Raw genomic sequence first — 56,954 nt, 5'->3', positions numbered from 1 at the left:
CGAAAAAAATTGACTTGTCATGTCTTGTATATATCTAGTTTTCAAAGAACTTCTTTGCTATCAAAAGCAAGAATATTATAACACTATTTTTTTTATTCAAAGCTTTTTTTAAAAAAAATAAAAAAATAAATTACTTGATCAAGGTAATTTATTTTGATTATATATATGTTTAATTTAAAAGTATTAGAGAAATGATTAAATTAACCCTTTGTTTTTAAGAGTTTTTAATGTTTTTGCACTTACTCTTAATGTCATTTTTTGACCGTCTATTGTAACTCTAACTTTTTGTAAGTTAACATTAAATTTTCTTTTTGTAGCATTTAATGCGTGTGAACGTTTGTTACCTGTTTGAGGTCCTCTGCCTGTTAAAACGTCTCTTCTTGACATAATTTCTTCCTTTCTATAAGTAATAAATGTTTATAAACTTTTATTTAGTCTTTATAAAAAGAGTAAAAATAAAATTCTTTGATATTATAGCAAAAAACTTTATTTTATTGTTTTTTTATAAAAATCATTTTGATTAATTAGATATGTTTAATTTTTCAATGAAATTATCTTCAAGTGTAAAGTTTACATTTTGATCAATTCAATATCTTCTGTTTTCAGCATTTTCTCCCATAAGAACTGAAACTCTTCTTTCAGCAATAAGAGCATCTTCAATTGTTACTTGAACTAATGTTCTTGTTTTAGGATCCATAGTTGTTTCTCACAATTGATCAGCATTCATTTCTCCAAGACCTTTATATCTTTGGAGTTCATATGATTCTTTTATATTTTCAAGCATATCACTTAAATCATCTTCATCTCATGCATAAAGAATTTTTTTGCTGCTCTTAAGAGTCACTTTATATAATGGAGGAAGTGCAAGAAAAATTTTTCCTTGTTCAATCATTTGTTTCATAAATCTATAAAAGAATGTTAATAATAGAAGTTGAATGTGAGCACCATCAGTGTCAGCATCAGTCATAATGATTATTTTTCCATATTGGGATTTTTCAATATCAAAATCTCTACCGTATCCTGCTCCAATTGCATTAATAATTGTGTTGATTTCTTCATTTTCAAGAACTTCAGCCATTTTTTTCTTTTCAGAGTTAATGACTTTTCCACGTAATGGTAAGATAGCTTGAAATCTTCTATCTCTTCCACTTTTTGCCGAACCACCAGCTGAGTCCCCTTCGACTAGAAATAACTCATTTTGTTCATTATTTTTACCAGTCGCAGGTTTTAATTTGTCACTTAAAATTAATTTTTCTTTACTTGTTTGTTTTGATTTTCTACTTTCATCTTTTAATGATTTTTGTTTTTGCCTTAAATCATATGAAGATTCAATTTTATCTATGATTAATTTAGCTTGCTCTTTGTGTTCACTTAATCAAGAATCTAAATATTTAAAGACAATTTCTTCAACAACAGGTTTAGCATCTGGAGTCCCTAATTTATCTTTAGTTTGGCCTACGAATTCAAGAATACTTTCAGGAATTTTTAAAGAGAGAACGCAGCTAAGTCCTTCTTTAATGTCTGCTCATTCATAAATTCTTTGACCTTTGACTACATTTTCTTTTGACACAAAGTTATTAACTGATTTAACAAATGCAGTTTTTAGTCCAACCACATGTGAACCACCATCACTTGTTTTAACATTGTTAACAAAACTCAGAATTGTATCTTCATATTGAGTTGTTCATTGAAAGGCAAAATCAACAGAGATGCCTCTTTTTTCATCTTGAAATGAAATAGGTTTTGAAACTAAATCTTTTGAATCATTTAAAAAGTTTAAGAATGATTCAAGACCTTTAGTGTATTCATAAATTTCTGTTTTATCAGTATTTTGATCTCTTAAGATTATTTTTAAATTAGAAATTAAGAAAGCTCTTTCTTTAAGTCTTTCTGAAATTTTGTCAAAACTTAACTTAGCTCTTTTAAAAAGTGGATAATCAGGTCAGAAAGTTACTATTGTTCCAGTGTTTTTTGATACACCTACCTCGTGAGTTCTTTGAAGGATTTTTTCTTGTTGAAATTCTGTTAAATAGATCTTTTTATCTCTTGAAACTTCAACAACAACTTTTGTTGATAAAGCATTAACAACACTAGCTCCAACACCGTGAAGACCTCCTGATGTTTTATATGCACTATCATCAAATTTTCCACCTGTATGCAATTCAGTGAAAGCAGCTTCTACAGCTGTTTTTGTTGAACCTTTAATTTTATCAACCGGAATACCACGTCCATTGTCTTGAACTGAAACACCACCATCATTTCTCAATGTAACAATTATTTCAGTTGCATAACCAGCTAATGCCTCGTCGATTGAGTTATCTACAATTTCTCAAACTAAGTGATGTAAACCATGTACATCGGTTCCACCAATGTACATACCAGGTCTTTTTCTAACAGCTTCAAGCCCTTTTAATTGTTGAATATTACTTGCATTGTATGTATTGTTTTGACTCATAGTTTAAATATTATAAAAGATTAAATAAAAAACATACGAATTAATCGTATGTAACTCCTTCTAAATTTTTAGCTCAATTTATAAAATGTTGGTAAGTTTTTACAGTGTCAATTCTTTGGTTTTCTTTGTAAATTTTAAATCTTTCACCATAGCTAAATAATTGTGAGTAAATTTCAATATCATCTTGAGATGGTTTTAGACCTAATTGTTCTAATTTTTCTGGATAATATTTTGAAATTAATCCATAAAACTTCATTGAAACAACCTCTGGTGAGAAATTATCTAATTTGATAGCACCTGTGATTAATAATTTAACAGCAACTTCTTGATCTTCAAATTTAGGAAGCAAAATACCTGGTGTATCTAAAAATAAATATTCACCGTTAACAACTCACTTATTTTCTCTGGTTACACCTGGATAGTTAGCAACTTTTAAAGTTTTTTTGTCTGAAACTAAATTAATAAGTGTACTTTTTCCACAGTTTGGAACACCAACAACAAATGATTTCATTCTGGTTATCAACATCCCTTTTTCTCTGTTTTTATTAATTCTTTCTTGTGAAAGTTTTTTAATTGTTTTTAAAATAACTTGTTTTGAAGATGATTTTCTAAGATCTAATCATAATAACGTTTCGCTTGCAAATCTTTTTTCAATTTTTGCTTTTTTCGATTGATCCATTAAATCTGATTTAGTAATAATGAACAATCTCTTTTTTTGTGGTGCAATTTTATCAAAGTCTTCGTTATATGAACTAATTGGACATCTTGCATCTAAAACTACTATAAAAATATCGGCTAATGAAGCTTTTTCTTTTAATTCCTTGAAAGCCTTTGCCATATGACCAGGGAATCATTGAATTAAATTATCATATTTTTGTTCTTTGTGTTCTAATTCCATAATTATCCTATTTATTTAATTTTTCCAGTTCTAATCTAAGTTTATTAACTTCTTCAGCAAGAATTTTATTTTCTTTGTAAAGTTCTTTATATTGAGCTTTATATAATTCTGTTCTTTCTGTTGATTCATTTATTTCATTAACAATTTCATTAATTTGTCTAATCAATTCATTTAAATGACTTTCAACTTCTGTTTTATTGTACCCTTCTAAAGATAAATGAAAGTTATAGTTTTTAATTTGTTCAATTAAATTATCGAATTTATTCATAATTACCCATTTCTAACTTTGTTCAACACAATTGCTGCAGCAGTTGCTACATTTAAACTTTCAAATGAAATTGGAATGTAAACTTTTTCATCAGATAATGAAGCTGTTTGATTATCAATTCCATTACCTTCGTTTCCTAAAATAATGACAATTTTTTCTTCTTTTGAAAAATCAATTTCATTTAACTTCTTAGCATTTGTATCTAACATAGTTGCATATAAAATATAGTTTTGTTTTTTAAGTTCCTTTAAAATATCAATATTATTTGTCTTGATCAAATTTAAATCAAAAAGTGCTCCTTGTGAAGAACGAATAACTTTTGGGTTAAAGTAATCAAAATTTTGGATGATAACAGTATCAAAATCAAAGGCTCTCGCTAATCTAAAAATTGTCCCTACATTTCCTGGTTCTTGCAAATTATTTAAAAATAAAACTCTGTTACTAATTGATCTTGAGATATCAGGAAATTTACAAATACCTATAATTCCTTGTGGTGTAGATGTGTCTGATAAATAATTTAAGATTTCCTCTGTGACTAAAATCGAATCAGCAAATTTATTTTTATCAACTACTTCAATTGTTTCTAGCAAAATACCCTTTTCTTTTGCTTCATTGACTAAGTGATAACCTTCAACTAAAAACTTAGATTCTTTACTTCTATATTTTTTATCTAAAAGTTTATAAACATCCTTGATAAACTGATTTTGCTTACTGGTTATTATTTTCATCATATTGTTCTAAGTAATGTTTTCCTTTTTCAACTTCAAATTTTGATAAATCTTTAAAATCAAGTTGTCTCATAACTTCAAAACCTAAAATAGCAACACAGTTAGCAAGATTAATTGAACGCATAGCTGAAACCATCGGTATTCTGATGCAATCTTCTAAATTTTCTTTTAAGATTCTCTTATCAATACCTGTAGATTCTCTACCAAACATTAATCACACTTCACCAGTTTGTTCGTGTACTTCATTATATTTAACATTTGTATATGTCTCTAAACCATATCTAGTTACATAAAATATTTTTTTATCTTTGTACTTATTGTAAAAATCTTCATATGAGTTATGAATTTCATGTTGAATGTCACTGAGCATTCTTCCTGCACCTGCTCTTTTAAGATATTTAGGATGAAGGTCAAAACTTGTTGGTTTGATAATGTGTAATTTTGCACCTAGTGCATAACAAGTTCTGATTATATTCCCTGTATTTGGGGCAATTTCCGGTTGATATAAAACTATATTTAACATAATACTATTATACATAGTATTATGATGCTGATTAATAACTCCTTGATTATTGGGTTAATTTTACTTTTGCAATAGTGTATAAGTTAAATAAGTAAAAAATAAAAAGTAGGATATACCTACTTTTTTAAATTATTTAAAGTGAAAATTTAAATATTAATCTTCATCTTTATCTTGAATGTTTCTACGTTTAATAATTTCATCAGCAATTGATTTTGGAGTTTTTTCATAGTGATCAAATTGCATTTGGTATGTTCCACGTCCACTTGTCATAGATCTAAGTTCTGTTGAGTAACCGAACATTTCTGAAAGAGGAACCATTGCTCTAACAATAACAGCTCCATCATTTCTTTGTTCTTGGTCGTTAACAAGTCCTCTACGTCTTGATAAGTCACCGATAACATCTCCGATGTGATCTGATGGAACAACTACTGAAACGTCCATAATTGGTTCTAATAATACTGTACCAATTTTATCTTTTGCTTTTGTAAGTGCTTTAGAAGCAGCGATTTTGTAAGCCATTTCTGATGAGTCAACGTCGTGATATGATCCATCGAATAATGTAGCTTTAACGTCGATCATTGGGTAACCAGCTAAAATACCAGCTGCCATTTTTTCTTCAAGACCTTTTTGAATTGATTTAATGTATTCTTTAGGAATTTTTCCACCAACAATTTTGTCCACGAATTCAAATCCACCATCTGGGTTTGGTTCGAATTTGATTCATACGTGTCCATATTGTCCTTTTCCTCCTGATTGTTTGATGTGTTTTCCTTCAACTTCAGCAGGAATTGTAATTGTTTCACGGTATGAAACTTGAGGTGCTCCAACTTTAGCTTTAACACCAAATTCACGTTTTAAACGATCAACAATAATGTCTAAGTGTAATTCACCCATTCCGGCAATAATTGTTTGACCTGTTTCTTCATCAGTATATGTTCTAAATGTAGGGTCCTCAGCAGCTAATTTTTGTAATCCTAATGATAATTTTTCTGTAGCAGCTTTTGATTCTGGTTCTAAAGCTTGTGAGATAACTGGTTCAGGGAATACCATTTTTTCAAGAACGATTTTTGGTGATTTTTCTCCAACTAATGTATCTCCTGTTGTTGTGTATTTAAGACCAACAGCAGCGGCAATATCTCCAGCTCTACATTCGTCAATTTCTACACGTGAGTTAGCGTGCATTTGTAAAATACGTCCAATACGTTCTTTTTGTTCTTTAGTTGTGTTGTATACGTAGCTTCCTTTTTCAAGAACTCCACGGTATACACGGAAGAATGTTAATGAACCTACGTATGGGTCTGTCATAACTTTGAAAGCTAATGAAGAAAAGTCTCCATCGTCTGTTGCATTAACAAATATTTCTTTATCCCCATCGAAAGCAGGGATTGGTGGTACATCAAGTGGTGATGGTAAATAATCAACAACAGCGTCAATCATTCTCTTAACACCTTTGTTTTTGAATGATGTTCCACATACTACTGGGAAGAATTCTGATGTTAAAGTAGCTTTTCTAATTGCAGCTTTAAATTCTTCAACACTTAAATCTCCACCTTCAAGAACTAACATCATTAATTCTTCGTCAAAGTTAGCAACCGCTTCTAATAATTCTTGACGTTTTTCAGCAACGATGTCTTTTAAGTGAGCAGGAATTTCTGTTGGAAATTCTTCTTCTTGTGGTTCTCCGTTGTATTTAATCGCTTCTAATGTAACAAGGTCAATAATACCTTCGAAATCTGATTCAGCACCGATAGGTCATTGGATAGCAACTGCATTTCCACCTAAACGTTGTTTAACTGAAGCAACTGAAGCTGCGAAGTCAGCACCAGCTTTATCCATTTTGTTAACGTAAACAATACGAGGAACTTTGTAGTTTGTAGCTTGTCTTCAAACTGTTTCTGTTTGAGGTTCAACTCCTGATTGAGCATCAAGAACTGCTACAGCACCATCTAATACACGTAATGAACGTTCAACCTCAACTGTGAAGTCAACGTGTCCTGGTGTATCGATAATGTTAATTCTTTTTCCTTTTCAGAAAGCTGTTGTAGCAGCTGATGTAATTGTGATTCCACGTTCTTGTTCTTGTGCCATTCAGTCCATTTGTGAAGCACCATCGTGTGTTTCACCAATTTTGTGAATTTTACCTGTGTGGAATAAAATTCTTTCTGTAGTTGTTGTTTTTCCAGCATCAATGTGGGCCATAATACCGATATTACGGTAATCTTTTAATTCATATTCTCTAGCCATAAATAAACCTTAGACTATCATCTGAAGTGTGCAAATGCACGGTTAGCTTCAGCCATTTTGTGTGTATCTTCACGTTTTTTGATAGCTCCACCTGTTTTGTTTGATGCATCAATGATTTCATTAGCTAAACGAACATCCATTGTTTTTTCATTTCTTAATCTTGAGTATTGAACAAGTCATCTTAATGCTAATGTTTGTTTTCTACGAGGAGAAACTTCTGTAGGAACTTGGTAGTTTGTTCCACCAATTCTTCTTGTTCTGATTTCTAATTGAGGTGTAATGTTTTCAACTGCTTCTAAGAAAACTTCCATTGGTTCTCTTTGAGTTTTTTCTTTAATAATGTTAAATGCTGAATATAAAATATCTTGAGCGATAGATTTTTTACCATCTAACATAATTTGGTTAATTAACTTTGTAACAATAACAGAGTTAAAAACTGGATCTGCAAGTACTTCACGTATTGGGGCACTTTTTTTTCTTGACATATGTCCTCCTTATATTAATAATTATTGTGTGTATAAATTAATTTAAATTATTATTCTGATTTAGGTTTTTTAGCACCGTATAAACTACGTCCTTGGTTACGTTTTGCTACCCCAGCAGCATCTTGTGTTCCACGAACGATGTGGTATCTAACCCCAGGTAAGTCTTTAACACGTCCTCCACGGATTAAAACAACTGAGTGTTCTTGAAGGTTGTGTCCTTCTCCTGGAATGTAAGCTGTAACTTCCATTCCGTTTGATAATTTAACACGAGCATATTTACGTAATGCAGAGTTAGGTTTTTTAGGTGTCATTGTAGCAACACGAGTACATACACCACGTTTAAATGGTGAAGCCATTTTTTTAGCTTTTTTAATTAATGAGTTGTAGCTAACGCTTAAAGCAGGAGCGTTTTGTTTTTTAATTTTTGAGCTACGACCATTTGTAACTAATTGATTAGTTGTTGGCATTTTATGCTTCCTTTCGTTTGTGATTTGATAAATTTTAAGATTAATATTGTTAAGCTATTTATTTTGATAATAATTTAGCAAAGCAATTATATAACAACTTACCCGTGTGTATCAATATTTTTTATTTTTTTTATTTAGTTTTATTAATCCTTGAAAAAATACTTTTAACGCTTACACATAAATGTTTTGGTAGTTACATTGAAAGTTATTTTTGAGAACATTCAAGCTTAACAGAGTTTAAAAATCGCACAAAATTAAACAAAAATGTGAAATTAATCACAGATAAACTTGCTCAAAGTATATAAATTTAAAAATGTTATAATTACATTACTTTTCTAGAAGAAAAGTTAATTAATTTAAATGTACATTAAAAATTAAATAAAGGAGACTAAATGTCAGCAATTAAAAAAATTCACGCACGTGAAATTCTAGACTCACGTGGTAACCCAACTGTTGAAGTTGAAGTATTCACAGAATTCGGTGGATACGGTATTGCTAAAGTTCCTTCAGGTGCATCTACAGGATCACGTGAAGCTCTTGAATTAAGGGACAAAGGTTCTGAATATGAAAGTAACTGATTTGGTGGAAAAGGAGTTATGTTAGCAGTTGATCACGTTAACAACGATATTGCTCCTTACATCGAAGGTATGGAAGTTACATTACAACGTGAAATTGATAGAAAAATGATTGAATTAGATGGTACAGAAAACAAATCTAAATTCGGTGCTAATGCTATCTTAGGAGTTTCATTAGCTGTTGCTAGAGCTGCTGCTAATGAATTACAAATTCCACTTTACAAATACTTAGGTGGATTTAACGCTCACGAATTACCAGTTCCTATGTTAAACGTTATCAATGGTGGAGAACACGCTTCAAACACAATTGACTTCCAAGAATTTATGATTATGCCAGTTGGAGCTAAAACATTCCGTGAAGCTTTACAAATGGCTAACTTTGTTTTCCATAACTTAGCTAAATTACTTAAAAAACACGGACACGGTGTTCAAGTTGGTGATGAAGGTGGATTTGCTCCAAACTTCAAATCACACGAAGAAGCTTTAGACTTCTTAGTTCAAGCTATTAAAGCAGCTGGATATGTTCCTGCTAAATCAGGTGAAAACGCTGTTGCTATTGCAATGGACTGTGCATCAAGTGAATTATATGAAGATGGTGTATACACATTCAAAAAATTAAAAGCAGCTGTTGAAAAACAATTACCTGGATTTGAACACTTAACAGATACTAAATTCACATATACATCAGATGAAATGTTAGATTACTTAAAACACTTAGTTGACAAGTATCCAATCATTTCAATCGAAGATGGATTTGCTGAAGGTGACTGAGAAGGATTCAAAAAATTCACAACAGAATTAGGAAACAAATTACAAATTGTTGGAGATGACTTAACAGTTACAAACACAGCAATTTTAAAACGTGCTATTGAAGAAAAATCAATGAACTCAATCTTAATTAAAATTAACCAAATCGGTTCATTAACAGAAACTTTTGAAGCTATCCAAATGGCTCAAAAAGCAAATATGACAGCAGTTGTATCACACCGTTCAGGTGAAACAGAAGATACAACAATCGCTGATATCGCTGTTGCTATGAACACAGGACAAATTAAGACAGGTTCATTATCAAGAACAGATAGAATCGCAAAATACAACAGATTATTAGCAATTGAAGAAGAATTAGGTCCAGTATCTTCATTCAAAGGTAGAGAAGCATTCTACAACATTGAAAAATAATGATTTAATTTAACAAAAAATAGAGAGACTAAACTGGGACACAAAATATGGACAACGCCGTATTTTGTGTTTTTTATATTAAGGAGTGATTATGAAACAACTAAAACAAGAACAATGACTAGAACTTTTTTCAGATTATGATGATTATAAGAAGGGTTTAATGTCAAAAAATGATTTTGAAATTAAATACCGAGCGATAAGAGGTGTTAGCTTTTTTGACAAAAAATCTACATATTCAAAGAGAAATTTTTTAGAGAAATATAAAAGATATAATTTAGGAATGACAAATCTAATATCACAAACAGGTAAATCTCCTAAAAAGGGCAAAGGAACAGGGAGACCTAAAAAAACCAAAATTGCACCAATGGATATTGTTAAAAAAGAATGAGAAAAAATGCCGAAAGAACAATTGATTGAAATTTTGGAAATTTTTAAAGATTCATTCGATAGGAATAACTTTGATGTTGATATATCTAAAATTAAAAAAACTTCTGTTTCAACTAGGAAATTAGCAATCATATTTAACAAATCAAAATCAACAATTCATAATTGAAAAACTAAAGAAAAAAAATCTAGAACCCAAAAAAGTGATCATAGAAATGATGAATTAATATTAGAGGCATTTAAAAAGAATAAATGTCTATTTGGAAGAAAAAGATTAGAACATTACATCAAACAAAAATATCAAATTTTGCTTAATTATAGGACTATTGGTAGAATTATGAATAGATTGCAATTACATTGTTTAATTAGAAGAAAGAAAAAAGATAGAGAAATAAAAAACACAAATGTTAAATTTGTGGACCTTGTAAATCGTGATTACAATGGAAAAACCAACCAAATAATCGCAACAGATGTTACATATATTACAGCACCAAAAGATTGTGAAAACAATTTTGTTTTTTTGTCAATTGCCATTGACCACAAAAGTAAATTTATTGTAAATTACAATTTGTCAAAAAGAAACGATTTAGATTTAGTTATGAAACACATGTCAAAAATAAAATTGAACAAACAATGAATAGCACATTCAGATCATGGTTTCCAATATTCATCTAAAGATTATTTGCAAACAATATCTAAAAATAATGGCGTTATTTCAATGGGGAGAGTTGGCAACTCTCTAGACAACAGAGAAGCAGAATATTTCTTTTCGATTTTAAAATCTGAATGTTTAAAACTAATTGATATAACACAGATAACTTTTGATGATCTTAGCAAAATAATTAATGAGTTTATTTTTTGATACAATAATGAAAGAATTCAATCAACATTAGATTGAAAAACACCCCAACATCATTGAGGTGTTATTATGTCTAATTAAACCTTCTGTCCATTTTTAGTGTCCCAGTTTAGACTTTAAAATCTCTCTATTTTTTGTTACTTCTATCTAAAAAAGATAACTTTCTTTCTTGATTCTTAAAAATTCTAACCAAATTATCTCTGTGCATTATAACTATTAGTAGTGCCGCTGCTATAAAGAAAATTCCACTAGTTAATTGATAATTATAAAGTGAAGTGCTTGTATGTTGACTATAGTCAGCAAGTCATTTCATATTAGTTGCTCAAGAAAGATCTGAACTTAAAAATCAATGAGCAAACATAATTACAGGCATCATTAAAAGAGCCGTCACAATACTTGCTAATGAAACATATTTTTTTCAGAATAATACTGCAAAGAATATAACTGCAGCAATTGGTAAAAGTGTAATGTTGATTGAAATTAATAAACCAATTGATGTAGCAACTCCTTTTCCTCCTTTGAATTGGAAGAAAATAGGAAAACAATGCCCGACAACAACTCCTAAACCACATAAAATTGGAAATACATATAGGCTCATATTTAAGCTATTTTTATTGATAGCCTTGCACAATCCATACGCAATTGAAACCATTAAAATTGTTTTAAAAATATCTATTAATAAAATGCATAGTCCTGCTTTTTTTCCTAGTACTCTAGAGGAATTAGTTGCTCCTGCATTTTTTGAATGAAGCTCTCTAACATCTTTTCTAACAATTTTCCCTCATATAATTGAAGTGTTTAAGGATCCTACAATGTATCCAAAAATGAATAATAAAATATTAAACAAAATTGAATTGCTAAGTTGAATCGCTGTCATTGTCCCTCCTAATTAATTGAATATACTTCGTTAGCTAATTTATATTAAATTATAATTAATTTAATATATTATAATTAATATTATGAATAAAAAATTTAAAGTAGAAATCGTACAATTACCAGAAAAAGTACTTAGAAAAAAATCACAAGACGTACCTCTTCCATTAACTGATGAGGATATTGAATTAGCTGAGAAAATGATTTATCACATTGATGATTCGCAAAAAGACGGTTCTGAATTTAGAGCTGGAGTTGGTGTAGCAGCAGTTCAATATGGTGTTCTAAAAAATGTCTTTTATGTTTTTATACAAGATGAATTAGGTAACACAATTTATAAAGATGTTTTATTTAACCCTGTTATTATTGCTAAAAGCGATAAGAAAATTGCACTTTCTGAAGGTGAGGGTTGCTTAAGTGTTTCCGAAGATTGACCAGACCAAGAAGGATATGTTTATAGATCTGAAAAAATAACAGTCAGAGCTTACAGCTATTTTGCCAGAGAATTCCAAAACTTAACAGTTGACGGATATTTAGCAATAGTATTTCAACACGAATTAGACCACTTAAACGGAATGTTATTTATCGATAGAATTGCTAAGAAAAACCCATGAAAGAAACTACCTAAAGCTAAATTCTTGTAATTTAACTAACTAAAAAAATATAGAAAGGAGAATATGCTTACATTTTTTGAAACTCAAACATCATCAAGTAGTGAGTCATCGAACGCAATGGATAAGTTATATGACTTCTTCGCGAATTTGATGTCGTCTAAAATTTCAGACCCAACTATTTGAATGCCTATTTTAATTGTTACACTCGTTTTATTTTCATTTGTAACAGGTTGATTCTTAAGATGAAAATGAACTATTTTTAAAACAATTTCAATAGTTATCACAATTATCGTTTCTGTTATTTTATCAGTAGCTCTTAAAGCTGCATTTGAGAAAAAAGCACAAGAAGATCAAAAATTTCAATCTGCATATGAAATTCTTACATTTGCAATAACATTCATTTCTTTAGCAGTTTACTGAGGTGTTAGAGGATTTTTATGATTAATAATCGGAATCATTCATTTAGCAACAATAAAGAAAAGAAAAGAGAAAAATAAGAAAAGATCTAAATTATCTAGAGCAGGTTTTGGTGGTTTATGAGCAATTACAAACGTAATTCTTACCTTACCCGGTTCATTATTACTTGCTAACGTAATTTCAACAATGGCACCCAACTCGAATAAAGCAAATAAAGCTACAGAAATTGGTGTGAAAATTATGACTGGTGGCCAAGGTTTATCTGTAACAAACTTGGCTTCAGGGATTTTCTCAATGGTTCAATTATTTGTCGACTCAGAATTACATGATTTAGCAATTAAATTTATCAAGGAACCAAATTCATTATCTAAAGATGATATTGAAAAATTACTTAAAAACTCAAACACTATTGCAGCTATGTTAGAAAATGAAAAATTTGTTGATATAGTTGCCAAAAACATTCCTACATTACTAGATGAAAAATCTAAAAATGAAATAAAAAACAATAAAGAACTTGAAGCTTACATTACAAAATACGAAGCTCAATTTATTGCAGCAAATCCTGGTTCAACATTGAACTCAAGCGAACAAAATAAAGCAGACTTTACAAAATTTGTTGTTGATAAAATCAATGAAGAATTACAACAAAATTCAATTACATTAATTCCAGAAGAAGTCAAAAATGTCTTCGGAATGCTAGGGTTAGCGGCAGCTAAATCAGATAGTTCACAAGAGCAAAACTTATCAAAAATTGTTGATGCGATTTTAAAAATTAACCCAACAATCTCTGAAAAAACAAACACAGCAGTTTTGGCTTCAGGAATTTTAGGAAACCTTAAAAATTCTGTTTTAAGAGACCTTAATAAACAAGAAACAACTGAAACCTTAGATGACACAAATAATCAACCAAATGCAGAGAATTCACAACCAGATGCAAATATGTCAACAGGAGCAAGTGAGTAATTATGAATAATCAAGAACAACAAAATCAAAATCCAGTTTCAGTTCAAAACTCATCTGGTTCAACTGGTGTTTATGCAAATCAAACACAAGTTCAAAATGTTGCCACAAACGAAGTTACTAATGTAAATCCAAAAAGCATAGTTCCTGAAAATATTCTTAAATTATTTAAAAGAGAGAAAAAACTAGCATTACTTTCTTTCTCGATATGATTTTTCATTTTCTGTCTTTGTATAGTTGCTACAATTATTAATTATTTTGTTAATACATTTAATTCGCAACCACCTCATACACAAGGTATTGCTTGATACATCGGAATAAGCATTGTTTTCTTAATTTCATTAAGTTTATGAATTAAGGCTTTAACAAGACGTAAGTCATGAATTAAAACTGAAGAAATAACTAAAAACAGTTACATTAATGGAACACAAATGAATGGTGTTCTTATTGCTGAAGCATACAGAGCAATTACACTCAAAATGCTTCGTTTAAGTTGAATTTATGCTTTCTTCTTAACATATACTGGATTATTCATTGCTGTAGTTTGCTTACTTTACTTTACATCTCCTTGAGAAGTAAATACCGGACAAGAAGGTTCATGAATTTACATTAACTCAAAAATTGAATGAACCGACATTTTAGATAATGCTTTTGGAAGCACTAAAAATATGCTCATTATTTTAGGAACTACAATAGCAGCTAGTGCGATTGTATTTACCGTTCTTAGAATTTACGATAGAAAAAGACAAGCTGAAATTAAATTAGCAATCTTAAACAACCCTGAAGAAGTTGTTGCTAAAACAAATACAGATAGAAGATTAGAGAATAAAGCTTGAATTAAAGCTTACATTATTGTTTTCATCTTAGTTGTATTATTACCTTTAACAGTATTCTTATACTTAATTTGAAAAGGCGTGATTAAAAGAGGTAAAAAATAATGAAACTTCTTGTAATAATTGAAGATAAATTTAATGACATAGAATTAAACACGACTTTATCTGTTTTAGTCGCTTCAGGCAAACTAGAATCAATTACTTATTATTCTCCAAACTTAAAAGAAGCTTCAGGACAATTTAATATTGTTAAAATAACAAACATTGTTAATTCAGTTAATTTAAATGAATTTGATTTAATGTTCGTACCTGGTGGTAAAGGTTGTCAAGCACTTAGACAAAATCAACAGTCATTAGTACTAATTAACAAATTCTTTAATGAGCTTAACAAACCTCTTGCAGCTATCTGTGATGCACCAAATGTTTTAACTGAATTTAATATAATCAAAGATCAAAAATACGTTTCATTCTTTTCTGAATGAAGTAAACCATTCTGAAAAGATGGAAAAATCATTAACTCTAACAATTGAAAACAATCTCCATTCACTAATATAGACAGGAACCTGATTACAGCGTCAAATGCAACTGCTTCGTTAGATTTTGGGTTCGCTATATTAGAATACTTTTATGGCGAAGACTTCTCTGATACTGTACGTTCAAATATGACATTTGGAAAGCTTACACAAATATAATCAAAATTACCTACACAATATTTGTGTAGGTTTTTTGTAAAAAAACAACCAAAATTGGTTGTTAATTCAATTATTAAGCACGGTGTGAATGTCTTACTGTTGTTTTTTGTGTTGTAAATTTATCGTGTAATGTAAATCCTAATTGGATTGAGAATAGTGTTAATGAAATTGATTGTCATACTAATCCACCGACAGCTGATGTGATTGATTCCTTAGGAGTTGCGTTATTATTAATAAGGATTAATAAAATTCAGTAAACTATTCAAATAATGTTGTTTACAACATATAAAACATACATTCAGTATGAAACACCTTGTCATTGTTTTGTTTTAAATGATGTTATTAACTGAGGTAAGAAAGCAAATGTAGTAAATGCTGGGAAAATGAATCCCATAACAGTTGAAATTTCAGAAGGTAATTTTCCAATCATATATGGAACATCTTTACCATCTCTACCATAATCAATAATGTAAAATACAGTAAATATTCCAGCAATAATTCATGTAGCTAAAACAGCAAGATATCCTTGTAATTTTTGTTTTTTAGTAAATTCTTTTTTGTAGTAGTAAAGTAAACCTGTCATAATTCCATTTACAAGTATACCTACTCCATCTGCGACCATAACAGTTATGAATTTTTCATTATTCGCATCTGTTGCACCTCAAATTACTCAAAGTAAAATCCCAATATGGAAAATTCAGAATGACACAAAGTTAACAGGTCCTGTCTTTTTATCTTTAAGAATTTTCAATAATTGAGGAATACTTAATGAGATAACAGTAATTGCACAAATTCATTTAATAATTTCAAATGCAGTTGACATAGTATTCCTTTCAAATATAAATTTTGTCCTTTAATATGATGTATATTTTATATTATTTTTTATTTTAAGTAAATAAAATAAAAAAGCACAAAATTTACTTTTGTACCTATGTATATGTGTTAAAAGTTTTCTGAAATGAATTGTCCAATTGTGTTTGTGTCATTATCACCAATAACAAAGTTAGCAGCTGATTTTGCTTCAATTGTTGCATTCCCCATAGCTACACCCACGTGTGCTTCAGAAAGCATGTGAACATCATTTCCACTATCACCAAACGCTACAACTTGATAATCTTTTAATTGTTCTAATTCAACAATTTTCATAATTCCAGCTCACTTAGAAATATTTTTAGGGTTAATATCTGTATAAACTGAGTTTGTCAAGTAAACTTCACAATCGAAATCTTTTAAACTACTCATAATGTTTTCTGTAGCTTCTTTAGCATTGTGTTCTTGGTTTCTCATAGCCATTTGAGTTATTTTTGTTTCAGGATTACTGATTGCTTCTTTTACTTGTTCAATTGTAGCTTCATTAAAAATGTTCATATTTTTAACTTGCTGTGGTGACATTCATTTTGGATAAGCTCCATTAGGTAAAATTGAGCCATTATAGTTATTTCCATCAACTGAAAGAACTAAATCATATTTAAGTGCATGTGCGTGAACTGTATCTAACATTTCTTTTGATAATTCACCTAATGTGTATGTTGTATTAGTTTTCATATTGTGAACTAACGCACCATTTGAACACACCAAATAATCAACAAATTTGAATGTATCGTGATTTAATGCAAGCATCTTAACTAAACCACGACCTGTTGCAATAACAATTTTATTTCCTTTAGCTTGCTCTTGAAGTAAAACTTCTTTTGTTGAAGGATGAATTGTTTCGCTTTTTGTAAATAATGTACCATCTAAATCGAATGTAAATATTTTTGTCTGCTGCATAATTTTATTCTCCTTGTTCTTTGTACGGAATTACGTGAATGTGTGTGTGGAACACAACTTGTCCTGCTTCTTTACCTGTGTTGATCAATATTTTAAAACCTGGGATGTTGTTATCTATAACTCTTTGCTTAGCTAACATTCTAGCAACTTTCATAGCGTGTAAGAAAGTTGCTTCATCGTGTTCTAAAATATTAGATTTCTGCTCTTTAGGAATAACTAAGAAATGCCCTTCTTGTTGTGGAAATGCATCTAAAATCGCAATAACAACATTATCTTCATAGATGATGTTTGAAGGGATTTCTCTTTTAATTATTTTTGTAAAGATTGAATCATTCATTATTCAAGACCTGCTGTTTTATCTTTAAGTTCATCAATAGATGAAATTTTGTAACCCATTGTAATGTAAGCTGCTTTTGCATTTTTGTATAAGTTTTCATCACTGATTGAAATGAAGATAGCTAATTTATCTAATGAATCTTTGTAAATTGTTTGGTCGAATGATAAAACTGTTTTTTCTTCTTTTGTGCCGTTTTCGTTTGTATCAACTGTAATTTTTTTAGCAACTGGAACAATTTTAGCAAAGTAAGCTACTTCGACTTTTTTACCATCTTTTGAAACAGGAATCGCTTCAGCTAATTGTCCATTTTCATCAACTGAAACTAATTTACCATTTGTTAAGTTATAGAAACCAACTAAATTTTCAGGTGATGTTGCTTTTAATAATTCATCGACAGTGTAGTCTGATTTGTAAGGGTTAGATTTAATACCTTGGTATCCACCCATTGTAGCTTCAAATTCAGCTTTAGCAGGAACATTATTGAAAATTAAATCTGCTGTTGCAATGTTTTGAGCTTCTTTAGAATTCTTTAATAAGTTATTGTAATCTAAAACGTGTTTAATAACTTTATTAGCATCTGTATACATTTCATTTACATTATCATTTGTGTAACTTCATAATTGAACTGTTTTATTTGAGATAACATATTTAATTAAGTTAAATTGCTTGTTATCGTATTTTTTACCATATAAATTAAATGAACTTGGATCGATTTTTTCTAATGTAACAACATCTGAAATAAAGAAGTAGTTTTTAACTAAAAGAAGCTTATTAACCGTGAAAGCCACACCTGTATTTTCGTTGTTGTATAAGATTTTGAATTGTTCATTTGTTAAGTTAATGTTGTAAACATCTCTATATAAAGCGTTCAATGCAGCTAATTCAGTTTCATTGAAAATTCCGTTTGATTTTCACTTGTTTAATTGAGTAGCTAAATATAAGTTATTCTTTTGCGATTCTGTAGCTAAAAATCCTTTATAAGCAATTAGAGCTTCATTAAAGAATTTTTCATTTGAAAGTAAGTTTGTATCTTTTTCAACTTTGTATTGGTCTTGTAAAACTGATTTTAATCATAAGTTTTCGGCAACAGTTGAAACTGCAGGTTTATCAAATAAAATGATTTGTTTATTTTTTTCTTCTGTGTTTTTATCAACTCCACATGAAAGTGCAACTAATGGTGTGAAAGCAACTGGTGCTAAATATAAAGATTTTTTAAATATATTCTTCATTATTTGCTCCCTTCATTTTTTTCGAAGATTGAATAAACTAAGTCATTAATAACTTCGATAGCTTTTTTATCGCTATATACATTATCGTTATGGTTGTAAACTATTTTTGTAAGACCTTTATCAACTATAAAGTTGTAACTGTTTCCATAGTTTAATTGTTTTTGAATGAACTCACTTACTGATGTTAATACTGAAATTAATTTGCTTGTGTCTTCTCCACTTTTTACACTAGTAACTTTTGCTTGCAAGCTTGTTACATCAGCATCTGTATAGTTTGCTCCTGTAGTTGTATTTGTTTTTGTTTTAAGTTCTGCAACAAATTTTTCATCACTTAAAGCTAATGAAAGAATTTGTGAACTTGATAAGTTATTTGAAATTTGTGCAGGTGTATTGAAGTATGAAACATTTCCTAAAGCTAAGTTTTTAGCATCCTCAGCAATAAATTGTTTGAATTTATCTAATTCTGTAATTTGTGAATATCTTACAATTTGCACATTACTATCTGTAATTATCATAAATGCATCTTTCATATCTGACAATTTGAAGACATAAGGAATTAATGGATTATTTGTTGTTTGTGCATCTTGCACTTTTGAAAACATATAGTCAGCAATAACTTTGTTAATTGTGTTAAATCTTGATGGTTCAAATTTTAAGTCTTCTAACTTCTTATCGATTTGGACATCGTAATCTTTAACAATTTTTGCTGCTTCATCAAAGTTTGTAGCTGATGTTAAATCAGGTTGCTCTAGAATGTTTAAAGCAGCTTTGATTGCGTCAATTAATTCTTTTAATGAGAATTCAGGTAAGTTATTTTGTTCGTTAGCAAAAATTGAAGTTGCATTTACACCTAATGCAAGATCTAAATCTTTAGTAAATAAGTTGATGTTTGATGTTAAACCTGGTGTTGCTAATTTTTCAACATCAGAATTTGTGATTGATGATAAGAAGTTTTTATATTTTTGAACTCTACTTACAAATTCTTCTTTAGTTTCATTTTCTTTTTGGAATGCATATTCTTCTGCTTTATTAAATTTTGTTAATGATGCAACGTTTGATTCTGCAATAAATGAATCAGCTGTTGGAGTTACATTTCATTTTAATAAGTTAAATAATTTCACTTTGTCATCATCAGATGAAATTTTTCATGGATAAACTACATCATTTTTAGAAATGGTTCCTGCTAATTTGTAAACTGTAGGAATGATGATGTTATTTTTGTTGAAGTATTCAGAAATGAAGTTTGCTGGTGATTTGAATTCTGTAATGAATGATTTTGTTGTTAATAAAGTAACTTTTGTTGAATCTGATGATGGAGCAAAGTAATTAACATTTTCTTCTAAATATGGGAAAACTTTGTCACCTTTACTGAATAATTTAATTGGTTCACTGTTTTCACCTTTAACTTTGTTTCCGTTTTTATCAAGTTTATAAATATCTTTTGTAGCAGTTCTATTTACAAATGTTCTATCAACAACTTTGTATTCTAATTGATATCTACGTGTAGCAATTTCTTCAACTTGTTTGAATAATAAAAAGTTTGTTGCATCTGTTTCATTAGCTGAATTTCCGTATTCATCTTTTTTAAGTTCTTCAAAAAATTGTTTTTCTCAATTTTGGAAACCATAAACTTTTTTGAAGTTAACTTTTAAATCTTCAAATTTAGCTTTAATTTGTCTTTTGATTTCATCTAATGATTTAAGTTCGATTGAATTGTTAACTTCTTCATCATTTTGTAATGAACTATTGTAAATGTTTTGATATTGAACTGATGCTTCAACTTCTTGTTCATACATATAGAAAATCGCTTCTCTGTATGCATTTTTGATTTCATCTGAAACTTCTTGACTTTGTGATTTTACTAAATCTGTTAATTTACCAACTGTTAATGAGTTAAGTTCATTACCTTTTGCATCATTAACAACAAAAGCAGATTTTTCTCCATCAACCGGTTGAATGTAGTTAACCTTTGTAGTTGTAATTGTTAAAGGAATTGTAATAGATGCAATAACTCCAACTGTTAAAGCAGAAAAAATACCGATTAAGGTTTTAGATCTTTTTGATTTGTTAGTTGAAGTTTTATGTTTCTTCTCATCATGTCTATCATTTAACTCAACTAAACGTTCAAAGAATGATTTTTGTCTTTTAGCCATTAATACCTCTTAGTTTTATAAAATTTATTTATTATGTAATAATAAATATTGTTTTAATTATATCAAATTTAATTTATTATAATTTCACTATGAAACAAGCAGAAATTAAAAATGTTTTTGAGGAATTGCTCAAAATTAGCAAGGAAGAAAAATTCATTTTCTCCCTATTCTCTAGCATTTTAAGTCAAATTAAAGAGAAAAAAGAGTTAACTAAGCCAATTCAAATTGTGATTGATGTTTATGCATTTTTGAAATTAAAAAACAAGTTCCCTGAGTTAATTAACATCTCTAATAAAATGAATAAAAACGAGAAATTTCTGCCTATTTTTTCTTTAAATAACACCGATATTATCCTTAATTTACTGATTCAATCAACTGATAATAATGCTAAAAAGATTAATTTAGCTAAGAAAATTGTTGAAAAAGAAAATAACAAACAAAACCAATATTGTCATGAATTGATTGAAGTTTTGTTTTCACAAAACCCAAATACAAGGTTTTTAATTTCTAGAGATAAGGAAGCTAAACTAGTTATTTCTAGAGTTAAAAATCTTAACCCGAACTACTATGATATAGTTGAATTTGATGATTTAAAACTTCCTTATTTTCATATAGAAAATGTTGATTTAGATTAAAAATACCACCTGAAAAGGTGGTATTAAATTATTATTTTTATAAAAGGTATAAAAAAAGCAGCGGCTCCCTATTTTCACTGTAAAGCTATCTTCGGCACTAAAGGGCTTAACTACTGAGTTCGGAATGGATTCAGGTGATCCCCTTTGCTATAACCACTGCATATATTATAGCACTATTAAAATAAAGTCAAGTAAATTTTTTATTTTTTTAATACTTATTATTTAAATGAAAAAGTTATTTATCGAGTTTTCTTATTTATGAATTTCTCTTTAAATTTCTTAGAATGTATGAGTTTGTGAATAATTAATGTTTGCATAATTGTTCATATTGAACCGAATAATCAATAAACTTGAACACCAGCAGTAAAGATTAAGGTAATTGCTGTGAACACAAGCATCATAATCTTTTGTGTTCTTTCAGATTTCTTAAGTGCTTCAGTTTCTGCGATTGTTGTTTTACGTTTCATTTTCTTTCTATTAAGAAGTCTTGGTAAGAAGCTTGAAAGTAATTGGAACCCAACAACAAGTACTAAAATTCATAAGTAAACTCATTCTCCCTCAAACAATCTCTTATATGATGTTGAGGCGAAGTTAATACCAAGCCATGTTGTTTGTTTGATTTCAGGAATACTTTGAATAACTCTTCACATAGCAAGGAAAATCGGCATAGTAAGTAACATATTTCCGAATTGGTCTAATGGATTTATGTTGTATTTTGTATATAAAGCTTGAATCTCTTGATTTTTCTTAAGTTTCATAGCTTTATTATCTTCTAAACCTTTATATTTAGCTTCAATAGCAGCTTTTTTGTATTTAAGTTCTTCCATTACTGATTGCATTACAGTTGTTCTAAATGTAAATGCAAGCGTAATAAGACGTGAAATAATGATTGCAACTATAATTGAGATAACAGAAGCTCATCCAAGCATATCAGGCATTGATTGACGCATTGATTGCACCAACACTGAAAGTGGATATACTAATAAACCGTAAAATGGCCCATATTTTCAAGCTTCACCTCAAGTTGTAATAGATTGTAATGGTAAATCACCTCTTAAAGGAAGTGTGTTAATGTTTTCAGAATAAAGAATATTTGTATTGTAGTCATATTTATCAGTTCTATTTAATTTGTATTGATTTTGAACTTTTTCTCTTCTTTCTTTATATTCTTCAGAAGATGTGTTAGGAACTTCTCCATTAAAGAATCCTAATTCATTCATGTATGACTGCATTGTATTTTGATATTCAATAAGCAATTGGTATTGTTCTTGAGTTAAGGTAAATAATGTGTTATTGTGTTCTGAGATATTTTCTTCTTTAACATTTGCCGGAATGTTATCAACTAATTCTTTAATAAATAAAGAAGGTTCTTTACCTAATTTTGCAGCAAATTTAGATCCTTCACCAAATGAATATGTATATAACATTTGGAGAATATCTCTAGCAAACTTATTAGAAACAGATTCGTTTTCTGATGTGTAGTCATAAATTTTTTGAATACCTGAAATGTATGTAATTTGGTATTCTTTTGCATCAGTAAGAACAGGGATTATTTTATCCACTTCTTGTTTTCCATTGACTTCCTTGTATTTTTTTTCTGTTTTAAAAGTCATGTAACTTTGAAGTTTACCTTTATCGTAGTTATTTTTTTCATCTTGTGGGAAAGTGAATGGGAAAATAAAGATATCTTTAGGTTCTTTTACAAAGTTGTAAGTTTTATCAGATGCTGTTGCAAATAAATAATTTTTAGCGTCATCTGAACCTGTGTAAATTAATTTGAATTTTTCATCAAATTTATATCCTGCGTTTTTAAGAATTTCAGAATCAAATGGAATTCTTAAAATAGACATGTATCCACCAGGGGTACCATATTCACCCTGATGTGATTTTGTTTGTTCTCTAAGTTTGTCTAATATCTCTTTATCAGTAACAAAAATGTTTGATTCAGTATCAAGTGCTAATCTGTCGTATTCAAATACTTCAGATGTTTTGTTTTCTCCGTTTGGATCTTGAAGTGTTACTAAATCTCTTTTTTGATTTGTGCTCTTTAAAGTATTAACTCTAGGTGCTATGTCACCTTTATCTCTATAAAACTCAAGTCCGTTACCTACGTTGTAAGAGTTTTTAATAACAAAGGATTGAACACACCCTGTTACAGTAAGTCCAAAAATTAACACATAGAAAACTATTTTTAATCATTTGAGGATTTTTTTAGTTAACTCTTTACGGTTAGTCTTTGGATCATTACCGTTAGTAAAGTATGAAAAATTTTTTGCGTTTTTCTTCATTATTTAAATTTCTCAAAGAGTTTTGCTATATGTTGTTTTTTGATAGCAAAATCTTCCTTCATAAATTCTTTACGAACAATTAAAACAAAATGATATTTGAGGTGATATAAATTCAACTCATGCATAATTGCTCTTAATTGTCTTTTAAAAAAATTACGACCTACAGCTTTTGCGAATTTTTTTGGAACTGTAATTCCTGCAGCGAAGTTTTTACGTTTCTTGAAATAGATGATTAAATATCTATTTGAAACAAAGTTACCTTGTCTTGCATTAATTACATCTTCAAATTCTCAATTCTTCTTTAGTCGATATTGTTTTTTCATTGTTTAGAATTATTTATCAGAAACTGTTAATCTTTTTCTACCTTTAGCTCTTCTTCTTGCTAATACTTTTCTACCATTTGCTGTTTTCATTCTAGCTCTAAAACCATGAACCTTAGCATGTTTACGCTTGTTTGGTTGATAAGTTCTTTTACTCATAATTTCCTCCTTATGTGAATAATTTTATATATTTTATATAAGCGTGTTTAAATTATAGCAAATGACTAATTTTTTAACATCTATTTTTTTAGTATCATTTTTTGAATTATTTTGCTTAATTTAAGGGTTAAAAAATCTATTTTCAACATAATAATTCATTAACTCTTTATTAATGTATAATTTAAACAATTCAAATTACGAGGTCGAAATGCTAGATATAAAATATGTTTTAAATAATGAAGAAAAAGTAAGAAAAAACCTACAAAACAGAGGTTTTAAAATTGAAATTTTTGATCAATTTGTTTCATTAGCTAAACAAAGAGGTAGCGTGATGAAACAATCACAAGATAAAAAAAGTGAATTAAACAATCTTTCAAAACAATTTGGTTTATTTAAAAACGATAAAGGTAAATTAGTTGAATTAAAAGCACAAATTGAAGTGGTTAAAAACGAAGATTTAACTTTATCTAACCAAGAGCAGGAGTTAAATAGCAGAATTAATGAATTAATTTTACAAATCCCTAACGAAACTTTAGAAGAAGTTCCTGTTGGAGAAGGTGAAAATCAAAATGTAATCATTAAAGAGCATGATAAATTAGGTAGAGGTCTTGTTAAAGATGTGTTACCTCACTATGAAGTTGCTAAAAATTTAGGTATCTTAGATATTGAAAGAGCTGTTAAATTATCAGGTTCAAGATATGTAATTTACAAAAACAATGGTTCAAAATTAGTTCGTGCATTAATTTCATTTATGTTAGATTTACACACTTCAAAAGGTTATCAAGAATTCACAACACCTGTAATTGTTAAAGATAAAATGTTATATGGAACAGGTCAATTACCTAAATTCAAGGAAGATTTATATAAATTAGAAGGATTAGATGAATATTTAATCCCTACTGCTGAAGTTACATTAACAAACATTTACAATGATGAAATTGTTGATTTATCAACCCCTTTTAGAGCTACAGCATATACAGAATGTTTTAGATCTGAAGCAGGGAGCTCAGGTAAAGATACAAAAGGTATCTTAAGACAACATGAATTTAAGAAAATTGAACTTGTAAAAGTTACATCTGCAAAAGATGCTATGGTTGAGTATGAAAAAATGGTTGAAGATGCTAAAGATGTGCTTGAAAAATTACAAATTCCATATAGAGAATTACTTTTATGTACTGGTGACTTAGGGTTTTCTTCAAGAAAAACAATTGACTTAGAATTATGATTACCTTCAGAACAAAGATATAGAGAAACATCTAGTGTAAGTTATATGGGTGATTTCCAAGCTCGTAGAGCTATGATTAGATATAAAAATGATGAAGGTAAAACTGAATATGCTCACACAATGAATGGTTCAGGTTTAGCTGTTGATAGAGTAATTGCAGCTATCTTAGAAAACTACCAAAACCCTGATGGAAGCGTTTCTGTCCCTGAAGTTCTTGTACCATATATGGGTGGATTAAAATTATTATAGTAACGCTTATGCGTTATTTTTTACACATTTTATGAAAAAAATAACTATTTACTTAACTTATAGTTAAGTATGTAATAAAATGAATTTATATTTATTATTTTATTTACTCAATTTACTAAGGAGATTTATGAAAAAATTAAAATACTTATTGTTTGGAGCAGGTTCAATTATTTTAACTGCTGCACCTGTTGTTACTAACTCATGTCATTCAGAAAAAACACCTGAAGCGCCTAAAGTAAAAACATACACAGAAGAAGAAGTTGCTGAAAAAATTAAAGCAGCTCAAACTTTAATCGCAAATGGTGCAGGAATCGGTAGTTCAAATGCATGAAACTCATTCTCTGGAGAAAAACATGCTATGGGGATGCAAGTTTACAAAAATGCTAAAGCTGCTTTTGACAAAATGATTACACAACCAAATGTTGATTTAACTAAAGTTAATATTTCTGGTGATGAAATTGTTGTTTCAGCACCAGAAGAAGGTAAATTCATTCCGGTGGTATTCATGGATTTAGATGAAACTGTTTTAAATAACTTTAAATACCAAAACTATTTATTCCTTAACAATAAATCATACGATGGACGTGCATGAGATGATTTTGTTAGTCAAGCTATTTCTACAGAAGTTCCTGGGGCAATTGATTTTATTAAGCATGTTTACTCAAAAGGTGGAGTAGTATTCTTTAACTCTAACCGTTCTCAAAAATGACATAAAGAACCAAGTAAAACAAACTTAATTAATTTAGGGCTTGAGGCTAAATATATGCCTGATTTCATTTGATGAATGCAAGGTGTGGATTTAGCTAATAAACAAAAACCTTATTCATCAACAACCTCTACAAAATCAGAAAAAGAAGAAAGAATGCATCTTGTAAATAATAATAAAATTACAATTGGTGAAACACCAGTTCAATTCAAAGTTGTTATGAGAGTTGGGGATGATATTTCTGATTTCAATGACAACTTCACTAAAAAATCAGGTGTAACTTCTGAACAAGTTGTAGGTGAACTTAAATCTGATTCAAATAGATATGGTGACTTATTCGGAAATATGGATATTTCTGTAATGGGAACATACTATAACAAAGAAACAGGTGCTTGAGAAGATGAAACTCACTCTGAATCATATGTTTTAATTCCTGGAAATTCATCATATGGAAGTTGATTATCACATTTAATTGGTCAAAAAGGATACAACTACGCTAAGATTACCGAAAAATTAAAAGGATTTATTTACGTTCCATCAAAAAGTTAGTTAATTTAATATAAAAAATAAACCAATAAAATGGTTTATTTTTCTTTTTCAATTACATAAATTTGGTCGTTTATTCAAACAACATCACCTGGGTGTATTTTTGAAGATCTACCTTCAGGTTTTTTATTATTAATTTTAATATCATTTGTCTCGATAAAGAATTTAGCTTGACCACCTGTATCAGTCTCATTGATTTTCTTTAAAAATTGACTTAACTTGATTGAATCACCTGTTATTTTAATTGTCATAATTAATTGTTATAAAACTTTCTTAATGGTGTAATTAACTGAATATGTGAATTATCATTTTCTGTTAATAAAAGTACTCTATCTTCTTTTTCAGAAATGAAAATATTAATATTACCTGGTTCTAACTGTGAAACCGCATCCTTGATATAAATGTAGTTAAAGTCCATATCAATAGGTTTTCCTTCTAAAATTTGAAATTTATTCGAAACAGCCTTTCCTGTTCCGATTTCAGGAACTTCAAATAAAACTTTAATTTCATTTTCATTGAATGAGAATTCCATTTTTCTGTCTTTTTCTGTGATTTGGAATAAAGCTGTATTAATAACTTTTAATAATTCATCTTTTTCAATAAAAAATCTTCTTGTATATTTTGTTTGGAATAATGACGAAATATCGATATATTGAATTTTACTTACAGAAATATAAATTACTGTGTTTTCGTAAGAAATACCTATTTTATGCTCATCAAAGAATAATTGAACTTTTTCTGGTGCATCTTTTGTGATAAGTTTTTTAAGACTTTTTGCGTCAACTGTTAAATCGATGTCAACTTTTTTATCAACTTTTAAAATTTCAGTTGAAAGTCTATATGAATCAGTTGCTACAAATCTTACATTTTCTGAATTTTTAGATGTTATATTAATACATTTAAAAACTATTGAGTTTAATTTATCATTACTTATTGTTGTCGAAATAGAAACATTGTTAATAATTTTATCTAATCTCTGAGCGTCAATTTCAAGAGTATTTTTTTGATCTTCAAAATTTGTGTCAATATATTGTGTAATGTCATTTGTTGTTAAAGTAAATGAAGTTGAACCTTCATAGATATCAATTAAATTACCTCTTTGTTTAAAAGTGATTTCTTTATTAAATTTCTTAATAATGTTTTTTAATAAAGAAGCTAAAATACAAAGTTTTCCTGCTTTTTCAACTTTAATTTTATCTTCATCAACTTTGATAACTTTTCTAGCTGCTATAGATGCGTTAGCTGCTGTTAAAACTAAGTTTTGACTATCTAATTCGATCTTAATTGTTCTTGATAAATAATGCATATCATTATTATCAATATAATTAGAAATAAATTCAATCAATTGATCTATTAAATGTTTTGAAATTGTAAATTTCATATCTTCTCCTTAATATAAATATTAACAGTTGTTAATATGTTTATAACTTTCAAAAAGTTAAATTTTAGTGTGTTTTTCTATTATTTTTTAAGTTTTTAGTTAAAAATAAATGTTTATAAATTATTAATAATTCTTGCGCATCTTATCTTCTACTTCATTTATAACTTTTTTAACTTTAATGTCATCTTTAGTATTTATTTTCTTTAAAGCACTTAATATAGTTGAATGATCTCTTTTAAATAATTTACCTAATTCATTGGATGAATAATCTAAATGCTTTTTAATCATATAAATCGCAATTTGTCTTGCTAAAAAGATATTAGATTTTCTCGATGTGCTTAAAATATCTTTAACTGGTATTTTGTAATACTCTGAAACAGCTTTTAAAATTATGTCATCAGTAATTTCTGCTTTATCTTTAATAAAATCACCAAAAATATTTCTAATTGTTTTTATAACTAAAGTTTTTGGTAATGATTTAATTTCTTTTTCATAGAAACTTAATCTTTTTACAGCACCTGTAAGTGTTCTGATTGAATTTGAATGATTTCTTATGATGAAATCTTTTGATTCATCGTCTAATGTGTTTGTGTCGAAGTTGTTTTCTGTAAGTAAGAAATCCAAAATCTTATGTAAATCTTCTTGTTCAGGTTGTTTGATTTTTGTAATAAACCCAGATTGAATTCTCGAAACAAGTCTTTCATCAAATATTTTAGAAATTCCGTTTATATCTGTATCTGAACAAAAAATGGTTAATTTACCTTTTTCCATTCTACTATCTAGAACTTGAAAAATATAATCCTTTGTAGCTTTTTTATTCCCTGAACCATACAATTGGAAATCGTCAAACATTAAAACGTCGTAATTATCAATCAATTTCTTCTGAAATTTATTAAGAACATCAACTGAATTTTCTTTTAATAAAGGTTGAATTCATCGAATAAACTCAGTTGCATTAACAAGAAATGATGATTTACCTTCTTTGTTTAAAGCATTAGAAATAGCTTTTAAAAGGTGAGTTTTACCTAAACCAGAGTTACCTGTGATAAATAAAACTTCTAGTTTGTATTCATCATCAATAATTGATTTGCAAATATTTAAAGCTTCATCATTAAATGAACCATGAATATAGTTGTGAAATGTATATTCAATACCATCTGTTTTCTTTTTATTTGTTGTAGGTATCTGAATATTTAAGTTTTTACTTTGTTTTTCAGTTTCTTTAAGTGCATCTAAAGTCTCTTTATCAATTATTCTGTAAGCAACATTCGCTCCAAAAATTTCTTTGACCGACTTGTCAAAAACATTTTTGTAATAATTTTTAAATGAACTTAAATTAGGATGGACTTTAGGGAAATAAATAACAACTTCATTGTTTTTGAAACTAAGAATTGTTAAATTTTTAAAAAACGTTTTAAAAGCGAGATTATCTTGAATTTCATTCTTTATATACTCGATATAAAGTTCATTGTAAGAGTTTAATTTCGCTTCTTCTTTGTTTTTTTCTTCATCGAAATTATTAATATTCATAGCTAAATTTTATTACTATATAAAAAACATATTTAAAAATAAGTTATAAACAACTTTAACAACATAGTTATGCAAAAGTTATCCACAACTAAAGTGTCTAAAATGTAAGTAAAAAAGTACTTATTAACATATTTATATTTTATTGTTTTAAGTATGTGGATAACTTATCAAAAATAATCCAATTTGACACCTAAAATAAAGGGTGATATATAAAAATTAAATCTTTATAATTTAAATAAATAGATAGAAAGTAAGGAGAGAAAATGAAGGGTAAATTTATTAAGCAAATTAAAGGTGGTAAAGAATTAGGTTGAGCACTTATGTTGTTTTTACCTGAAGGTAAAAGTCAAACATTCTTAGTTTTTGTTACAAATGTTTTTCCAAATTTATATAAAAAATATGAAGTTGAGTTCGGAGACAATCCTAAAGCTAGTTACAAAAACTCAAAAATTATTAAGAATTTAGAGTTGATAATCGAAGATGTGCAAACAGATTGAGTTGATTATCTTTCAAAAAATGTACCTAACATCGGAAAATTAACTGCTAAAAAAATAATTGATGAATTTGGACAAGATTTATTTACTAAACTAGCAGATATTGAAAATTATAAAGATGAATTATTAAGTGTAATTACTGATAAACAACTAGAATCATTAGTTAAATATTATGAAGAAAATAGTGCAAGATTAAAATCACTACTAAACTTAACTGAAGAAGATAAGAAAAATATAAATTTATTTAATAACCCAAGAGTTAGTGATTTAGTTGAAAAATTAGCAACTATTCACGGTTCTAGAGAATTTAACTTCATTGAATATTACAAAAACAATTCTCCTTATTACTTGTTTATAGATAAAGTAATTGATGATATTTTTAAAGTTGATACTTTTGCATTCTTATTGAATTGAACTAAAGAAAATTACCAAAGATACATAGCTTACTTATATAAAGTTGTTTGAGATTTAGAAACTCAAAACAGTACAATTTTTGATTTAGATACATTGCAAGTGAAATTCAAAAAAGCTATTGAAGATGCGAATATAAAATGAAATTCATTAATAAATGAAGAAGAAAGTGATTTTGCATTCATAAAAGACGAAATTGATGTAGATATCATTTTTGAAAGATTTATTAGAGATGAACATTTAATTCAAGTTTTACCTGGTTTCTTTACTTTGAAAGCCACATTTGATAAAGAAGCATATATTTACAACAGATTAATGAAATTAGCTAATTCAGAATTAATTTGCAAATTAAAACCTGAAGCTATGATTGATTTGAAATTCTTATCAAAGCAACAAAAAGCTGCTTATGATAATTTCATAAACAAAAATATTTCAATAATAAGCGGTGGGCCAGGAACAGGAAAAACATTTGTTATTAAGCATATTTATGAAACATTAAAGAAAAACAAGGTTAAAGCAAATGAATTCGCTATCTTAGCGCCAACAGGTAGGGCTGCAACTAATGTTTCTATAAAGATTAAACATCAAATTAGAACAATTCACAGCTACCTACAAATAGCTAATACTGATGAAAAAATTTCTGTAACTAATTTAGAAGAAATTGTTGATTTAAGAATTTTAATTATTGATGAGTTTTCAATGATTGATGTTAACTTATTAGATAAATTGTTAAAAGCAAGTCCTAAATTAGAAAAGATCGTTTTAATTGGGGATGCTTTCCAGTTACCAGCAATTGGACCAGGTAACCTATTAGATGATTTAATTTTTTCACAAAATATACCTACAACATACTTAACTAAGTTTTATAGAAGCGATTCAGAAACAATTTGAAAACATTTTTCAAATATTAACAGAGGTGAAGTTGATGATTCAATGTTTAAACCTTCTGAAGTTGATTTAGTTAAAGTAGATAACAAAAACTTTCATAATGATTTATTAACGCTATATACAAAAGAAGTTGAAAAATTCGGAATTAATAACGTTATTATCCTTATTCCAACTTACAGACACCAATATGGAATTAATGAAGTTAATAAGAAAATTCAAAATGCAATAAATAAAAATGATGTTTTTGCAACAAATTGAAAAAACTATAGTCAAATTGAATATAGAATAAACGATAAAGTTATGCAGTTAGAAAATAGAAATAACGAAAATATTTCTAATGGTGATATTGGTTATATAACTGATGTTGTTTATGAGGATGCAACCTCTAAATCAGGTAACAAAAAAGTTAAGAAAATTAAAGTTACTTTCTATAGAGGGGATGAATGAAAAAAAGAAATTGAGTATTCATTAAGAGAATTTCAAGAACAAATTCAACTTGCATATAGCACTACAATTCACAAATTCCAAGGTAGTGAAATTGACTCTGTTATTATGGTGGTTCATAATGAACACGCATTTATGCAAAGCAAAAAAATGCTTTATACAGGTGCATCAAGAGCAATTAAACACTTGCAAATATTTATTGACCAAAGTGTTGATTACAAAAGTTTAATTGAAAGAATACACGCAACAAGTGCTAATCAAGTGCATACAAACTTAAGATTCTTTATCCAAACAGAAAGAAGGGTGTAATGAAATTAATAGTTGGTTTAGGAAATCCAGGAGATAAATACAAATACACTAGACACAATGTTGGTTTTATGGTTATTGATAAAATCTGTAAGCAAATGGGTGTCGAGTTAAACAAATCTAAATTTAATGGTGAATATGTTAAGTTAGATGATTTAATAATTGCAAAACCAATGACTTATATGAATAAATCAGGTGAATTCGTTCAAGCAATAGCTCAATTTTTCAAAATTAATCCTGATGATATTTTGGTTATTCATGATGAAAAAGACTTTCCACTAGGAAAAAGTGCAATTAAAATTGGTGGTTCAGGAGGAAGTCATAACGGTGTTTTAAACATTGTTCAAATGCTTAATACTAAAGAATTTAAAAGATTAAAAATCGGAATTAATACAGAACACAGAGAAACATTAAGAGATTTTGTTTTAGGTAATTTTACACCTGAACAAATGTTGGTTTTAGAGCCTGTGTTAAATAAAGCAGCAGAAGCTTCAATTTCATTTGTCTACAATGATATCCTAACTGTTATGAATAAATACAATGTCAAATCAAAAAACTAAATATTTACTAGCTGTTAGTGGTGGACCAGACAGTATGTTTATGTTGAATGAATATAAAAACAAAAACATAATTGTTGCTCATGTTAATTACAATCAACGTACTGATAGTGGTTTGGATCAAAAAGTAGTTGAAGATTTTTGTAAGAGTCATAATATCAAGCTCTATGTTTTAGAGTTATCTAAAAATGATTATGTTAAAGGTAACTTTCAATCTTGAGCTAGAGAGCAGAGATACAAATTTTTCAAAGAAGTTTATGTAAAAGAAAATTGTGACAAATTGTTAATTTCTCATAATAAAGATGATTTTTTCGAGACTGCATATATGCAAAAGCAGTCTAAAAGAAATGTTTTATTCTATGGAATAAAACAATCAAATCTTATTGATGGAATTAATATTTATAGACCTTATCTATTTAAGTATTTTAAAAATACAATAACAAAGAAAAATCAAAAAAATCACACACCTTTTTGTTTTGATTACACGAACAATTTACCTAAGTATTCAAGAAATAAAATAAGGTTAGATTTCGCTAAAAAAACACTCTATAAAAATACATTTATAGCTTGTAAACTGGTAAAAAACTTCTTTTTAAGTTTCAAAAGAAAAAAAATTCAAAAAGAATTTCAAATTTGAAAAGAATCAAGATTTAAGCAAGGTGTTTTTGAAAAACTCAAGCACAAAAAACATTTAGTTTATCAATACATTCACACATATTTTTCTGATGAAAACATTGAATTAAGCTCATCGAAAATCAAATCAATTATTGATTTTATTCTGTCTAAAAACAGAACTTCAAAATACCTTTTAAAGAACGGTTTATATTTTGTCAAATTAAAGGGTGAATTGCTAAATTAATAGGGTATAATATAAAAAAATATTAAATAATAAAACATCTCAAAGAAAGGAGATAAAATGCCAAGAAAAAGACGTTGACCTGGTATATTAATAGCTTTTGTTGTTGTTTTAATAATATCAGTTGGACTTTACTTAATTATCAGTAAGTTAACAGGTCCTCAAAATATTTCAACAAGCAAATTTGTTGAATTCATCAAGGATGCAGCAAATAGTCAAGATGATGGAACATACTTTAAATTAATTAAGTTTGATCCCTTCACTAACCAAATGCACGGTACCCTTATAAAAAATAATAGTCAACTTGAGCTTGTTGCACCTGGTTCATTCAACTTCATAAATGAAGTGTTTGAAATCAAAGATCCTCTTAAAGAAGCGACAAAATTTGTAAATAATGGTGTGGTAAGTTCAGGAGAAATTCAAAATGCAGCAGCACCACAACCAGGATTCTTCTCAACATACATTCTTCCATTTATTCCTACATTATTATTCCTAGGAATAATGTTCTTTATTTTTAGATCACAAGCTAAAATGATGTCAGGGCAAGGTGGGGCTATGTTTGGTGACAATAGTCCTGCTCAAATTATTAAATCAGATAAAAAATTCTCTGATATTGCAGGAAATAAAGAACCAATTGAAGAAATTTCAGAAATAGTAGATTACTTAAAAAATCCTAAAAAATATGAAGTTTCAGGAGCTAGAATGCCTAGAGGTATCCTTTTAGGAGGTCCTCCTGGTACAGGAAAAACTTTATTAGCTAAGGCGACAGCAGGAGAAGCTGATGTTCCTTTCTTCTTTGTATCAGCATCTAACTTTGTTGAGTTATTTGTTGGTATGGGGGCTAAAAGAGTAAGACAAGTTATAGCAGAAGCACGTAAAAATGCACCAGCAATTATTTTCATTGATGAGCTTGATGCTATTGGTAGAACAAGAGGAAGTGGTATTGGTGGAGGGCACGATGAACGTGAACAAACACTTAACCAACTTCTTGTTGAAATGGATGGTATTAAAGAAAACTCAGGGTTATTATTTATTGCAGCTACAAACCGTACAGACGTTTTAGACCCTGCTTTAACAAGACCTGGACGTTTTGATAGGGTTATTACAGTTGGATTACCAGATGTAAAAGAACGTGAAGCGATTTTAAAACTACATGCTAAAGGTAAACGTATTTCAAATGATATTTCGTTTGAAAATGTTGCAAGAAGAACACCTGGTTTCTCAGGAGCTCAATTAGAAAACGTAATTAACGAATCTGTTCTTTTATCAGTTAGAGAAAATACAGGTATTATTACAAGAGATCAAATCGATGAGGCAATCGATAGAGTTATGGCTGGTCCAGCTAAAAAATCTAGAACTATTACTAAGGAAGAATTAACATTAGTTGCTTATCACGAAGCTGGACACGCTGTTGTTGGTATAAAAGTTCCTGGTGGTAATAAAGTTCAAAAAATTACTATTATTCCACGTGGTCAAGCCGGTGGATATAACTTAATGATGCCTGAGAATGAAAAATACAACTATACTAAAGAAGAATTATTAGCTTCTATAGCAAGTTTTATGGGTGGTAGAGCAGCAGAAGAAATTATTTATGGAGAAGATAAAATTTCAACAGGTGCTGCAGATGATATTTCGAAAGCAACAGCAATTGCTAGAAGAATGGTTACTGAATTTGGTATGTCTGATTTAGGTCCGATTAAATATCAAGAAGAAGAAGGATCTCCATTCTTAGGAAAAACTTTAGCTACAAGTTCATCAATTTCTAACCAAATTAGTCACGAAATTGATCTTGAAGTTAGAAAAATAATGTTAGAAGCTAAAAATATAGCTACAAAAGTTATTAAGAAAAATAGAGAACTTTTAGAGCTGATTAAAACTTCATTACTTGAAAAAGAAACAATTGTTGCAGAAGAAATCGAATACATTGCTAAAAACTTACAATTACCTCCTGAAAAAGAAAAATCAGAAGAAAAAGCTAGTGCTGTAGGTTTAGATGAATTAATTGAAATGACTTCTGACCCTAATATTGGACAAAGTACACAAACTGATTTTTACGATAATAAAGAAGAAAGTATTTCTGTTGACTTAGTTTCAGATGGAGTTATTGATAGTGATAATTTAGTTACAGAAGATGGAACTGAAATTGAAAAATTATAGTGATTAAACAACTGGTTTTCCGGTTGTTTTTTTATACAAAAATCCTTTATAATTAATAAATTAATTATAAGTAAATTTTTAAAGGTGGATTTTATGAAGAATTTGTTTAAAGAAGTCTTTAAGTCATTATTTAAAAACAAAGCTACTGTTATAGGGTTAACTATCCTTGTATTTTTAACGGCAGGAGTTTTCACTGTTTTAAATGATGCTGCTAAATCAATGAAGCAACAATATGAAGCTGCTAAGAAAAAATCAGTTTCACACAATATTACAATCGATTTAAATCTATCAACAAATGCGAAAGCATACAATGATGGGTATTTTGTTAACGGACTTTCTAAATCAGATTCACTTGTTTACGAAAATAAAAGTGTTTATGATAAAGGAATTAACTATATAACGGATAATTACAAAAAAGAAGGTTATGTAATTGACTTAACAAGAATTACAGATTCATTTATTCCATTAAGTTTATTTGTTGATGAGGAAAAATATAAAGACAAATACATTGATAGAGTTGACTTTATAAAAATCTACAACACTTATGACTTCAAGAATGAAAACGCAAGTTCATTAACATTAGATTTTGATAAAGCCATCAAAACAATGAGAATGAAAACTGATTTCATTGTTAACTTATACAAAAAAGAAAATGACTCATATTCACCTGTTACAACACAAGTTGTTTTAAATTTAAATGACCACTTTGTGCTTGATAAAACTTATAAATTAGAAGATATCGGATACATTACAACAGATACTGAAAGTAATGTTATTCTTTCTCAAGTTAAAACTTTATTCTTAAATATTGTCACAAAAGAAGCTACTTTTGACATGGTTAAAGGTAAAGAATGAATGTATGAAGGAGTTTGTTTAAGTGTTGAACCAGCAACACTTGCTGACAAACTTGGTTTTGATAAATATCAAAATAACAATTACATTTTCATTCTTAATAAAGATAAAAACTCAACTTTAATTAACATTCCAGAGGATGCTAAACCAACTGATGTTGTTAATGTTGAATTAAATTCAGAATTTGATTATTCATCTTTATATGATGAATCAAGAACATTAGACAAACCAATTCCATTTGTTTTTGAAACAAATCATACTTACAACATTCCTTTAAAATGAGCTGCAAAACAAGAGGAATACACATACTACCAAAGAAGAGTTTATGAATCAACATATGTAGATCCATTCAAGAAAAACTGAGATGGAGCATATGTTACATTTATGGAGAATTTAATTAAAGGAAACAATGGTGAATTACCATCAGAATTTAAAAAATTCTCATATTGAAATAAAAACTCACTTAAATACTTTATCCACTTTGATGAACAAGGTGTTTTAAAAGAAAACAAAGAGTTAATTTATGAGAACAATTCAGTTCTTACATATGATTTAACATACAATGAGCAACTTAGATTAGCTGATTTATCAGACCAACCAGGTTATTTAGATAGAGACTTTGCTATTAAAGAAATTATTATTAATGACTTAAAAACTCTTATTTTAAAAATTTATAACTTCACAAGAAAAGAAGTTGACAACCACCCAGAGTACAAGAGTAGAGTTCCAGAAATTGATGCATTAGCTAACGATGTAAACACAAGATTGCAAACTGCATCAATTAACAAATCACAATCAGTTTCAGAATTAACTGATATTTACAACAAGTTACTTAATGATGTAAGTGTTATTGTTCCAAACAATGTTTTACTTTTACCAGTGTTAAATTATGAAAAGAGAACGAAGATTCCTAATTATGCAGAATATGCATTTGATGGATATAAAACAATTGCACAAATTGAAACATCAAGAGATAGATTAACAGAAGAAGAATTTGACAAGTTATCTAATAAAAGAATCTGAGATATCACATTCACAAAAATTAAAAATGGTGCTTTAGATATTGTTAAAAAAGATATCTACAACCAAGTTTCAGAAAAAGTCGGTGTAGATAACATAGGTATCAAGAAATCAATCACAATTGATGCATTCGACACATCTAAAAATGAAAAATTCGTATATCACTTTGTTAATATGGGTGATAATGAACAAAAGATTGATGGAATCAAAAACAATGTAAACAAACTTTTCAATGAAATTGATAATCCAACAGGTTTATTTAATCTTTATTCAAATGTTGATGGTTACTTCAAAACTAGAGAATTACCATATTATGCAATTCACAATATTTTAACCCAAATTATTGGTAACGTCATTCCATATGAAAAATACGTTTCATTAGATATGACATATGGACAAGTGAAAATTTATCAAAACTACCCAGAAACTAAATTATTTGAAGTTTGAGATAGATCGAAAATTTATAAATTAGCAAAATTTGTTGGATCAGAAACAGATGCACAAGGTAATTTATTACCTGATAGCGACTTTAATCAATTTGCTGAATTAGGAATTACTTTTGATCCATCAAGAGAAGAAGATACATACTACATAATTAAACCTGTTTATGATGCTAATAAAAAGTTACTTTACTGAAAAAATGTTTCATTATCAAAAAAAGGTGTTTCTGAATTTGATAAAGAACGTTTATCAACTGGTAGATTAACTTTAAAAGAAACAGATTCATACTTAGAAAACAATAAATTGACGTTAATGGCAAAAATCAATCCAGAAGGATGAGTTGAACATAGTAATGAATTTGATAACGTTGTTTATTTACCTTTTGGTTATAGAGCACCATTAAGTGATGTTTTAAATGAAGCAGCTACACAACAAACTTTAAATAAAGCTTTTGAAAATATACAAAAAGTATTGTTAGATAGCGATTTAACAAAACAAGGATTTTTCACTAAAGACATTATTTATGCATTTATCGAAGCTTCTGAATATTCAGTTAATATAAATAAATTTGCAACAATTTTCTCATCAGGACGTATTGATTTAGGGATTATTCCTAAATTGTTCCTTGATTTCCTTTACAAGTTATCACACAATGTAAATGGTGATTATGCAAACAAACTTATTGTTAACTTATTTACAAACTTAAGAAGATTTATTGCACAAAAAGATACTCTTGAAGAAAGAAAACAATATTTAACTGAACAAATTCAAGAATTATTTAATGTTTTAAATGTACTTGGTGTAGAAGTGCCGGTTAAAGTGGGGACTTTATCAAAATTTATTAAAGATCCTGTTGTTATGCTTGATTCAATTATTGGAATTATTGAATCAGTTAACTTTGTTAAGTTCACAGAGCAATCAAACAACTTTTTCTTAAATGAACATGATCATTTAGTTGATAGAGAAATTACAAAAGCCGATGGAACTAAAGAAATTGTTAAGTACGTAAGAAAATTATCAACGCTTGAATTAATTGAATGATTTATTAGATCAGTTGATCAAAAAGCATTTAAAACGCATTTATTTGACTTATTAGAGAATATTAACATTGCCTTATTAGCTGATGTTAATGATCAAGCTAACCCATTATATGACGTATTTAATTCATTTATGCCTCAACTTAAACCTATTTGACAAATTATTAACTTGTATCCAGGTTCAGCTGATAAATCATTTAAAAACGTTATAGATTGAACTAAGTATGTAATTAACTTATTTGATTTTGACATCTTTATTGATGCTGTTTTAAGCAAAAAACAAATGTTCTACACTGAACATCAAAGTGTAGATAGAGTAAACAAATATGCGACATCAGGAGTTGGATCAAAAGACTTTATTTATGCACTTATTAAATCATTATTTGCATTACCAGGTTCAAATAAAACATTTAAAGAATCAATAATTTCAATGTTTAACGTTTCAGACAAAGGGACAAATATTGAAATTGATGACAACGGATTATATTTAACAATTCCAGTTGCAGATGATGAAAAATTAGACTACTTTGACCTTCTCAACATCTTTATATCTCCTCAACCTTCTTCAACAACTGAAGCAGGAGCAGATACTAATACATCTACATCAACTCAAAATTCATTAAGTTTATTTGACAAACTTTACAACTTTGTTCACTCATACAAAGTTAGATTTGAAAATTGAAACGGAAACACAGTTTCACTAACATCATTCCCATCATCAGAAACAAATGATGCTATGGGTGTGTTTGGATTTACTAAAGACAAAAGAGAAATACCTTTAAGCGAAGCTAAGCAATTAGTTAATGAATGAATTCAAGTTCTTAACTTAGTTGTGCAAACAACTTCAAATGTTAAATTACAACCTAACTTATCAATTGGAGATATTTACAAATACTTTGCAGAATACAAGCCAATTGAAAACAATTCAGTTCATTCATTAGTTCAAGAAGCTATTAAGAAATTCTTAGATATTTCCAACAAAAATAATGACCCATTCTTCTATGTGAAAGAAGCATATCCATTATTCAAAGTTTGAATGAAAATGTTTGATAAATCAGTAAATTCTGACAGTGCAAAAACTAAAGAGTTTGCTCTTGAATTATTAAAATTAGCTAACAATTCAGAAATATTGTCTGATTTTAGTTCATTTGAATTAATTCAACCATCATCACAAAACATTGTTTCATTTGAAAAAACAGGATTTGGTATTACTAAATCACTTGCAAATACTTTAAAACTTAAAGAAATCTTCTTCGCAAAAGATGAACAAGGGAACTATACAAATTCATTATTAGCTGAATTAATTAAAAAATTCGCTGAATATAAACAATATGTGCAAGATAATGAGTTAGAAATTATTCAATCATTTGCATACATTGCAACATCTGAGTTATACGGTAAATTCAACCCAGAGCACTTCAAAGATGTTTATACATCAGAATTTACAAACATTGATTCAGTTGTGTTAGAAAACTTAATTAAAGGTGTATTTTCAAACGAATTATTTGTAAAACACTTTAATACATTTAACATTTACTTAAGTAACTCAATTAATGAAATTCCGGTTGTTAGATTAGGAATTTCAGATGCATTGTTACACCCGTTAACAATTGTTAAACATCCTGAAGTTGCAGTTTGATTCTTAACAAACACAAACAACCTAGGAGAAAGTGGTAAAAATAAAGCAAATATTGCTTACTTGATAATGGATAAGGTTATTAACTTTGAGGAATTAGCTAGAAATGATGTTGAATTAAGTGAATTTATTAGTTCATTCGAAAAAGGAAAACCTGTGTTTGCAACTATTGGTAAAGAATGACTTTTAAATGTTGCTTTTGACAACGAAATTATTCAATACTGATATTCAAAAGTTGGAAACAACATTGAAAATTATTCGCCATTTGGTGTAAACATTATTAAACTTATTGAAGATGTTTTAAACACAATTACAGGTGTTAACAAATTAGATAACACACTTAAATTTGACCAAACAAGTTCATACATTGCAAAAGTTAACTATGTATGATTAGCTAAAAACAAGAAGAAAATTTACGATGGTGAATTACCAAATAATCCAATCGGAATGGTTGAATTAATCAAAAATCTTCCTGAAGATTACAAAATTAATGTAAATGGTTCAGAATTTATCATTATTGGTGACGATTATACATATGATAATATTTATCCAGTTGTGGATGAAGCAAACTTACAAGTTAATACAAATAACCAAGCTATTGTTTACGTTAACTCACAAGGGTTTGACAAAATTGCACAAGCTTACAGAGGAAATGTTGTTAAAGAATACTTACTTGTTAAGAATTCAACAAACTTAACAAATGAAGACCTTAAACAAGAATTAATTCAGGTTGTTAATAAAGCAACAAATAACTCAAATGATTTACCTAGAGTTTATCTAGATGATGAAATTGATGGAATTAACCCTGAACGTGCAATTAGAATTACTGCAGTTAAAAACTTCATTAAAGTAATCGGATTCGTTTCAAAAATCTTATTATCTATCTTAATTACATTAGTTGCTATCTCAATTATTTTCATTATTAAGAGATACATTACAAACAAAAACAAAGCTATTGGTATTTTAGTTTCTCAAGGTTATACACCATTAGAAATCTCATTATCAATGACTGTGTTTGCGTTCTTTACAATCATTATTGGAGGTATCGCAGGATACTTAACTGGTTTCTTAATACATGCTGAAGCTGTTAAGTTATTAAGTGATTATTGAGCTATACCGATTCAGACGCTAAACTTCTCAATAGTTTCATTTGGAATAAACATCATATTACCACTTGCAGCTATGTCTATACTTATTATTGTTGTTTCAATTCGTTCATTAAGATATAAATCAATTGACTTAATGAGTGGAATAACAGAAGTAAGTACAGGTGACTTCCACGCTAAATATGCAAACTTATTCAAGAAGAGAAATATTAAAACTAAATTTAGTGCTTCATTAATCTTCCACAGCTTCTGAAAACTGGCATCATTTGGTATTTCAATCATTTTAGTTGCTATAACTACATTGTTCGGAATAGCAACCTTTGGTGAATTCGAATCATCAATTAAAAAAACATATAAAAACAGAAGTTACAATTACAAATTTGACTTAAGAACACCTACAATAGAAGGTGGTGGAATTAATTTATTCACAGCACAAGATTTAGAAAACACACTTTATGTACCTGTTGGAGATATTGCTGAAATTAACCAATATCAAAACGATTACTTCAAACCAGGTATATCAACAGCTGTAAATAAACTTGCAATCAAAAACTCTGATGGAACTACATCATATAGATATCCAAACGGAAATCCTACAGATTTTGATGGACACGTAATTTCACAATTCTCAGTTAACATTAAGATTGATTCATCAGTTTCAATTGACCCTTGAGATCAAGTTTACAATTCATTACCCGACTCACAAAAATCAAGAATTACATCAGTAAGAAATGAAATTGGTAGAAGACTTGAAAGAACACAACCAAACTTACATTACAAACAAGATGGTGATAGAAAAATTCTTGATATGACTAAAATGATTGAGTTAGTTCAAGCAGGAACGGTTTCAGGATTCTTCCGTTATGTAGAAAATGAAACTAGCCCAGAATTAGGTAAATTTGTTTATCTTCAAGCTAACAAAAATAAAACTGATTTTGATGAAATAATAATTTCAACATCAGCTTATAGAGATGAATATAGAGAATTCTTAATTAATGGATACAAACAAATCTATAAAGAAAATGGTAAGTTATTAAAACGTAATCCTAATGCATCAGTTGTAAGTGACTTCTTAGTTTCATTTGGTGGCTTATATTTTGACCCTGAATTTGATGAGCTTTACACATACGTAGATGCAAATCAAATTAAGAGAGGTAAAATCAAGAACGAAACTATTAAGTTATATGGTTACCAAGAAGATTCAAAACAAATTAAGATTAAATCTACTAATGGACAAGATTTACTTAAATTAATTAATGACGAGTTTAGTCAAAACGGATTTGATGTTAACGATAAACCTATTCCACTTATCATTAACGAAGTTTCATCAAAAGCATTTAACTTATTAGTTGGATCTAAATTTGAAGTTGTTGTAAACAATAATGTAAATAGATTCAAAGATAAGATAAATGAATATTATGAGAAATTAGATAACCCTGAATATAAAGAACCAGAGAGACAAACTTACAAATTCATTGTTAGAGGTATAAATCCAACATATATTAATAATGAGTTTATTATTCCTAAAAAAGCTGCTGATATACTTACAGGATTAGATAAAGTTAAACATAACCCTAAATATGAAGTGTTTAACGGTATTATGTCTAAACACCCATTACCAATGCAATTATTATCATCAGCTGGATTATATTCAAACAGTGGTTACTGACCAGCTATCCAATCATTTGACACATCTACTTTAACAACTAAATATCTTGAAGATATGTTTGATGCATTATTTGGATCAAGACAAACAGTAGATAACTCAACAATCGATGGAGTAATGAGTACTTTAGGATATTCAGACTTACAAATTGCTAAATTTATAAATCCTGAATATAAAGAAACTGAAAGCATCAAAGATAACTACTTATTAGCAAGAGCTAATGCAGAACAACACATTAAGAAGTTTGCTAATATATTCAATAACGACTTATATATCCCTATGGCTAATACTTTAGATTCTAAAGTTATTGAAGTGGGTTACACAATGTCTATTGCACAAACAGTTCAAAAAATTGTAACTATTGTAACAATCTTAGCATTCATAATTTCTATAGTTATATTGGTAATCATTTCAACAATTCTTATTGGAGAAAATGAGAAGAATATAGCTATCTGATCAATCCTTGGATATAATGAAAAAGAAAAAATTAAGATTTTCTATGGAATTTACTTACCGTTTATTCTTATATCTATCTTAATAGCTATCTCATTAGCATTTGGATTTATATCAATCTTTAGTGGTTTCTTAACATCAGCTGCATCTATTGCAATTCCTATTGTTATTTCACCTCTAAACATATTAGTGACAGTATTAGTTATTCTAGGAGTATTCTTAGTAACGTCAATATTATCTTGAATCGGAATTAACAAAGTTAAACCAATTGATTTATTGAAAGGTAAATAATGGAAAATAAAAACGTAAATGTAAACAATGACACAAATAAAGACACTCAAGAAGTTGTTGTTTTAACTAAAAAGACATCAGATGTCAAAATTACAAAGAAAAATGTATTTGACATTCTTGATGCTGATGGTGGAAGCAACAAAGTTGTATTAGACAGATCAATTGCTAGAGTTATTAGAAAAGCTTCAAACAAAAAGAGATCTAAAGATGGTAATGAAAAACTTAAAAACACAGGTAACGCAGTCATAGAAGTTAAAAACGTAAGTAAGTTTTACTTGTCAGGAACTACAGCTACTAGAGTTTTAAAGAATGTTTCATTAACAATTAACAAAGGTGAATTTGTTATGATCTTTGGTAAATCTGGAGGTGGAAAAAGTACATTACTTAACCTTATAAGTGGACTTGATAGACCAAGTAGAGGACAAGTTATTGTATGTAATCAAAACTTACCTTACTACTCAGATTTAAAACTTACTTTATTTAGAAGAAAACACGTTAGCTTTATCTTCCAAAATTACAACTTATTACAAAATCTAAATGGTTATGACAATGTTGAAACTGGTGCTTACTTACAAAAAGATAAAAGCAAAAGATTAAACATTGATAAGTTATTTGAAGAATTTGAACTAGAAGATGTTAAAAACAAATATCCATCACAAATGTCCGGGGGACAACAACAACGTATTTCAATCCTACGTGCATTGGCTAAAAATGCTGAAATCATTTTCGCTGATGAACCCACAGGAGCACTTGATGATGCTACTTCGAAGATTGTTTTAAATTACTTATATGACATTAATAAAAAATATGGTGTTACTATAGTTATGGTTACTCACAACCCTCTTATAGCACCAATTGCTGATAAAGTTTTCACAATCAAAAACGGAAAAGTTGCTAATATCACAGTTAACAAAACTACAAAACATCCAAAAGATATTGATTGAAAAGAATAATTAATTATGTTGAATAATACTTACCACAAAATAGTGGTGAGTATTTTTTTATACCTTGGAGACTATGGAATAAGTACAATTGGAATACAAAAAGTATAATAAAAACAGACTTTAAAAGTCTGTAATTTAAATACTATTTACGTTTCATTGTAGGGAATAAAAGAACATCACGAATTGAATCTTTTTCAGTTAATAACATTGTTAATCTATCAATTCCAATTCCACATCCACCTGTAGGTGGCATTCCATATTCTAACGCTTCAACGAAATCTCAATCAATGTCACTAGCTTCATCGTTTCCATTGTTCTTTTCTTTTAATTGATCTTCAAAACGTTCTAATTGGTCAATTGGATCTGATAACTCAGTGTACATATTTGCATATTCTTTTGTGTTAATGAACAATTCAGCTCTTTCAACGAATCTTGGGTCTTGACCTTTAGCAGTAAGAGGAGAAATTTCTAATGGATGTCCATATACAAAAGTTGGTTGTATTAATGTTTTTTCAATAAGTTCTTCAAAAAGTTCATTAATAATGTGACCTAATTGATGGAATTTTTGAATTTTAATACCATATGATTTAGCAACCTCAACAGCTTCATCAAATGAAATGTTTCTAAAATCTTTACCTGTAGCTTTAGAAACAGCTTCAACCATATCAACTCTGTTAAATGGTTTTGTTAAATCAATTTCAATACCTTTGTTAATAACTGTTGATTTACCTAATTTAGCTGCAACTCTTTTAATAAGTTCTTCTGTACGTTGCATCATTCCTTCAAGGTTTGAGTAAGCTTCGTAGAATTCAATTGAAGTAAATTCAGGGTTATGAGTTGTGTCGATTCCTTCGTTTCTGAAAATACGACCAATTTCATAAACTCTATCAACTCCACCAACTAAAAGCTTTTTAAGAGGAATTTCAGTAGCAATTCTAAGAACAAATTCTTGATCTAATGCATTGTGATGTGTTTTAAATGGACGAGCAGAAGCACCTGATAAATAATCATGTAAGAATGGGGTTTCAACTTCCATATATTCTCTTTCATCAAAGTATCTTCTAATTTCACTAATAATTTTTGTTCTATTTCAGAACACTTGCATTGATTCATCATTAACAATTAAATCAACATATCTGTGTCTGTATCTTTCTTCAACATCAGCTAATCCATGGTATTTATCAGGAAGTGGTTTAAGAGCTTTTGTTAAAAGTTTAATATTTTGAACTTTAACAGTAACTGCACCTGTGTGAGTTTTCATAACATTACCTTCAACATAAATAATATCTCCTAAGTCTAAAGATGATACTAATGCATTAACAGATTCATCATGTTCTTTTTTGTTGAAGTAAGCTTGAATTTTTCCGTGGTAGTCTTTGATTAAAATGAAAGGTCCACGCATTGTTAAAATTCTACCTGCAATAGCAACAGAAACTGGATTTTGTTCTAATTCTTCTTTAGATACATTTTCGTATTTAGAAGTTAATTCATCTGAATATGACCTTTCTTTTAATCCATCTGCTTTTGCAAAAGCTTGAATATTATTTTCTTTGTAAAAGTTTAATTTATTACGTCTTACTTGTTCTTGTTCTGTATATTTTGTCATATCTTTTACTCCATTAATAAATATGTTTAAAGTATACCACTAATATTAAAAATATTAGTGGGGTAATATTAGAAACATAACTAATAAAATATTGATAGTAACACACGTATTTTTTTGAAATTATTTGATTTGAATTTTATTGTCTAAAAAAACAAAAAAACTACCGAAATAGGTAGTGATTTCAAAAAAAATTTTTTATAAAATGGTCGCTTTAGATTCTATCTTCTTTTACTTTTCTAGCTGAAATTGTTACGTGTTTTGGACAAGTTAACATTTTTTGATCTGGTGTGAATTGAACATATAAAACATTCTCATTATATTTACGGTCATATTTAACAGTTCCTTCAGGTCTTAAAAATTCTAAATGAACTAAAGGCACATTAAATACTTCTCTTTGTTCTTCAGGAATTCTTAAATCAACAATTGGGTAAATTTCTACTGAACCACCTCAAAGTATGTTGTTTTTAATCATATCTTTTTCTTCTTGAGGGAAGAATTCATCAACCTGTTTAAATGAAGTTTCTAAAACTTTATCTTGTTGTTCATATGATAAAGTTTTAAATTGTGGATCTTCAGCTAACTCTTTTCTCAACACTTCTTTATACACTTCAAAGTCTAATAAATATTTTTGTTCTCTAACCATTAATTTAATAACAATATCAAATGGAACTACATCAGCAATTGTTCCAAAAGCATATCTATAATCTTTATTGCACATATCACAATGTGCTGTAACTAATGAACCCATAATATCTCCTTGTTTGGAATAAAATCAATATATTAATTATATTTAACTTTATAATTTACTTATGTTAGATTTTGAAAAGAATTATTGAGACAAATATGATGTCATTATTGGTTTAGATGAAGTAGGAAGAGGTTGTTTAGCTGGTGAGTTAGTAGTTGCTGGTGTGATTTTTCCTAAAGGATACTCAAATAGCAAAATTAAAGATTCTAAACAGTTAACTGAAAAACAAAGAGAAGAACTTTATGAAGAAATAGTCAACAATTGTGTTGAATATGTCATTGAAGTTAGAACTCTTGAACAAATCAATAATTCAAATCCTAAAAGAGAATCAATTTTAGGTATGGAATCTATTGTTAAAAAACTTAAAAACAAACCTGATTTGATAATTACAGATTATGAAAAATTAAATTTAGAAAACTATGAACAAATTAATTTAGTTAAAGGTGATTCAATTTCAATTTCTGTTGCTGCTGCTAGCATTTTAGCTAAAGTCACAAGAGATAGAATGCTTAAAGAATATTCGAAAATATACCCTGAATATGATTTTGAAAATAACAAAGGTTATGGAACTAAAAAGCATTTAGATGCTTTAAATGTGTTTGGTCCAACTAAAATACATAGAACTAAATACAAACCAGTTGTAACATCATACGAAAAGCATCGAAAATATAGATAAATTGACTAGGGTCACCTAGTTTTTTTTAATAAAAAAAACACTCAGAAAACTAAAGTGCTAGAAAATTAAATTAAATCTATTTCATATTTTTTAGCTAACATTGAGCCTCCAAAACTAAAGATTGGACCAAATACACAGGCTAAAATATATAATACTGCTATTACAATATGATCTTCTGTTTTTCTGTGAAAAAGTCTAACAATAGCAATGATTTGCAAAAATATTAATATTATGTAAAGAATAAATATAATCGTTCCTATGATTGAGGCAATTATTTTTATTTTAGCAATTCATTCTGAATAATATGAATTTGAATAATATGAATAATAATAGTAACTTTGTTTTTGCATCGCAACAGCTGATCATATTATGTATATAATGAATACAGAAATAATAAATATTCAAATTAATGATAATCAGAATATTGGTCTCGTATAATACGTTTTGTTTCTTATTTTGTTTTCCATATATATCCCTTCGTTTTTATCTATATCCTTATTCTAAAAAAAAAAAAAAAGCAAAGTAGAAAGTGAAATATTTTTGTTTTATAATATGACTATGAAAAAAGAAGTGCAAATTAAAATTGAAATTCAAAAAAATTCAAGAATCAAGTATGAATACAACAGAAAAACAGGACAAATTGAAGTAGATAGAATCTTACGTGAAGATTTTGTTTACCCTTGCAACTATGGTTTCATTCCTGAAGCATTAGACTGAGATGGAGACGAACTTGATGTATTATTATATTCATCAGAACAATTCATTCCAGGTTCATTATTAAATGCAAGAATTATTGGTGCTATGAAAATGATTGATGACGGTGAAACTGATACAAAATTAATTGCAGTTCACGCTGATGATTACAGATTAGATCATATTAACTCATTATCAGACTTACCAAGACCATTTTTAGATACAGTTAAAACATTCTTTAGTACATACAAAAACTGAAAACGTCCAGGAATTACATCGGTTGATGGATTTGAAGATGTTGAATGAGCTATTGCTGAATATGAAGAATGTGTTGATTTAATGAACAAATATGGTTCAATGGATAAAAAAGAATTCATTGAATTAATGAAACAAAAACATCCTGAAAAATATGTTGCTTAATTAGATATTTTTCTATCCTTTAAGGGATAGATTTTTTTATTTCTTAACAAAAAATCTTATGAAAAAAAGTTAGATTTTAAGTAAAAAAATAGTAAAAAATTAACTTTTTACAAAATAGAAAGAAAAATATGAAGAAAGTTTTGTTTTTAAATAGTAATCTTTCGTTTAAAGAAAACTCTTGCTTAAGTAAAGTTACAAATAATGTCATTAAGTATTATCAAAATAAATTAGGAATCAATCTTGAATACATTGATTTAAATGAAATAGAGTTTTCGCAGCACATAATGTCTCAAAACAATTTGAAAGATTTTAGTTACTCAATATTTGATAAAACCGCTATTAATTTGCAGAAATATGAAAATAAGGAATTTATGAATAAAAAAATTAACAAATTATTAAAGAAAATTGAAAATTAAGGAGAAATTAAAATGGTTAAATTAGGAATAACAACATTTAGCGAAACAACAAAAATCCATTCAACAGTAATATTGCAAAAAGAGTATTACTTATTGTTTATGCTGTAATCGGGGTAATTCATATTCATTTGCAAAATTGCTAATATATAGAACTACATTTAAATCATTTGGATATGATGAAGAAGTTGCGCCAATTGTTGGAGAATACTTTTAGAATAAAGATAATTCAAAAAATTAAGCACATAATTGTACCTTTTTATATAGCTCTACAAGCTATAAAAGTAAAATTCATAGTGATATAATTAACTGAAATTTGTCAACTGAGGAGTTTTATGACTTTAGACTTATTAAAGGAAGAATGATTTGTAAATAATTACTATATTTTTCTATATGAAAATGACTTACTAGAAAATAAATTAGAAAATAATGGTTCTATTACCTATTTCGAAAATGGATTGGTAATTAACACTTTTAGAAATGATGCATATTCTGCATTTATATCTAATGTAAACTACAAAAAAGAAAATGTAGAGAAAATTATTAATTTGCTTTCAGATTTTTCACCAACTGTAATAACTTATGGTAATGCTTGCTTGAACTTGGTTCATCAAATCAGTAATCTTAATAATTATGAAATTTACAATCAAACTATTGCTGCATTAGATAAAGATGATTTTGCTTTTAGCGAAGCAAAGGAAGAAGCATTAGATAAAAAGATATTAATTAGAAGAGTTGATTTATTTGATTTTGATGAAATCAAAAAATTCCTCGAAGAAGAAAATTTTTATCCAAACTCAAGAAATCATTGAGTTGCTTCTTATAAAAAATATATTCTAGAAAATAACTTAAACTATGGTTATATAGCTTTAAAAGATAAAAAAGTAATTTCTCACGCTTGTGTTGTTTATACAAATTATAAAAACGCAGTAATTTGAGGAGTAGCAACAAATACAGAATTTAGAGGTCTAGGTTTAGCTTCGCATTTAGTTTCACTACTATGTAAGGATATATTAAACAATAATCTTGAACCACTTTTATATTACACAGAAGAAAAGATTGGTAACTTATACAAAAAGTTAGGCTTTAAAGATAAAGCACAATATTTTATAGCTTCAAAAGTGGAAAATTAGTTAAATAAATTAAATTTATTTAAAAATAATAATTTTCCAATAAGAAAGCTATCAAAATATTGCTTTTTTATTAAAATTATATTTATGATTAAGGTAGATAACATTACATTCAGATATAGAGAAACAGATACTCAACCAGCATTGAAAAATGTTTCTTTTTCTATTGAAAAAGGTGAGTATGTTGCTATATTAGGGCACAATGGTTCAGGTAAAAGTACTTTATCAAAAGTACTTGTAACTTTACTGAAACCTCAAAGCGGTTCAATTAGCATTGATGGAATTGAATATTCAAAAGAGAACTTACTTAAGATTAGAAAGAAAATTGGGATTATTTTTCAAAATCCAGACAACCAGTTTGTAGGTTCTAGTGTTGAAGATGATATTGCATTTGGATTAGAAAATAGAAACATTCCACACGAAGAAATGCATAAGTTAGTCAAAAAATATGCAGCAAAAGTTGATATGGAAAACTTACTTGAAAGAGAACCTGAAAGTTTAAGTGGAGGACAAAAACAAAGGGTTGCTATTGCTGCAATTTTAGCTTTAAATCCTGATGTTATTATTTTCGATGAAGTTACATCAATGCTTGACCCGAAAGGTAAATCAAGTGTTATTCAAATAATCAAAGAAATTAAAGAACAAAAAGATAAAACCTTAATCTCAATTACACACGATATGGATGAAGCAATTTTAGCTGATAAATGTTTAGTTTTTGCTAAAGGAAAATTAATTGCAGCTGGCTCACCAAAAGAAATATTAAAGAACCAAGAAATTATTGAAATAGCGAAAATTGAATCTCCATTTATTTACAGAATGAGCACAATGATTAATGGAATTGAACCAACATACAATGAAAGTGAGTTAATAGAAGAAATATGCAAATAAAAGTAAAAAAATTAACTCATACATTTAGTGTAAAGACACCTTGAGAGTTTACTGCATTAAAAGATGTATCTGCAACAATTAAGCAAGGTGAATATGTTGGTATTATTGGTGCTACTGGTTCAGGAAAGACTACATTAATCGAACATTTAAATAGATTACTAGAACCTACAAATGGAGTAATCGAATGAGTTTATAAGGATAATATTAGAAGAACATATAACTATGAACTATCAAAACTATTAGTTTCATTAGATAAAAAATATTCTGATAAAAACGATCCTAAATATAAAGCAGAACTTAAAGAAAAAAGTGCTCAAATTAAAAAAGAAATTAAAGCTAATGATAAGCAAATTAAAGAGTTAGAAAAAATCTATAAAAAAGAATACAAGATAGCTTACAACAAATTTAGTGAAGAATACAGTTATCATCAAACTGAAAGAAAATCAAAACTTAAAAACAAGTTTAAATTTTCATTTAGTAAAGAAGTTGAATTGTTCAAAAATGAATTTGATGCTAACTCTGAGACATTAAAGAAAATTAATGAGCTTAAATATGTTGAAGATTTTGTGACTCAACAAACCTACAAAAGCAAAATCAAATCATTAAGATCTATGCCTAAAAAAATTAGACAAAGAGTTGCTATAGCTTTTCAATTTGCAGAATATCAGTTATTTAAAGGAACAATAATTGAGGATATTGCATTTGGTCCGATGGCTTATGGTGTCCCAAAAATTAAAGCTTATGAAAAAGCTAGAGAATGTTTAAAACTTGTTGGATTAGGTGAAGAATATTTAGAAAGAAGCCCTTTTGAACTCAGTGGTGGACAAAAAAGAAGAGTTGCTCTTGCCGGAATTCTAGCAATGGAACCTGATTTCTTAGTTGTTGATGAACCTACAGCTGGACTTGATCCTCAAGGTGTTGATGAAATTTTAGAAATTCTTAATAACTTACATAAATCAGGAAAAACTATCATCAATGTAACTCATGATTTAGATAACATTTTAAAATACTCAAAACGTATTTTGCTTATGAAAAATGGACAAATTGTTAATGATGGTGAACCTTATGATGTTTTAAATGATGTTGAGTTTTTAAAGGAAAACAATCTTCAACCACCACATTTATTAGAGTTTGCCAATAAATTAAGAAAAAGAGGTGTAGATATACCTAAAGTAACATCAGAAGAACAATTGGCTTTCTATATTAATAAGCATATGGAAAGTAAGAAGGGAGTGTAATGAAAAGTGTATTTGGACGTTACATTCCAGGTGATGGATTTTTATATAAATTAGATCCTAGATTTAAGTTACTTATGGTTATTGTTTATATTGTAATGGTGTTTATGGTTAGATATTTCATTGATATGGTTATCTTACTTTTACCTCTTATTATTATTTATATTTACACAAATAAAAGAGTAAGACCATTACTTAAAATGCTTAAGTTACCTATCTTTGTGTCTGTTGTAATTTTTGCAGTCAACTTGTACACTATAACAAACGAAACAGTACATAATGATGTTGCTAATATGTTGAGCAAATCATATTTAAAAGATCATCAAGATGTAAATAGGTTAGCTCAAGCTTACTGGACGAATGGATTCTGAAGTTTTAACACTTCAGCAAGCAAAACTTTTTATAACACAATAATAGACACAAATGGTGTGTTATCTGTTTTTAAAGGTGAACATTCAAATGCTCTTATGCAAAAAGTTCAATATGGTGTTTCATTAGATAATATCAATAAAACATTGAGTTTATTTTTAAGAATTTACACAATGATTTTAATCACTACATTGTTAACAAACACAACAAGACCAATATTATTGACAAAAGCAATTGAAGATCTTTTATATCCACTTAAATTCATTTTTGTACCTACACACGTTATTGCGATGATTGTTTCAATCGCGCTTAGATTCATACCGACATTAATTGATGAATCAAATAGAATTATTAAAGCACAATCATCACGTGGGGTAGACTTCAAACATGGGAATATTAAGGAAAAAATTGATGCATTTACTACATTGATTATTCCTTTATTCGTTTCATCATTCTCAAAAGCTGAAGATTTAGCTAACTCAATGGAAACAAGAGGATACGATCCATATGCTAAGAGAACTAAATATAGAAAAATTAAACAATCTTGAATTGATTTAATTTCTTTATTAGTTATATTAGCTATATTATCATTCTTAATTGTAAATATTGTGTATCCAAATTACTTACCATTTGAGTACATTGCAACAAGAATTATTTAATTTTTAGGTCTATAAATCATACGTAAAAAAATGCGTGTGATTTATTTTTTTATATTATAATATATCTAAATTTATACAGCTGTAAAGCACTAGCGCTTTACACTTAATTAAGGAGGTAAAAATGGTTAAAATTAGATTAAAAAGAATGGGTGACAAGTTCAGACCAGTATACAAAATTGTTGTGGCTGACGCAAGATCACCACGTGATGGTAAATTTATCGAAGCTTTAGGACACTACAATCCATCTTCTAAAGAATTTGTTTTAAACAAAGAATTAACTGCTAAATGATTAAAACAAGGTGCACAACCTACAATTACTGTTGCTAACTTATTTAGAGCTCACAAATTAACTTCAGAACTTAAAAAATAATGAAAATTAATTTTCTTACTTTATTCCCTAGATACTATGAACCTTTTGTTAATGAAAGTATTGTTAACTTAGTCAAAGAAAAGGGACTAGTGGAATTTAATGTGGTTGATTTCAGAGACTTTTCTAAAGATAAACATAGAAAAGTTGATGATGAGATTTATGGTGGTGGTCACGGGCTACTTTTACAAGTAGAACCAATTGACTTAGCTTTAGAAAGTTTAGAAAATAACGGTGGATATAGAATTTTAGTTTCTCCACAAGGTAAACAATTCACTCAAGAAATAGCAGAGGAATTATCTAAAAAGGATCAAATCACTTTCATCGCCGGAAGGTATGAAGGGTTTGATGAAAGAGTACTTAATTTTGTTGACATTGAATTATCAATAGGTGATTATGTACTTACAGGAGGAGAGTTACCATCAATGGTAATGGCTGATAGTATTATCAGATTACTTCCAGGAGCCATTAGAGATGAATCACATCAAAATGAATCTTTCCAAGGTAGAGGTTTATTAGAACATCCACAATATACAAGACCAAGAGAATACAAAGGTTACTTAGTACCTGAAGTATTACTTAATGGTGACCATAAGAAAATTAAAGAATGAAAAGAGCAGGCTAGTTTAGAAAAAACTAAAAAGAATAGACCTGACCTTTATGAAAGGATAATTAAAAATGAGAAATAGATTATTAGAGTTAGTAGAACATCCACAATTACGTACAGACTTACCTGAATTCAAAACAGGAGACAACGTTAAAGTTCACGTACGTATCCGTGAAGGTGAAAAAGAACGTATTCAAATTTTTGAAGGTTTAGTAATCAGTAAAAAAGAATCAGGTACAAGAGAAATGTTCACAGTTAGAAAAATTTCTTACGGAATTGGTGTTGAAAGAACATTTCCAGTTAACTCACCTTTAATCGCACACATCGAAGTAGTTCGTTCAAACAAAGTTAGAAGAAAAAGACTTTACTACATGAGAAATCTTAGTGGAAAAAGTGCTCGTCTTAAAGAAATTAAAAAGAACAAATAATTTAATCACAATACCTTATTACATATGAAACCAGTTATAATGACTGGTTTTTTGTATAAAAAAATAGCAACAAGTGCTATTTAATCATTTCATATAAGTCTTGCTCACTTATAATTGGAACATTTAATTTGTTTGCTTTATCAAATTTAGTTGCTCCAACATTTTCTCCAGCAACTAAGTAATTTGTTTTGCTTGAAATCGAAGATGAAACAGTTCCTCCATTTTGCTCAATGATTTTTGAAAGTTCATCTCTAGAAATTGAATGCGTACCTGTAATTACGAAAGTTTGATTTTTAAGTTTATCTGATTTAGGTTCATTATTTGATGATTTGAAAATTAACACACTGTCTAATTTTTGTATCAATTCTTTATTTTTATTATCTGCGACAAAATCTTTCAGTGATTGAACTATTTCAGGTCCAATTGAATTAATTAAAAGGTATTCATCAAGGTTAATTTCGAATAGGTTTGAAAGTTTTGTTAATTTTTCTGAAATAATTTTTGCAACTACTAAACCTATGTTTTTGATTCCTAAAGCAAATAACGCTTTATGTAATTCAACATTTTTTGCTTCTTCAATAGAAACTAAAATGTTGTTTAATCTTTTATCAGCGATCTTGATTTTAACAACAGGATTTGATGAATTTTCTTTGAAGAATTCAAGAATTTCATCAGCTTTATCCTTTAGATTGAAAATTGAATATTGGTCTGTAATTCAACCTTTATCAAAGAAGAAATTAAGTGTCTTTTCGCTTAGTGAAACAATGTTAAGTGCATCTCTAGAAACGAAGAATGATAAGTTTCTAGTTAGTTTTTCATAACAGTTTGTATTTTCACAAAATTGATCAACAATCCCTGGATATTCAACTAAAACTGAATTACAAGAAGGACAATTTAGAACCTTAGGAAAAATTGAGTTTGTGTATTTAGTTTTTAACTCAATAATTTTAGGAATAATTTCACCAGATTTGATTAAAACAACTTGGTCACCTATGTTTATGTTCATATTAGAAATGAAATCATAGTTGTGAAGTGTTGCATTTGAAACTGTTGTTTGAACTAACTCAACGGGATCAAAACTTGCTACATAAGTTATTTTTCCGGTTCTACCTACTGTAGCTACTATCTTTTTAATAATTGGATACGCTTCTTCGGTTTTGTATTTATATGCAAT

The 56,954-nt window shown here is 28.3% G+C and carries 50 protein-coding genes and 1 rRNA gene (1 of these 51 only partly in view); 25 read left to right on the top strand and 26 right to left on the bottom strand.

The genetic code is table 4. The annotated features are described in order from the left end of the window. Positions 1-195: 195 nt before the first annotated feature. The 9 genes from rpmB to rpsL form a co-directional block, all read right to left on the bottom strand. Complete coding sequence (gene rpmB, locus VBM90_RS02540; RefSeq protein ID WP_257089198.1) at positions 196-387, bottom strand: 50S ribosomal protein L28; 192 nt, start codon at positions 385-387, stop codon at positions 196-198. A gap of 133 nt (positions 388-520) precedes the next feature. Next, positions 521-2,455 carry a DNA topoisomerase IV subunit B gene (locus VBM90_RS02535; protein ID WP_323176778.1) on the bottom strand — a complete coding sequence of 645 codons (1,935 nt, stop codon included), beginning with the start codon at positions 2,453-2,455 and terminating at the stop codon, positions 521-523. A 40-nt stretch (positions 2,456-2,495) separates the two neighbouring features. Further along, complete coding sequence (gene ylqF / locus VBM90_RS02530) at positions 2,496-3,353, bottom strand: ribosome biogenesis GTPase YlqF (protein WP_323176777.1); 858 nt, start codon at positions 3,351-3,353, stop codon at positions 2,496-2,498. Positions 3,354-3,360: 7 nt separating this feature from the next. After that, a complete protein-coding gene (locus VBM90_RS02525; protein ID WP_323176776.1) occupies positions 3,361-3,621 on the bottom strand; it encodes a hypothetical protein in 261 nt (86 codons plus the stop codon). A gap of 2 nt (positions 3,622-3,623) precedes the next feature. Next, complete coding sequence (locus VBM90_RS02520; protein WP_323176775.1) at positions 3,624-4,349, bottom strand: RNA methyltransferase; 726 nt, start codon at positions 4,347-4,349, stop codon at positions 3,624-3,626. Then, positions 4,330-4,872 carry a tRNA (cytidine(34)-2'-O)-methyltransferase gene (locus tag VBM90_RS02515; RefSeq protein ID WP_323176774.1) on the bottom strand — a complete coding sequence of 181 codons (543 nt, stop codon included), beginning with the start codon at positions 4,870-4,872 and terminating at the stop codon, positions 4,330-4,332. Before VBM90_RS02515 ends, VBM90_RS02520 begins: the two co-directional genes overlap by 20 nt. 153 nt (positions 4,873-5,025) lie before the next feature. Continuing rightward, positions 5,026-7,116, bottom strand: a complete 2,091-nt coding sequence (gene fusA / locus VBM90_RS02510; protein ID WP_257089179.1) for an elongation factor G — start codon at positions 7,114-7,116, stop codon at positions 5,026-5,028. A gap of 14 nt (positions 7,117-7,130) precedes the next feature. After that, positions 7,131-7,601: a 30S ribosomal protein S7 gene (gene rpsG, locus VBM90_RS02505; RefSeq protein WP_257089177.1), complete on the bottom strand. Its 471-nt coding sequence runs from the start codon at positions 7,599-7,601 to the stop codon at positions 7,131-7,133. A 50-nt stretch (positions 7,602-7,651) separates the two neighbouring features. Beyond that, positions 7,652-8,068: a 30S ribosomal protein S12 gene (gene rpsL / locus VBM90_RS02500; RefSeq protein ID WP_257089175.1), complete on the bottom strand. Its 417-nt coding sequence runs from the start codon at positions 8,066-8,068 to the stop codon at positions 7,652-7,654. Positions 8,069-8,460: 392 nt separating this feature from the next. On the opposite strand from rpsL, the gene eno reads away from it, so the two are divergent. Continuing rightward, positions 8,461-9,822, top strand: a complete 1,362-nt coding sequence (gene eno, locus VBM90_RS02495) for a phosphopyruvate hydratase (protein ID WP_323176773.1) — start codon at positions 8,461-8,463, stop codon at positions 9,820-9,822. 91 nt (positions 9,823-9,913) lie between these two features. Further along, complete coding sequence (locus VBM90_RS02490; protein ID WP_323176772.1) at positions 9,914-11,146, top strand: IS3 family transposase; 1,233 nt, start codon at positions 9,914-9,916, stop codon at positions 11,144-11,146. 46 nt (positions 11,147-11,192) lie between these two features. On the opposite strand, the gene plsY is transcribed toward VBM90_RS02490, so the two are convergent. Beyond that, positions 11,193-11,942 carry a glycerol-3-phosphate 1-O-acyltransferase PlsY gene (plsY, locus tag VBM90_RS02485; protein WP_323176771.1) on the bottom strand — a complete coding sequence of 250 codons (750 nt, stop codon included), beginning with the start codon at positions 11,940-11,942 and terminating at the stop codon, positions 11,193-11,195. Positions 11,943-12,024: 82 nt separating this feature from the next. Here plsY and def point away from each other — a divergent pair, with 82 nt between their 5' ends. Genes def through VBM90_RS02465 form a run of 4 tightly spaced genes read left to right on the top strand, consistent with a single transcriptional unit; the run spans position 12,025 to position 15,454 of the window. Continuing rightward, the gene (def, locus tag VBM90_RS02480; RefSeq protein WP_323176770.1) at positions 12,025-12,582 is read left to right on the top strand and encodes a peptide deformylase; all 558 of its coding nucleotides are present in this window, start codon (positions 12,025-12,027) and stop codon (positions 12,580-12,582) included. Positions 12,583-12,615: 33 nt separating this feature from the next. Continuing rightward, positions 12,616-13,932 (top strand): hypothetical protein, encoded by a 1,317-nt coding sequence (locus VBM90_RS02475; RefSeq protein WP_323176769.1) that lies wholly within the window; start codon positions 12,616-12,618, stop codon positions 13,930-13,932. A 2-nt stretch (positions 13,933-13,934) separates the two neighbouring features. Beyond that, complete coding sequence (locus VBM90_RS02470) at positions 13,935-14,867, top strand: MSC_0882 family membrane protein (protein ID WP_323176768.1); 933 nt, start codon at positions 13,935-13,937, stop codon at positions 14,865-14,867. Beyond that, the gene (locus VBM90_RS02465) at positions 14,867-15,454 is read left to right on the top strand and encodes a DJ-1/PfpI family protein (RefSeq protein WP_323176767.1); all 588 of its coding nucleotides are present in this window, start codon (positions 14,867-14,869) and stop codon (positions 15,452-15,454) included. Before VBM90_RS02470 ends, VBM90_RS02465 begins: the two co-directional genes overlap by 1 nt. Positions 15,455-15,527: 73 nt before the next feature. Here the strand turns inward: VBM90_RS02465 and VBM90_RS02460 are convergent, their stop codons facing one another. From VBM90_RS02460 to VBM90_RS02440, 5 genes are all read right to left on the bottom strand, one after another. Next, the gene (locus tag VBM90_RS02460) at positions 15,528-16,277 is read right to left on the bottom strand and encodes a PQ-loop domain-containing transporter (protein WP_323176766.1); all 750 of its coding nucleotides are present in this window, start codon (positions 16,275-16,277) and stop codon (positions 15,528-15,530) included. Between the two features lie 119 nt (positions 16,278-16,396). After that, complete coding sequence (locus VBM90_RS02455) at positions 16,397-17,224, bottom strand: Cof-type HAD-IIB family hydrolase (protein WP_323176765.1); 828 nt, start codon at positions 17,222-17,224, stop codon at positions 16,397-16,399. Positions 17,225-17,228: 4 nt separating this feature from the next. Further along, positions 17,229-17,561: a histidine triad protein HinT gene (gene hinT / locus VBM90_RS02450; protein WP_323176764.1), complete on the bottom strand. Its 333-nt coding sequence runs from the start codon at positions 17,559-17,561 to the stop codon at positions 17,229-17,231. Next, the gene (locus tag VBM90_RS02445) at positions 17,561-18,790 is read right to left on the bottom strand and encodes a HinT-interacting membrane complex lipoprotein P60 (RefSeq protein ID WP_323176763.1); all 1,230 of its coding nucleotides are present in this window, start codon (positions 18,788-18,790) and stop codon (positions 17,561-17,563) included. The genes hinT and VBM90_RS02445 overlap by 1 nt, the downstream gene beginning before the upstream one ends. Then, positions 18,790-20,943, bottom strand: coding sequence for a HinT-interacting membrane complex protein P80 (locus tag VBM90_RS02440; protein ID WP_323176762.1), 2,154 nt, complete (start codon positions 20,941-20,943; stop codon positions 18,790-18,792). The genes VBM90_RS02445 and VBM90_RS02440 overlap by 1 nt, the downstream gene beginning before the upstream one ends. Before the next feature lie 89 nt (positions 20,944-21,032). On the opposite strand from VBM90_RS02440, the gene VBM90_RS02435 reads away from it, so the two are divergent. After that, positions 21,033-21,578 (top strand): hypothetical protein, encoded by a 546-nt coding sequence (locus VBM90_RS02435; protein ID WP_323176761.1) that lies wholly within the window; start codon positions 21,033-21,035, stop codon positions 21,576-21,578. Between the two features lie 55 nt (positions 21,579-21,633). On the opposite strand, the gene rrf is transcribed toward VBM90_RS02435, so the two are convergent. The 4 genes from rrf to rpmH form a co-directional block, all read right to left on the bottom strand. Beyond that, positions 21,634-21,739, bottom strand: a 5S ribosomal RNA gene (gene rrf, locus VBM90_RS02430). Positions 21,740-21,817: 78 nt separating this feature from the next. Beyond that, positions 21,818-23,866: a membrane protein insertase YidC gene (gene yidC, locus VBM90_RS02425; RefSeq protein WP_323176760.1), complete on the bottom strand. Its 2,049-nt coding sequence runs from the start codon at positions 23,864-23,866 to the stop codon at positions 21,818-21,820. Further along, positions 23,866-24,189, bottom strand: coding sequence for a ribonuclease P protein component (gene rnpA / locus VBM90_RS02420; RefSeq protein ID WP_257089137.1), 324 nt, complete (start codon positions 24,187-24,189; stop codon positions 23,866-23,868). The genes yidC and rnpA overlap by 1 nt, the downstream gene beginning before the upstream one ends. A gap of 9 nt (positions 24,190-24,198) precedes the next feature. Continuing rightward, positions 24,199-24,345 carry a 50S ribosomal protein L34 gene (gene rpmH, locus VBM90_RS02415; protein WP_257089135.1) on the bottom strand — a complete coding sequence of 49 codons (147 nt, stop codon included), beginning with the start codon at positions 24,343-24,345 and terminating at the stop codon, positions 24,199-24,201. Positions 24,346-24,553: 208 nt separating this feature from the next. Here rpmH and serS point away from each other — a divergent pair, with 208 nt between their 5' ends. Then, a complete protein-coding gene (gene serS, locus VBM90_RS02410) occupies positions 24,554-25,819 on the top strand; it encodes a serine--tRNA ligase (RefSeq protein ID WP_323176759.1) in 1,266 nt (421 codons plus the stop codon). 127 nt (positions 25,820-25,946) lie between these two features. After that, on the top strand, positions 25,947-27,074 hold the full coding sequence (locus VBM90_RS02405) for an HAD family acid phosphatase (RefSeq protein ID WP_323176758.1): 1,128 nt from the start codon (positions 25,947-25,949) through the stop codon (positions 27,072-27,074). A gap of 35 nt (positions 27,075-27,109) precedes the next feature. Here the strand turns inward: VBM90_RS02405 and VBM90_RS02400 are convergent, their stop codons facing one another. From VBM90_RS02400 to VBM90_RS02390, 3 genes are all read right to left on the bottom strand, one after another. Next, the gene (locus tag VBM90_RS02400) at positions 27,110-27,322 is read right to left on the bottom strand and encodes an RNA-binding S4 domain-containing protein (protein ID WP_323176757.1); all 213 of its coding nucleotides are present in this window, start codon (positions 27,320-27,322) and stop codon (positions 27,110-27,112) included. 2 nt (positions 27,323-27,324) lie between these two features. After that, entirely contained in the window at positions 27,325-28,452 is a 1,128-nt protein-coding gene (locus VBM90_RS02395) for a DNA polymerase III subunit beta (RefSeq protein ID WP_323176756.1), read from the bottom strand. A 123-nt stretch (positions 28,453-28,575) separates the two neighbouring features. After that, positions 28,576-29,982 (bottom strand): DnaA ATPase domain-containing protein, encoded by a 1,407-nt coding sequence (locus tag VBM90_RS02390; protein WP_323176755.1) that lies wholly within the window; start codon positions 29,980-29,982, stop codon positions 28,576-28,578. 263 nt (positions 29,983-30,245) lie between these two features. On the opposite strand from VBM90_RS02390, the gene VBM90_RS02385 reads away from it, so the two are divergent. The 6 genes from VBM90_RS02385 (at position 30,246) to VBM90_RS02360 (ending at position 45,550) form a co-directional block, all read left to right on the top strand. Next, complete coding sequence (locus VBM90_RS02385; protein WP_323176754.1) at positions 30,246-32,528, top strand: AAA family ATPase; 2,283 nt, start codon at positions 30,246-30,248, stop codon at positions 32,526-32,528. After that, positions 32,528-33,085 carry an aminoacyl-tRNA hydrolase gene (pth, locus tag VBM90_RS02380; protein ID WP_323176753.1) on the top strand — a complete coding sequence of 186 codons (558 nt, stop codon included), beginning with the start codon at positions 32,528-32,530 and terminating at the stop codon, positions 33,083-33,085. The genes VBM90_RS02385 and pth overlap by 1 nt, the downstream gene beginning before the upstream one ends. Further along, positions 33,066-33,941 carry a tRNA lysidine(34) synthetase TilS gene (gene tilS / locus VBM90_RS02375; protein ID WP_323176752.1) on the top strand — a complete coding sequence of 292 codons (876 nt, stop codon included), beginning with the start codon at positions 33,066-33,068 and terminating at the stop codon, positions 33,939-33,941. Before pth ends, tilS begins: the two co-directional genes overlap by 20 nt. 57 nt (positions 33,942-33,998) lie before the next feature. Next, the gene (gene ftsH / locus VBM90_RS02370; protein ID WP_323176751.1) at positions 33,999-36,095 is read left to right on the top strand and encodes an ATP-dependent zinc metalloprotease FtsH; all 2,097 of its coding nucleotides are present in this window, start codon (positions 33,999-34,001) and stop codon (positions 36,093-36,095) included. 93 nt (positions 36,096-36,188) lie between these two features. Then, the gene (locus tag VBM90_RS02365) at positions 36,189-44,597 is read left to right on the top strand and encodes an ABC transporter permease (RefSeq protein WP_323176750.1); all 8,409 of its coding nucleotides are present in this window, start codon (positions 36,189-36,191) and stop codon (positions 44,595-44,597) included. After that, positions 44,597-45,550, top strand: a complete 954-nt coding sequence (locus tag VBM90_RS02360) for an ABC transporter ATP-binding protein (RefSeq protein ID WP_323176749.1) — start codon at positions 44,597-44,599, stop codon at positions 45,548-45,550. The genes VBM90_RS02365 and VBM90_RS02360 overlap by 1 nt, the downstream gene beginning before the upstream one ends. Positions 45,551-45,683: 133 nt before the next feature. Here VBM90_RS02360 and lysS read toward each other — a convergent pair whose 3' ends face one another. Further along, positions 45,684-47,147, bottom strand: a complete 1,464-nt coding sequence (gene lysS, locus VBM90_RS02355) for a lysine--tRNA ligase (protein ID WP_323176748.1) — start codon at positions 47,145-47,147, stop codon at positions 45,684-45,686. Positions 47,148-47,358: 211 nt separating this feature from the next. Further along, on the bottom strand, positions 47,359-47,895 hold the full coding sequence (locus VBM90_RS02350) for a hypothetical protein (RefSeq protein WP_323176747.1): 537 nt from the start codon (positions 47,893-47,895) through the stop codon (positions 47,359-47,361). Between the two features lie 61 nt (positions 47,896-47,956). On the opposite strand from VBM90_RS02350, the gene VBM90_RS02345 reads away from it, so the two are divergent. Further along, complete coding sequence (locus tag VBM90_RS02345; protein WP_323176746.1) at positions 47,957-48,571, top strand: ribonuclease HII; 615 nt, start codon at positions 47,957-47,959, stop codon at positions 48,569-48,571. A 65-nt stretch (positions 48,572-48,636) separates the two neighbouring features. On the opposite strand, the gene VBM90_RS02340 is transcribed toward VBM90_RS02345, so the two are convergent. Continuing rightward, positions 48,637-48,921: a hypothetical protein gene (locus tag VBM90_RS02340; RefSeq protein ID WP_323176745.1), complete on the bottom strand. Its 285-nt coding sequence runs from the start codon at positions 48,919-48,921 to the stop codon at positions 48,637-48,639. Between the two features lie 208 nt (positions 48,922-49,129). Between VBM90_RS02340 and VBM90_RS02335 the strand changes: the two genes are divergently transcribed. The 9 genes from VBM90_RS02335 to rplS all read left to right on the top strand — a co-directional run bounded on the left by VBM90_RS02335 (position 49,130) and on the right by rplS (position 55,780). Further along, positions 49,130-49,684 carry an inorganic diphosphatase gene (locus VBM90_RS02335; RefSeq protein ID WP_257089104.1) on the top strand — a complete coding sequence of 185 codons (555 nt, stop codon included), beginning with the start codon at positions 49,130-49,132 and terminating at the stop codon, positions 49,682-49,684. Positions 49,685-49,812: 128 nt separating this feature from the next. Continuing rightward, complete coding sequence (locus VBM90_RS02330; RefSeq protein WP_323176744.1) at positions 49,813-50,100, top strand: hypothetical protein; 288 nt, start codon at positions 49,813-49,815, stop codon at positions 50,098-50,100. A gap of 332 nt (positions 50,101-50,432) precedes the next feature. Further along, positions 50,433-51,230, top strand: coding sequence for a GNAT family N-acetyltransferase (locus tag VBM90_RS02325; RefSeq protein ID WP_323176743.1), 798 nt, complete (start codon positions 50,433-50,435; stop codon positions 51,228-51,230). Between the two features lie 84 nt (positions 51,231-51,314). Further along, entirely contained in the window at positions 51,315-52,115 is an 801-nt protein-coding gene (locus VBM90_RS02320) for an energy-coupling factor transporter ATPase (RefSeq protein ID WP_323176742.1), read from the top strand. Continuing rightward, on the top strand, positions 52,106-53,353 hold the full coding sequence (locus tag VBM90_RS02315) for an ATP-binding cassette domain-containing protein (RefSeq protein ID WP_323176741.1): 1,248 nt from the start codon (positions 52,106-52,108) through the stop codon (positions 53,351-53,353). The genes VBM90_RS02320 and VBM90_RS02315 overlap by 10 nt, the downstream gene beginning before the upstream one ends. Next, positions 53,353-54,378, top strand: a complete 1,026-nt coding sequence (locus VBM90_RS02310; protein ID WP_323176740.1) for an energy-coupling factor transporter transmembrane component T — start codon at positions 53,353-53,355, stop codon at positions 54,376-54,378. The genes VBM90_RS02315 and VBM90_RS02310 overlap by 1 nt, the downstream gene beginning before the upstream one ends. Positions 54,379-54,499: 121 nt before the next feature. Next, on the top strand, positions 54,500-54,748 hold the full coding sequence (gene rpsP, locus VBM90_RS02305; protein ID WP_257089094.1) for a 30S ribosomal protein S16: 249 nt from the start codon (positions 54,500-54,502) through the stop codon (positions 54,746-54,748). Next, a complete protein-coding gene (gene trmD / locus VBM90_RS02300) occupies positions 54,748-55,434 on the top strand; it encodes a tRNA (guanosine(37)-N1)-methyltransferase TrmD (protein ID WP_257089092.1) in 687 nt (228 codons plus the stop codon). The genes rpsP and trmD overlap by 1 nt, the downstream gene beginning before the upstream one ends. Beyond that, entirely contained in the window at positions 55,424-55,780 is a 357-nt protein-coding gene (gene rplS / locus VBM90_RS02295; protein WP_257089090.1) for a 50S ribosomal protein L19, read from the top strand. The genes trmD and rplS overlap by 11 nt, the downstream gene beginning before the upstream one ends. 76 nt (positions 55,781-55,856) lie before the next feature. Here the strand turns inward: rplS and ligA are convergent, their stop codons facing one another. Then, positions 55,857-56,954, bottom strand: partial view of an NAD-dependent DNA ligase LigA gene (gene ligA, locus VBM90_RS02290; RefSeq protein WP_323176739.1) — the 3' portion only. The gene runs 1,047 nt beyond the window's last position; only the last 1,098 of its 2,145 coding nucleotides appear in the window; the start codon falls outside the window, past its right edge; its stop codon occupies positions 55,857-55,859.

The organism is Mycoplasma sp. 2704, assembly GCF_034863285.1.
Classification (GTDB): Bacteria; Bacillota_I; Bacilli_A; order Mycoplasmatales; family Metamycoplasmataceae; genus Mycoplasmopsis.
The sequence above is the reverse complement of the archived record's forward strand: the minus strand, read 5'-3'. Positions and strand labels throughout refer to the sequence as shown.